The 57,671-nt window shown below is 60.1% G+C and carries 40 protein-coding genes (2 of these 40 only partly in view); 6 read left to right on the forward strand and 34 right to left on the reverse strand.

Annotation, left to right across the window (positions count from 1 at the left end):
• Positions 1-195, reverse strand: the 5' portion of a protein-coding gene (gene bshB2 / locus KB449_RS22205; RefSeq protein WP_282910431.1) for a bacillithiol biosynthesis deacetylase BshB2. The gene continues 462 nt to the left of window position 1, outside the view; only the first 195 of its 657 coding nucleotides appear in the window; its start codon is at positions 193-195; its stop codon lies beyond the left edge, outside the window.
• A 27-nt stretch (positions 196-222) separates the two neighbouring features.
• Positions 223-567 (reverse strand): YojF family protein, encoded by a 345-nt coding sequence (locus KB449_RS22210; protein WP_282910432.1) that lies wholly within the window; start codon positions 565-567, stop codon positions 223-225.
• Positions 568-807: 240 nt separating this feature from the next.
• On the opposite strand from KB449_RS22210, the gene KB449_RS22215 reads away from it, so the two are divergent.
• The 3 genes from KB449_RS22215 (at position 808) to KB449_RS22225 (ending at position 2,421) form a co-directional block, all read left to right on the forward strand.
• Positions 808-996 (forward strand): spore coat protein, encoded by a 189-nt coding sequence (locus tag KB449_RS22215; protein ID WP_282910433.1) that lies wholly within the window; start codon positions 808-810, stop codon positions 994-996.
• 12 nt (positions 997-1,008) lie between these two features.
• Entirely contained in the window at positions 1,009-1,320 is a 312-nt protein-coding gene (locus tag KB449_RS22220) for a spore coat protein (RefSeq protein ID WP_282910434.1), read from the forward strand.
• Positions 1,321-1,425: 105 nt separating this feature from the next.
• Positions 1,426-2,421, forward strand: a complete 996-nt coding sequence (locus KB449_RS22225; RefSeq protein WP_282910435.1) for an LLM class flavin-dependent oxidoreductase — start codon at positions 1,426-1,428, stop codon at positions 2,419-2,421.
• A 727-nt stretch (positions 2,422-3,148) separates the two neighbouring features.
• Here the strand turns inward: KB449_RS22225 and KB449_RS22230 are convergent.
• The 4 genes from KB449_RS22230 to KB449_RS22245 all read right to left on the reverse strand — a co-directional run bounded on the left by KB449_RS22230 (position 3,149) and on the right by KB449_RS22245 (position 8,604).
• Positions 3,149-4,324: a sugar ABC transporter permease gene (locus tag KB449_RS22230; protein ID WP_282910436.1), complete on the reverse strand. Its 1,176-nt coding sequence runs from the start codon at positions 4,322-4,324 to the stop codon at positions 3,149-3,151.
• 12 nt (positions 4,325-4,336) lie between these two features.
• Positions 4,337-5,857, reverse strand: a complete 1,521-nt coding sequence (locus KB449_RS22235) for an ATP-binding cassette domain-containing protein (RefSeq protein WP_282910437.1) — start codon at positions 5,855-5,857, stop codon at positions 4,337-4,339.
• A gap of 98 nt (positions 5,858-5,955) precedes the next feature.
• On the reverse strand, positions 5,956-7,062 hold the full coding sequence (locus tag KB449_RS22240) for a sugar ABC transporter substrate-binding protein (protein WP_282910438.1): 1,107 nt from the start codon (positions 7,060-7,062) through the stop codon (positions 5,956-5,958).
• 189 nt (positions 7,063-7,251) lie between these two features.
• Positions 7,252-8,604 (reverse strand): MATE family efflux transporter, encoded by a 1,353-nt coding sequence (locus KB449_RS22245; protein ID WP_282910439.1) that lies wholly within the window; start codon positions 8,602-8,604, stop codon positions 7,252-7,254.
• A gap of 136 nt (positions 8,605-8,740) precedes the next feature.
• Here KB449_RS22245 and KB449_RS22250 point away from each other — a divergent pair, with 136 nt between their 5' ends.
• A complete protein-coding gene (locus KB449_RS22250; RefSeq protein WP_282910440.1) occupies positions 8,741-9,421 on the forward strand; it encodes a TetR/AcrR family transcriptional regulator in 681 nt (226 codons plus the stop codon).
• Between the two features lie 386 nt (positions 9,422-9,807).
• Here the strand turns inward: KB449_RS22250 and xylF are convergent, their stop codons facing one another.
• The 12 genes from xylF to KB449_RS22310 all read right to left on the reverse strand — a co-directional run bounded on the left by xylF (position 9,808) and on the right by KB449_RS22310 (position 23,703).
• Positions 9,808-10,953 (reverse strand): D-xylose ABC transporter substrate-binding protein, encoded by a 1,146-nt coding sequence (gene xylF / locus KB449_RS22255; protein ID WP_282910441.1) that lies wholly within the window; start codon positions 10,951-10,953, stop codon positions 9,808-9,810.
• Positions 10,954-10,955: 2 nt separating this feature from the next.
• A complete protein-coding gene (locus KB449_RS22260; RefSeq protein ID WP_282910442.1) occupies positions 10,956-12,539 on the reverse strand; it encodes a response regulator in 1,584 nt (527 codons plus the stop codon).
• Positions 12,532-13,977, reverse strand: a complete 1,446-nt coding sequence (locus KB449_RS22265; protein WP_282910443.1) for a sensor histidine kinase — start codon at positions 13,975-13,977, stop codon at positions 12,532-12,534. The genes KB449_RS22260 and KB449_RS22265 overlap by 8 nt, the downstream gene beginning before the upstream one ends.
• Complete coding sequence (locus KB449_RS22270) at positions 13,974-14,951, reverse strand: sugar ABC transporter substrate-binding protein (RefSeq protein ID WP_282910444.1); 978 nt, start codon at positions 14,949-14,951, stop codon at positions 13,974-13,976. The genes KB449_RS22265 and KB449_RS22270 overlap by 4 nt, the downstream gene beginning before the upstream one ends.
• A gap of 161 nt (positions 14,952-15,112) precedes the next feature.
• Positions 15,113-16,252: a toxic anion resistance protein gene (locus KB449_RS22275; protein WP_282910445.1), complete on the reverse strand. Its 1,140-nt coding sequence runs from the start codon at positions 16,250-16,252 to the stop codon at positions 15,113-15,115.
• A 29-nt stretch (positions 16,253-16,281) separates the two neighbouring features.
• On the reverse strand, positions 16,282-17,970 hold the full coding sequence (locus tag KB449_RS22280; RefSeq protein WP_282910446.1) for a vWA domain-containing protein: 1,689 nt from the start codon (positions 17,968-17,970) through the stop codon (positions 16,282-16,284).
• Between the two features lie 14 nt (positions 17,971-17,984).
• Positions 17,985-18,725 carry a hypothetical protein gene (locus tag KB449_RS22285; RefSeq protein WP_282910447.1) on the reverse strand — a complete coding sequence of 247 codons (741 nt, stop codon included), beginning with the start codon at positions 18,723-18,725 and terminating at the stop codon, positions 17,985-17,987.
• Positions 18,726-19,021: 296 nt separating this feature from the next.
• Positions 19,022-20,833: a cyclic nucleotide-binding domain-containing protein gene (locus tag KB449_RS22290; protein ID WP_282910448.1), complete on the reverse strand. Its 1,812-nt coding sequence runs from the start codon at positions 20,831-20,833 to the stop codon at positions 19,022-19,024.
• Between the two features lie 35 nt (positions 20,834-20,868).
• Positions 20,869-21,513, reverse strand: coding sequence for a hypothetical protein (locus KB449_RS22295; RefSeq protein ID WP_282910449.1), 645 nt, complete (start codon positions 21,511-21,513; stop codon positions 20,869-20,871).
• A 104-nt stretch (positions 21,514-21,617) separates the two neighbouring features.
• The gene (locus KB449_RS22300) at positions 21,618-22,139 is read right to left on the reverse strand and encodes a DinB family protein (RefSeq protein WP_282910450.1); all 522 of its coding nucleotides are present in this window, start codon (positions 22,137-22,139) and stop codon (positions 21,618-21,620) included.
• 370 nt (positions 22,140-22,509) lie between these two features.
• The gene (locus KB449_RS22305; protein WP_282910451.1) at positions 22,510-22,899 is read right to left on the reverse strand and encodes an iron chaperone; all 390 of its coding nucleotides are present in this window, start codon (positions 22,897-22,899) and stop codon (positions 22,510-22,512) included.
• 135 nt (positions 22,900-23,034) lie between these two features.
• Positions 23,035-23,703 (reverse strand): O-methyltransferase, encoded by a 669-nt coding sequence (locus KB449_RS22310; protein WP_282910452.1) that lies wholly within the window; start codon positions 23,701-23,703, stop codon positions 23,035-23,037.
• A gap of 134 nt (positions 23,704-23,837) precedes the next feature.
• Between KB449_RS22310 and KB449_RS22315 the strand changes: the two genes are divergently transcribed.
• Positions 23,838-24,752, forward strand: coding sequence for a LysR family transcriptional regulator (locus tag KB449_RS22315; protein ID WP_282910453.1), 915 nt, complete (start codon positions 23,838-23,840; stop codon positions 24,750-24,752).
• A 135-nt stretch (positions 24,753-24,887) separates the two neighbouring features.
• On the opposite strand, the gene KB449_RS22320 is transcribed toward KB449_RS22315, so the two are convergent.
• The 14 genes from KB449_RS22320 to KB449_RS36570 all read right to left on the reverse strand — a co-directional run bounded on the left by KB449_RS22320 (position 24,888) and on the right by KB449_RS36570 (position 47,212).
• On the reverse strand, positions 24,888-25,784 hold the full coding sequence (locus tag KB449_RS22320) for an SDR family oxidoreductase (protein WP_282910454.1): 897 nt from the start codon (positions 25,782-25,784) through the stop codon (positions 24,888-24,890).
• Between the two features lie 83 nt (positions 25,785-25,867).
• The gene (locus KB449_RS22325) at positions 25,868-27,190 is read right to left on the reverse strand and encodes a Gfo/Idh/MocA family protein (protein WP_282910455.1); all 1,323 of its coding nucleotides are present in this window, start codon (positions 27,188-27,190) and stop codon (positions 25,868-25,870) included.
• A 58-nt stretch (positions 27,191-27,248) separates the two neighbouring features.
• On the reverse strand, positions 27,249-28,910 hold the full coding sequence (locus KB449_RS22330; RefSeq protein ID WP_282910456.1) for a DUF4091 domain-containing protein: 1,662 nt from the start codon (positions 28,908-28,910) through the stop codon (positions 27,249-27,251).
• Positions 28,911-28,975: 65 nt separating this feature from the next.
• A complete protein-coding gene (locus KB449_RS22335) occupies positions 28,976-33,067 on the reverse strand; it encodes an S-layer homology domain-containing protein (protein WP_282910457.1) in 4,092 nt (1,363 codons plus the stop codon).
• Between the two features lie 197 nt (positions 33,068-33,264).
• Entirely contained in the window at positions 33,265-35,613 is a 2,349-nt protein-coding gene (locus tag KB449_RS22340; RefSeq protein WP_282910458.1) for an AraC family transcriptional regulator, read from the reverse strand.
• Positions 35,614-35,738: 125 nt separating this feature from the next.
• Positions 35,739-37,031 (reverse strand): enolase-like domain-containing protein, encoded by a 1,293-nt coding sequence (locus KB449_RS22345; RefSeq protein WP_282910459.1) that lies wholly within the window; start codon positions 37,029-37,031, stop codon positions 35,739-35,741.
• On the reverse strand, positions 37,028-37,960 hold the full coding sequence (locus KB449_RS22350; protein ID WP_282910460.1) for a Gfo/Idh/MocA family oxidoreductase: 933 nt from the start codon (positions 37,958-37,960) through the stop codon (positions 37,028-37,030). The genes KB449_RS22345 and KB449_RS22350 overlap by 4 nt, the downstream gene beginning before the upstream one ends.
• A 46-nt stretch (positions 37,961-38,006) precedes the next feature.
• Complete coding sequence (locus KB449_RS22355) at positions 38,007-38,957, reverse strand: carbon-nitrogen hydrolase family protein (RefSeq protein ID WP_282910461.1); 951 nt, start codon at positions 38,955-38,957, stop codon at positions 38,007-38,009.
• A gap of 22 nt (positions 38,958-38,979) precedes the next feature.
• Positions 38,980-39,966: a hydroxyacid dehydrogenase gene (locus tag KB449_RS22360; protein ID WP_282910462.1), complete on the reverse strand. Its 987-nt coding sequence runs from the start codon at positions 39,964-39,966 to the stop codon at positions 38,980-38,982.
• Positions 39,967-40,060: 94 nt separating this feature from the next.
• Positions 40,061-41,614 carry an ABC transporter substrate-binding protein gene (locus tag KB449_RS22365; protein ID WP_282910463.1) on the reverse strand — a complete coding sequence of 518 codons (1,554 nt, stop codon included), beginning with the start codon at positions 41,612-41,614 and terminating at the stop codon, positions 40,061-40,063.
• Between the two features lie 198 nt (positions 41,615-41,812).
• Positions 41,813-43,375, reverse strand: coding sequence for an ABC transporter substrate-binding protein (locus KB449_RS22370; RefSeq protein ID WP_282910464.1), 1,563 nt, complete (start codon positions 43,373-43,375; stop codon positions 41,813-41,815).
• A 126-nt stretch (positions 43,376-43,501) separates the two neighbouring features.
• Positions 43,502-44,458 (reverse strand): carbohydrate ABC transporter permease, encoded by a 957-nt coding sequence (locus tag KB449_RS22375; protein ID WP_350356239.1) that lies wholly within the window; start codon positions 44,456-44,458, stop codon positions 43,502-43,504.
• 13 nt (positions 44,459-44,471) lie between these two features.
• Positions 44,472-45,389: an ABC transporter permease gene (locus tag KB449_RS22380; RefSeq protein WP_282910465.1), complete on the reverse strand. Its 918-nt coding sequence runs from the start codon at positions 45,387-45,389 to the stop codon at positions 44,472-44,474.
• Between the two features lie 329 nt (positions 45,390-45,718).
• Positions 45,719-47,212 carry an ABC transporter substrate-binding protein gene (locus KB449_RS36570; RefSeq protein ID WP_282910466.1) on the reverse strand — a complete coding sequence of 498 codons (1,494 nt, stop codon included), beginning with the start codon at positions 47,210-47,212 and terminating at the stop codon, positions 45,719-45,721.
• Between the two features lie 204 nt (positions 47,213-47,416).
• Here KB449_RS36570 and KB449_RS22390 point away from each other — a divergent pair, with 204 nt between their 5' ends.
• Complete coding sequence (locus KB449_RS22390; protein ID WP_282910467.1) at positions 47,417-49,303, forward strand: alpha-galactosidase; 1,887 nt, start codon at positions 47,417-47,419, stop codon at positions 49,301-49,303.
• A gap of 33 nt (positions 49,304-49,336) precedes the next feature.
• On the opposite strand, the gene KB449_RS22395 is transcribed toward KB449_RS22390, so the two are convergent.
• Together KB449_RS22395 and KB449_RS22400 are read right to left on the reverse strand one after the other, a co-directional pair.
• Entirely contained in the window at positions 49,337-51,094 is a 1,758-nt protein-coding gene (locus tag KB449_RS22395) for a DUF4091 domain-containing protein (protein ID WP_282910468.1), read from the reverse strand.
• A 96-nt stretch (positions 51,095-51,190) separates the two neighbouring features.
• A protein-coding gene (locus KB449_RS22400) for a fibronectin type III domain-containing protein (protein WP_282910469.1) crosses the window boundary here: on the reverse strand, positions 51,191-57,671 show its 3' portion. 149 nt of this gene lie beyond the right edge of the window; only the last 6,481 of its 6,630 coding nucleotides appear in the window; its start codon lies off the right edge, out of view; the stop codon is at positions 51,191-51,193.

The following is a 57,671-nucleotide window of genomic DNA, read 5'->3' on the forward strand; positions in this document are numbered from 1 at the left end:
CTCGCCCTTGCGGATCTGCGGGAGCGTGATGCGGTTGGCAAAAGGGGGATTGCCCATATTGCGCGCGCGCTCGCCCAAGGTCAGGCAGGCATAGGTGACCTGAGCGCCCGCCGCGATGTGCTTGGCCAGCGTGCCCGAAATGCCGAAGCATTCGTCGTCCGGATGCGGCAGCACGACTAAAATACGTTGTTCCATCGATATCTTCCTTTCCCGGTCGTAAGGTTAAAAGGGTTCGCGGCTGAGCTGCAGGGCGACGACCAGCTTGCCCGAGCTGTCATGGCCGGCCATGATCAGACGCTCCGCGTCCGTCTCGTCATAGTGCGTCAATCCCTCTGCGTAAATCCAGCCCTTCTCCATTTTCAAACCGACCCTGTACGGTCCGTTGCCCGAGATCGAGCCGATGCCGTATCGGATCAGCGCGTTCGTAATGAAGTTTGCCGCCGGATGCTTGGTGCTATCGTTGTGGGCCGCGTAAGCGCCCGTCGTCAATTCCAAATGTATGTACAGGTCCTGATCCTTGAGCGAATCGATCCTGTTCTGTATTTCCACGTTTTGAATCGGTAACATGCCGGCGCCTCCTCCGCTATTTATGATTCAATATACCACAGTCAGCGAAACGGCGCATGCGCAAGGCTTCGTCTCCCCCCCTCGTTCCCGCTCGTATCATGCCGATCGGTCCCGTCGAATACGGGATGACCTGGGAATGAAACCGCGAATCGCGCTCTTAAATTCCCATTTGGCTTGTTTATTCGCATGCGGGGTTGGGGTATGTTCTTGGTGGCACCCACTATGGAAGGAGCGATCGAGATGGCAAAGGAACTGGCGCTGCACGAGAAGCTTGAGGTCCATGAAATCCTGACGCTAAAAACGTCGTGCGCAACCAAAGCGAGGGCAATGCTGGGACTGGCGACGGACGAGAAGCTAAAAGCGCTGATCGAACAAGACCTGGTGAATTCGTCCAAGGCGATCGAAGAATTGAAATCCATCCTACAATAAGAGGTGACCGATATGGCAACGACAACGATGAAAAAAGAAGAGCTGCTCAAAGCGACGGCGCCGCTGGACGATCTGGCGATCGCGACCGACATGCTGCTGTCCGCAAAAGCCGCGGTACGCAGCTACGCCATCGCGCTGACGGAGACGGCAACGCCCAAAGTCCATAAAATCCTGAAGGCGCAGCTGGATACGGCGATCGAGACGCATCGCAAGATTGCGGTCTACATGATCGAGAACGAAATGTACCACCCGTACAACGTTGAAAAACAGGTCGAGCACGACGTGCTCAAGGCGGATAACGCTTTGTCTCTCATTAAGGAATAGGCAGCAGCCGGGCGCCTTCGGGCGCTTTTTTTTATGGACGATAATATGCTACCGTATAGATATAGTCGATTAAGAAGACGGAATGCGGAAGGAAGTCGTACCTGCATGAAGATTGGAATACTGGATCAAGCGCCGATCGTAAAGGGCAGCAACGCGCCGAATGCGCTCAGAAACGCAGAAGAGATCGCCGTCCTCGCGGACGAGCTCGGCTACCACCGCATGTGGATGGCGGAGCACCATAATACCCGCAACTTCGCCAGCACGGCGCCCGAGATCGTGGCGGCACGGCTCGCCGCGCTGACGAAGCGCATCCGCATCGGCACCGGCGGCGTCATGATGATGCACTATTCGCCGCTCAAGCTGGCCGAAGTGTTCAAGACGCTCAGCGCCTTTTCCCCGGGGCGCATCGACTTCGGCGCCGGCCGCGCGCCGGGCGGCGACCACTACTCGACGCGCGCGCTTGCCGAGGGTCGCGCGCATCTGCCCGGCGACTTGTACGACAAGCTGCACACGACGATGCAGCTGATCGCCGACCGCGCGCCGAAGGATCCTTTGTACGAGGGGCTGCTGGCCTCGCCTTACGATGTGCCGCTGCCGGAAGCATGGCTGCTCGGCTCCACCGGCAACAGCGCCGTCCGCGCGGGTCGTCTCGGCGTCGGCTACTCGTTTGCGCAGTTTTTCAACGGACAGATGACGCGGGAGATCTTCGACGCCTACCGGGATAACTTCGAGCCGTCGTATTTCATGCCCAAGCCGATCATCCTCGTCACTTACTCGGCTACGGTCGCCGAAACCCGGGAGGAAGCCGAGTACATCGCGAAGCCGGCCGACCTGATGCGCCTGTCGCTCATGCGGGGCTCCCTGCAGCAGGTGATGACGCCGGAGGAAGCGCGAGATTTTCCGCTCACCGAGGCGGACCTAGCCGTCATCCGCGAGAACCGCAAGCTTCATCTCGTCGGCACGCCCGCCGAGGTCGCCGACCAGCTCCGCCGGGACCGGGAGTTGTACGGGTTCGACGAAGTGATGATCAACAGCACGCCGCATGGCATGACCTCGCGGCTTAACGTGTTTCGTTTGCTGGCACGGGAATTGCTGCGGTAAGGTTCAGGTTGCGGGCGGGGGAGCCGATCGCCTTCTATTCAGAAAGCGATGCGGCTTCTCACACCTCCGCCAGCCCAATCGCCTTCTATTCAGAAGGCAATGAGACTTCTCGCGCCTCCGCCAGCTCAATCGCCTTCTATTCAGAAGGCGATGCGCCTCCTCGCCCCTCCGCCAGCTCAATCGCCTTCTATTCAGAAGGCGATACGCCTCTTCGCGCCCCCGCCTGCCCAATCGCCTGCTCTTCAGAAGGCGATGCGGCTTCTCACGCCTCCGCTAGCCCAATCGCCTTCTATTCAGAAGGCGATACGCCTCCTCGCCCCTCCGCCAGCCCAATCGCCTTCTATTCAGAAGGCGATACGCCTCCTCGCGCCCCCGCCTGCCCAATCGCCTGCTCTTCAGAAGGCGATACGCCTCCTCGCGCCCCCGCCTGCCCAATCGCCTGCTCTTCAGAAGGCGATACGCCTCCTCGCGCCCCCGCCTGCCCAATCGCCTGCTCTTCAGAAGGCGATGCGGCTTCTCACGCCTCCGCTAGCCCAATCGCCTTCTATTCAGAAGGCGATGCGCCTCCTCGCCCCTCCGCCAGCCCAATCGCCTTCTATTCAGAAGGCGATGCGCCTCCTCACGGCCTTCTCGTGCCTCGCGATCCCGGCCTACGACGCCGACAAACGGCAAAAAAGCCGCCCCATCCCCCGCGAATCTCGCGGCGGATCGGAACGGCTCTCACAAATCAAGCTCTCTTCTTGCGCGTCATGACGTCGAAGATGACGGCCGCGGCCAGGACGCCGCCGCGGATCATATACTGGTACGAGATGCCGACGCCGAGCAGGTTCATGCCGCTCGTGAGCGAGGCCATGACGATGGCGCCGATGATGGAGCCGGTGACCTTGCCTACGCCGCCGGCTGCGGACACGCCGCCGACGTAGGCGGCCGCGATCGCGTCGAGCTCGAACAGCGTGCCCGCCGTCGTCGTCGCCGATTGGAGACGGGCGGTGTACAGGATGCCCGACAGCGCGGACAGCATGCCCATCGAGCCGAAGACGATGTACGTGATCTTCTTGACGCTGATGCCGCTCAGATGCGCGGCTTCCGGGTTGCTGCCGACCGCGTAGATGTGGCGGCCGAGCACCGTCTTGGTCGTCAGGATGTGGTAGATCACGACGACGGCCAGCATGATGACGACGGTCCAGGAGAAGCCGTTGTAGCCGGCGATGATCCAGGTGATGTACGCGATGATGGCCGATACGAATACGAGTTTGACCGCGAAGATGCCGCCCGAGACGACCTCGAACTCGTATTTCAGCTTGTTGCGGCGATTCGCGAATTCAAAGTAAATATACAGCGCGATGACGACGAGTCCCAGGATCAGCGACAGCACGCTGAGTCCGCCGACTTCGCCCAGCGATGGGATAAATCCGTTGCCCAGCGCGTTGAAATGCTCGTTTTTCACGATAATCGTGCCGCTCTTCTCGGTGACCATGAGCAGCGCGCCGCGGAAGATGAGCATCGCCGCGAGCGAAGATACGAACGCCGGTATGCCGACCGACGCGACCAGCACGCCGTTGAACATGCCGATCACGACGCCGAGCACGAGGATGACGGGAATCGTAATATAGACGGGCACGCCCCAGTCCGACAGCATGATCGCGGCGATCGCGCCCATGAAGCCTGCGGCGAAGCCGACCGACAGGTCGATGTGCCGGATGACGATGACCAGCGTCATGCCGACCGCCAGCACGGCGGTGTAACCGGTCATGTCGAGCAGATTGCTGATGTTGCGCGAGGACATGAACAAGCCGTCCGTCATGATGGAGAACGTAAGCATGATCACGAACAGCGCGATGTACATGCCGTATTCGCGAATGTTGACTTTGATGAGCGACTTGGCTTCGTTAAAGAAATTCATCGATGATACCTCCTATTGCGTGGCAAGCTCCATGATTTTTTCCTGGCTGGCCTGTTCGATCGGCAGTTCGCCCTTGATCTTGCCTTCGGCCATGACATAGACGCGGTCGCTCATGCCGAGCACCTCGCCGAGCTCCGAGGAGATCATGATGATGCTCATGCCCTCGGCGATCAGCTTGTTCATGATCGTGTAAATCTCGAACTTCGCGCCGACGTCGATGCCGCGCGTCGGTTCGTCAAGGATGAGCAGTTTTGGACCGACGAACAGCCACTTGCCGAGCGACACCTTCTGCTGGTTGCCGCCGCTTAAGTTGCCGACGATCTGCTCGACGGACGGCGCCTTCACGTTCATCGACTTTTTATAAACGTTGGCGACCTTGACCTCTTCGTTCTGGTTGATGACGCCGCCTCTGGAGATGCCGTGCAGATTGGCGGCCGTAACGTTGCTCTTGATATCCTGGAGCAGGAAGAGGCCGTCTCCTTTGCGGTCTTCGGTGACATAGGCGATACCCGCTTCGATGGCGTCGCTCGTATGCTTGAACGAACGGCGCTTGCCCTCCACGAGCAGCTCGCCTTGCATTTTATAGGACTTCGGGTTGCCGAAGATGCTGAGTGCCAGCTCCGTACGTCCCGAGCCCATCAAGCCGGCGATCCCGACGATTTCTCCTTTTTTAACGTGCAGGTTGGCGTTCTTTACGACGTTTCTGCCCGTCGGCGCGTCGTAAGCGGTCCAGTCGCGGACCTCGAGGATCGTGTCGCCGAACTTTTTGTTCGCGCGCTTCGGATAGATGTCCTCGATTTCTCGTCCGACCATGTTTTTGATGATGACGCCTTCCGTAATCTCGCCCTTGGCCGCGTCGAGCGTGCAGATCGTGCGTCCGTCCCGGATGACGGTGGCCTTGTCGGCGATGGAGATGACTTCTTTGAGCTTGTGGGAAATCATGATGCAGGTGATGCCCTGGTCCTTCAATTCGCGAAGCAGTTCAAGCAGATTCTCGCTGTCGTTCTCGTTGAGCGCGGCGGTCGGTTCGTCCAGGATGAGCAGCTTCACTTCCTTGCTGAGCGCCTTGGCGATCTCGACGAGCTGCTGCTTGCCAACGCCCAGATCCTTGATCAGCGTCTCCGGATTGACGTTCAACTTCACCTTTTTGAGCATGCGCTTGGCTTCTACGATCGTACGGTTCCAGTCGACGACCGCGCCTCGCTTCACTTCGTTGCCCGCAAAAATGTTCTCGTAGACGGTGAGATCCGGGAATAGCGCGAGCTCCTGATAAATGATGGCGATGCCGGTCTTGACGCTGTCGCTGATCTTGGCGAAGGTCTGCACCTGGCCGTCGAATACGATGTCGCCCGAATACGTGCCATGCGGATAAACGCCGCTCAGCACCTTCATCAGCGTGGACTTGCCCGCGCCGTTTTCCCCGATGAGGCAGTGGATCTCGCCCCGCTCGACCTTAAAGCTGACGTCCGTGAGCGCCTTGACGCCCGGGAATTCCTTGGTAATGCTTTTCATCTCTAAAATATAGTCGCTCATTCTCTTCACTCCTTAGGCGCAGCGACGTTCGATAATGGCGGAATCGCGATAGACGCATCTATCACGATCCCGCGCTCTAAGCTATTTGCCGGCCGGGATTACAGTCCCGTGAAGTCGCCCGCTTTGTAGTAGTCCGAATCGATGAGTTTTGCCTTGACGTTGTCCTTGTCGACGACGATGACGTCCGTTTGCTTCGCCTTCACGTCCACCTTGCCGTTGTTGTAAGAGCCGGTCGTCTCAGGCGACTTGCCGTCGAGGATGTCGACCGCCATGCCCATCGCGTCCTTGACCAGCGTGCGGACGTCCTTGAACACGGTCATGGATTGCTTGCCGTCGATGACGTATTGGATGGAAGCCTTCTCTGCGTCTTGACCGGTAACGACGAAGCTCGTGATCGCCTTGTCGGAACCGAATACGTCGGCGATCGAGCGGGCCGTGCCGTCGTTCGGCGCCAGGATGGCGACGTCGCCCTTCATGTCGGCGGCTGCGGAGGTCAGATGCGTTTGCGCTTTGTTCTTGGCTTCGTTGGCGTCCCAGTTGGTGGTGACTTGGCCGATGATCTTGCTCATTTGCTCGCGGGTCAGGTCCTTCGTATCCTTCAGCGCGATCGCTTCACTCGAGTTCGCAATCTTGAACGTGCCGTCCGCGATCTTCGGCTGCAGCGTCTGCCATGCGCCTTGGAAGAAGAGGAACGCGTTGTTGTCGGAAGCGGCGCCGGCGTACAGGTACAGCGGCTCGCCTTGGCCCTTGGCGTGGTCGACCAGGTACTGCGCTTGCGCCGCGCCGACTGCGACGCTGTCGAAGGTGACGTAGTAGTCGACCGCGTCAGTGTTCGTGATCAGACGGTCGTAGGAGATGACCTTGATGCCTTCCTTCTTGGCTTCTTCTACGGCTGCTGCCGCTGCGTCGCCGTCTTGCGGACAAATGATGAGGACTTGAATGCCTTTGTTGATCAGCGTTTCGACGTTTTCCTTTTCCTTGGCCGAGGAGCCTTGGCTGAACAAAATATCCGTCGTATATTTCGTGCCGGACAGCGCATCCTTAAAGCGTTGCTCGTCCTGCACCCATCTCGGTTCGTCCTTCGTCGGGAGCACGATGCCCACGCTCACCTTGCTGCTTGCTCCGTCCTTGCCGCAAGCCGCTGCGACCGCCGCGAACATCATGACGACCAGCAATAGCGCGATGGTTTTGAATCCTTTTTTCATTTGTTGTAACCCCTTTCGATCTCGTCGGTTTTTCTGACAAGACCAACTATAGCACCGGACAAGCGCCATGAAAGCGCTTATCGATAGCACTCTTTTGCGACTGCCTGCAAAATTTTATCCTTGCCGGGAAACGAAAAAACCGCATCCCGAAGGTGCGGTTTACGATTGGGCGACGGACTTTTTTTGTTTTTACTGCGCCAATTGCTCCAGATCCGGCTGCAATTTGTTCCGCAGCGCATACAGCATGATCGCGCCTACCAGGAAGGTGACGGCATCCGCGATCACGATCGACCAGACGACGCCGTGGAAGCCGCTCATGCGATTGGCGATATAAAGCACGGGAATCAGCGTGATGCCTTGGATGACGGACATAATGAGGGCGGCGGTGCCTTGCGCGGTCGCTTGGAAGATCCCTGTGAACAACGAGGTCATGCCCGTAATGAACAAGGATAAGAACGTGACGTGCAAAATGTAGCTGCCCATCTCGATCAACTGCGGATCGTTCGTAAACCAACCGATGAGGTGGTCGGAAATCAAGTAGACGACGATGCCGAATACGACAGCTAACGCCACGATCGTCTTGATCGTGAAGGAGATGGTATGCTTCATGCGCAATTTATTCGCCGTAAATGAGAAGGCGATCAGCGGCACGACGCCCTCGCACAAGCCCATCAGGATAAATTCGGGAAATTGCAGCAAGCGAGATGAAATGCCGTAGCCCGCGATGGCCTGCTCCCCGTACTCGACAAGATAGTGGTTGAAGATCAGCGACATGGCGCCCAGGAATACGCTCATCACGAAGACTGGAACGCCTATTTTAAATACATTGCTTAAAATGTCCTTGGTCACCTTGAACCATTTAGCCGAGATGGTTAAAAAGGAACTCTTATAGCCGATGTGGTAGGCGAAAAATACGCTCGCGACAATGTTCGAAACGACCGTGGCGGACGCGACGCCGATCACGCTCCAATGAAAAACGAAGATAGCGAGCGCATCGAGCGCGATGTTGACGACAACGCTGAGGATCATGCCGACCATCGACGTGATGGCCGAGCCTTCGGACCGCACGATATTTTCTAGCGTAAAGAACAGCACGACGAACGGCGAACCGATCAGCATAATCGTGACATAGTCCTTCGTAAATCCGAACGAATCGGCCGTTGCGCCCAGTCCATGAACGATCGAATCGATTAACGGGAGACCGACGGCCATCACGATCAGACCGAGCGCGATGCTGCTGTAAAAGGCGAATGACGATAAGTGCTTAACGTCCTCGTATTTTTTCTCTCCCAGCAAACGGGAGATGAATGCGCCGCTGCCGATCCCGATCAGGTTGCCCAGCGCCATGATGATTGCGAATAACGGCAAAGTGAGCGCGAGCGCGGACAACATGGCCGTATTGTTAAGCGTGCCAAGGAAAAAGGCGTTCAGAATCGAGTAAATCACGCTCATCGAAGTGCCTAGCATCATCGGTACGGCGAAGTGGGCTACGGCTTTGGCGATCGGCGCTTTTTCAAAGTAATGGAGGTTTGCAGATTCCATGCGGGTCACCGCTTTCTATCGTTATTTTTGTCTTATCTAACGGTGTTAGATTGAACCTTACAGTGTTAGATGATATCATGAACCTATGGACCTGTAAAGCATAATCTTACACTGTTAGATAAAAGGGCGGATACCGATGAAAAAGCAGCAGCCTCAAATTTCGGAGGACAAAATTCTGGAGGCCTCGTGGGCGCTTCTGGGAGAGGAGGACATCGAAAAATTCAGCATGAGACGGTTGGCCGAACGGTTGGGGATTCAAGCGCCCTCTTTGTATTGGTACTTCAAGAGCAAGCAAAGTCTCTACCAGCGCCTGGCCAACCAGGTGTCGAAAATCATTCTGGAGGAGTTCCGCTCCGAAGGAGACTGGAAGGCGCAGCTGGCGGGGCTGGCGGCAACGATACGCAGCGTGCTCGGCCGGTACCCCTGCTCCACGCAGCTGATGATGATGACGCTGCCGCACGAGCCGGACATGATCCGCTTCACCAACCGCATGCTGCTCTGCGTGGATTCAACGCCGCTTGACCAGGAACAGAAATTGCAAGCGGTGCTTACGCTTACGAACTATGTCTTCTACTTCGTGCTGGACGCTTATCAGCATCAGCGCAACGTCTCCGCGATTTTGGAGGACAAGGGGGCGCTTCCGGATGGGGAGATGCTGAGCCTGCTGGACGCCATGAGCGAGCCGGACGCAGGCGTGTTCCGACGGATGTTCAAGAGCGGGCTGTTCGAGGTCATGGGGACCGATGGATCGTTCGCGTTCGGCTTGAACCTGATTCTGCTCGGGATTGAGCAGGTCATCAAGGCGCAGGGAGAGTAGCTGGAGAATTGCGGGAGATTTGCGGGAGAGTTGCGGGAGATTTGCGGGAGAGTTGCGAGAGAGTTGCGAGGGATGTTGGGAAAGAGAGCCCGGAGAGGCAGCTGGAAGCGTTTCATGGAGAAATGGCGCAATGATGGCCGCACGTCGTGGGGCCTGCCCTTGAAGATGCACCATTCTTGTGCATCTAGGCGTTGCACAGGCCGCACGATGTAGCGCCTGCCTAAAAGATGCACTGTTCTTGTGCATCTTGACGCAACACTGGCCGCATGGTGTAGCGCTTTCTTGCTGTTTGGGAGTCGGCAACACCAGACAGTGCACCCCGGATACAGGAAGAGGCCATCCTCCGGCCTTTTCAGGCCTTTGGACCAGTCTCTTGCGGTTCGGACTCAATGCTCGCCCCGCTTCACGTTCTTGTACACTTCCTCACGCGAGTGGAAGCCCTCCGCGATGATCGTCTCGTCGATGTTGGACTTGTCGACGGCGATCGGCGAGAGCAGCACGGACGGCACCTCGATCTTGCCGTTGTTGACCTTGCGGTCGGCGCCCGGGTCTTCTCCCCGCGCCAGCTTGAAGGCGAGCTCCGCCGCCTTCTCGGCGAGCAGCTTGATCGGCTTGTAGACGGTCATCGTCTGCGTCCCTTCGACGATCCGCTGCGCGGCCGCGAGATCCGCGTCCTGACCCGCGATCGGGATGCGGCCGGCCATGCCCCGTTCGGCCAGCGCCTGCACGACGCCACCCGCCGTCGCGTCGTTGGCCGCGATGACTGCGTCGATCCGATCGCCGTTCGCGTCGAGCGCCGCCCGCATGTTGGCCAGCGCGTTCGCCGGCAGCCAGTCCTTGCTCCATTGGTCGTACACGACGCGAATATCGCCGCTGTCGATTTTCGGCTGGATAACGTTGAACACGCCTTGCTTGAACATATGCGCGTTGTTATCCGTATCCGCCCCGCCGATATAGACGAACTTGCCGCGCGGCACCTGTCTCAGAATCGCCTCGGCCTGGAGCTCGCCGACCTTCTCGTTATCGAAGGAAACGTACAGGTCGATATCGGCGTTGTTGACGAGCCGATCGTAGGCGAGCACCTTGATGCCCGACGAATGGGCGCGCTTGACGATCGCCGCCGTCGCCGCCGCGTTGTGGGGCACGATGACGAGAATATCGACGCCTTCTCCGATCATCGTCTCGGCCTGCGAGATCTGCTTGGCGTCGTCCCCGTTCGCCGCCTCGATGACGACCTCGGCGCCGAGTGCCTCCGCCGCGGCCTTGAACAGATCGCGGTCGCGCAGCCAACGTTCCTCGAGCAGCGTGTCCATGGCGAAGCCGATCTTGATCGGCCCGCTATGATCCGAAGGCGTGAGGCCCCCGCCGCCTCCCGCTCCCTGCGAAGCGGACGCTGCCGGCCCGCCGCCCGCCCGCCCGCCGCCGTCGCAGCCCGTCGCCAAGCAAACCAGCATCACCGCCAATGCCGGCAGAAGCATCAGCAGAAGCAGCTGCCTCATCCCTCGTTTGGCGCGTTTCCACGACTGCCCCATTTTCACGATCCCCTTTTCCCAAGCAGCGTTTTGCGGTATTCGGTCGGCGAGACGTCGCACATTTTTTTGAACACCTTGCTGAAGTAGTTCGGATCGTGATAACCGACCTCGAACGTGATCTCCTTCAGGCTCCGCTCGGGATCGCCCATCAGCTTCTTGGCCTTGTCGATGCGGCATTCGGTGAGGAAGTCGATGTAGTTGACGCCAAGCTGCTCCTTGAACAGTTTGCTGATGTAAAAAGGACTTAGCCCGACCCGCTTGCCGATCGCTTCGAGCGAGATATCCTCGTGGGAATGCTCGTAGACGTACTGTCTGATCTGCTGGATCGCATCCGGTTTGATCCGCTCCTGATGGGTCTCGAACGCATGCCGCATCCGCGCGAGCAGGAGATCGGTCTCGGCGCGCAGCTGCCGGTAATCGCGGGCTTGCACCGAGAAAAGCGGCGATTCGGTCTCAACGCCCATCTCGAGCAGCACGCGCGAAGCGAGCCAGAGCAGCTCGAGCGCCCGTTGCTGTCCGAGCAGCAGGTCCGCGCCCTCGCTCTCGCAGCGCCGTAGCACTTCCTGTACGTCCGCTTCGATCCGCTCCCATTCCCCGAGCCGGATACGGTCGAAAAACTGGCGCTCCCACTGCTTCGCCGACAGTCCCTCCCGGACCATACCAAGCGCGGGCGTGTCCGCGTAGAACCGGTATTTGACCGGCACCGTCGGATCCGAGGAGGCAATGAGCGCCTCCTGATAGGATTGCCGGATTTGATCCAGCGAATGGCATACGCCGCCGATGCCCACGAACGAACCGCCCGCAGCACCTGACAAGCCGGGTCCCGGCGAAGTCCCGCCTATCCCTCCCGCGTCCGCGACCGACAGCAGCTCCCGCGCCAGGGCAAGCGCCTGCGAACGATACGAGCGTGCCGGATCCCTGAACGCGATAACCGGGATGTGCCGCCCGTACATGGCGCCGACCCAGCCGCCGCCCGCCTGTCTCGCCTTTTCCCGGATCGCGGCGTACAGTCCCTCAGCGCCCTGCGGCAGCAGCACGCACATCGCGAACGGCTCGCCGCCCGCGCTCTCGCCCAGCAGCCCGACCAGCTCGTCGAGGTGAACCTCGTGCACGTGGTCGAACAGCAGCTGCGTGACGATGTCGGCCTCGATGACGGGCAGCACCTTGCGCAGCGCATCCTCCTGCCGCTTGCTCGTCTCGGCCGACATGCGCTCCTCTTCGATCTGGCCCAGCACCTTGCCGACCGTTGCCACGATCTCGCTCGCCTTACTCGGCTTCAGCAGGTAATCCTTCACCCCGAGCTTGATGGCCGAGCGCGCATAATCGAACGTGTCGTATGCCGTGACCATGACGAACTTGATTCCCGGCTGGTCCTTGGATATATGCTCGATCGCTTCCAGGCCGTTCATGCCGGGCATTTTAATGTCCATCAGGATGAGGTCGGGCTGCAGCTCCGCGGCCATTTCCACGGCGATCTTTCCGTTTTTCGCCTGCGCGATGTCCAGCTCCGGGAAGCCTTTTCGCAGAATCGCCTGCAATCCGTCCCGCTCGATCTGCTCGTCGTCCACGATCAAGAGCCTAGTCATCGCTATCGAATCTCCTTGTTTTCGGTATTTGCAGGACAACCGTCGTGCCCGCCGGACTGCTCCTAATGTCAATAACATCTTCGATGCCGTAAAAAAGGCGGAGCCGTCTGACGACATTGCTGAAGCCGATGCCGGTCGAATGCCCCTCCGTCTCCACGGGACGCTCCTCGAGAATCTGCCTGACCTTGTCCTCGGGCATACCGGATCCGTCGTCGGCGATCTCGATGCTCACCCGCTCGTCGCCGTCCGCAACCCGAAAGCGGATCGTGCCGCCTTCCTCGCTCGGCTCGACCGCATGAATGACGGCGTTCTCCACGATAGGCTGCAGCGTGAGTCCCGGAATCTGGACGTGCAGGCAGGACTCGTCGATATCCGCTTCGAAACGGAGCCGGTCGGTGAAACGAGCCTTCTGGATCTCCATGTACTGGCGAAGCACCTTGACCTCTTCGTACAGCGTGACGGATCGGTCAAGCCGCTTCAGATTGTATCTGAGCAGGCCCGCTACGCTCGCGAGCAGGTCGCTCGTCTCCTCCGAGCCTTCGAGGTAGGCCTTTTTGGACAGCGTATCGAGCGTATTGAACAGGAAATGCGGATTGATCTGACTCTGCAGACTACGCAGCTGGCTCTCCTGCAGGAGCAGCTTGTTCTGCTGCAGCTCGTGCTCGAGCTGCGCCTTCTGCTGAATTTCCGAGATGAGGTTGTTGATATTGATGCGCATGCGCTCGAACATCTTGGCCAGGAAGGAGATCTCGTCGTTGGACTTGACCTCTACCTTGAGGTCGAACCGCCCGCGCGACAGCTCCTTGGCCGCCTGCGTGAGCTTCTGGATCGGCCGCGTGATGCTGAGTGAAAATCCGTACGTGAACAGCAGCATAAGCAGCGTGATCGTCAGCAGCAGCCAGACGCCCAGCTTCTTGAGCTCGGCCGATTGCTCGATAATGCCGCGGTAAAATTGGTCGTATGTCTTAAGCTCCGTATCGATCAGCGTGAGCGTCATCTCGGAGATGTACTTGGAGATGCGCGTCGCCTCGAGAAAGGCGTTCGCCGAATCCTCGGACTCCTTTTCGGATTGGAAGAGCAGCGAGCGGTCCATCGTCTCGAGCAAGCTGTCGATCAGGTTCATGTAGTTGGTAATCGCGAAGTCGTTGTCCGCATTCCGGAGATTGATGACGCCAAGCCTGGCTCTGCGCAGCTCTTCCTTGCTCCGGTCGAGCAGGCCGAGATTGGCCGTCGTCGGATTGAGCCGGTAATTGTTGAGCGCGGTAATCGTCTGCTGGCTCGCGGTCGTCACCTCGTTCATCCGCAAGTAACGCTGCAAAATGTCGTTGTACTGCTCCTGCGTCTTCTGGTTGTAATAGGTCAGCGTCATCCAGATCGCGACCATGATAAACAAGACGATGGCGGCAAGCGTCCAGATCTTGCGCTGAATGCTGGTCATGACGCCTCCTTCAGCTTAAGCATCCGGATATCGGTCAGGTAGCCGTCGGTTTGGAGCGGCATGACTTCTCCGCTCAGCCATTTGACCATCAAGCTTACGCTCAGCCTTCCCATCTTGTCAGGCGATTGCTCGAGCACCCCGTCCAGCTTGCCTGCCTTGAGCAAATCCAGGCTGTCCGAGCTGTCGTCGAACGTATAAATGTCGTAAGGTCCCACCTGCGAGCGCCTGCCGATCTCCTGAATCATCGCGTCCGCGATGTTGGCGTTGACGGCGACGAAGGCGTCGACGTCGGGCAGCCGGTTCATCATGTCCTGCGTCGTGGCGATGACCCGCTCGCGCGTCTCCTCGGTCTCCGCATAGGCGGTCTTCACTTCCGGATAGCTCTTGAGCACGTCGTCGATGCCCTGAATGCGCTGCCGCTGATAGTATTCCTGCCGGTTGTCGCCCATCAGGATGACAGTACCCGACTTGCCCATGTCCGCGATCAGCTGCCTGGCAATCATCTGACCGGCCGCGAATTGATTCGATCCGACATACGTTCGCCGCAGGCTCTCGCCCATCGGCACGTCGCTGCCGACCGTGATGACAGGGATGCCGTAAAAGGCAGCTTTGACCTTCGTCAGATTTTTAAACGCTTCCGTATCCAGTCCCTGAAGGATGATGCCGTCCACTTTGGAATCGATGGCGATCTCGAGCTTCTTCAGGAAGTCGTCCTGATCCTTGTTGTAGCTGCCCCATACCTCGATGCTGGCCCCGCTCGCCTTCGCCTCTGCGTTCGCGCCTGCTGCGACCTGGTTCCAGAACGGGGTGTCCAGCTCTTGCGTGATGAGGACGAGCCGGTAGCGGGCTTCCTGCCCGGCATGCGACTGAGGGAGCTGCCGGTCGGAACGAAATACCCGGTCCGCCGATTGGACCGTAAAGTACAGGAGAACGGCGCACAGAGCGCCGATCAGGATAAGCAACGATTTGCGCAAGCGAATGACTCCGTTTCCAATTGGACTAGCTACATCATAGCAGAGGCCGACGGAAGTTCAAGCGTCTGGACGCCGGCAAGCGCAAAGAGGCCCGGCCGTCTGCGGGGAGACAGGCCGGGCCAGGTTATGATGGGTGCGCTTGAATGAGGCCATGGCGATGATTACAAGCCCAGCTTGTTGCCCCGCTCAAGGCGCTGGATCTGCTTTTCGCCAGTGTCAGCCAGCTCGCGGAACTGATTGATCGTCTCGCGCATCTTCGGCAGCGCCTCCTGCTTGTAGGCGCTGATCGAGTCGAGCGCGGACAGCACGTCGGTGAACGCTTGCTTCATCGTATCGACGGAGATGTTGGCTTCGAGCGACTGCTTGTGGATCGAGGCGCCCTGTTCCTTGAGCATTCGGGAGGTGCCTGCGATCAGCTCGTTCGTCGTCTGGTTGAGCAGCTCGATCTTTTTCAGCACGATCTTCTGGTTGTACAAGGCGCTAGCCACGATAACCGCAATTCTCAGCGCCGATACCGTCACGTTCTTCGCGCGGTCGACGCCGCGGATGAGCTCCTTGTTGTTTCGCACGACGACCTCGATCGCCATGATGCCCTGCTGGTTAACCACCTGCATCTGCTGCAGGTCCATGAGACGCTGGCGCAGCGGGAACATGACTTCTTCGGTGATAAAACGGATCTTGTCGGGATCCTCGCCGCGCACCTTCGCGGCCTCGACCTGCTGCTCGATCGACGAATCCATGAGCGTACCGAGCTCGATTTCCTTTTGCAGCTTCTTGGTCAGGTCGCGCAGCGTCTGTTGTTCGATCTCGAGCGTCGTATTGTCGTTTTTCAGCGTTGTCTTGCCCTTGTCGAGAGAGGCGATGATGTCCGCGATGACGACGTCCGCCTTCTCGTACCGCGCGAAGTAGGCGCGCAGCGGGTTGAACAGCTTGCCGAGCAGTCCGTGCTTGGCGAAGTCGACCGCGCTCGGGTCGAGATCCTTGAGCTGAATGTTCAGCTCCGAGAGCCCCTTGGCGACCTGGCCGCCCTCGTCGCCCGTCTTGGACAGGTTGCCGACGGAGATTTGCAGCAGCTGGTTTTTTTCAGCGGAATTCCGCATCGTATTCATCCCGAACGTATCGATCGACTGCAGAATCCCCTTGCGATTGTCGAGCGATTCGAGGTCGAGCGTCATGATTGCGTTCACGTTGTTATCCGCCAGCTCCTTGAGCTTGGCGACTTCCTCGGGGACGGGCTTGACCTCTTCTTCGATCGCAACCTTAATTTCTTCCTGACTCGGGACTTCCATCGAAAATGACATCTCGCGTCCACCTCTCCTATACCTTGAGTTTACATTTGAACGTTAAACAGGTTGCCGAGCTTGTAGACGACATCGTCCGTGTCCGCGTTGATGCTGGCGGCTTCGTTGATGCTCGAAATATTTTGCAGCGCCTTGATGTCCGCGTTATAGCCGACCGTGTAGATCGGAATCTTGTAGCTCGCGATGAGGCTCTGGACTTCCTTGAGCTTGAGGCCGACATTGGTCTCGCCGTCGCTCAACACGAAGATCAGCGGCTTGACGTTCGGATTGGCCGCCATATAATCCTGCAGCATCTTGAGCGCCACGACGACGCCGTCGAAAGTCGCGGTGCTGCCGCCAGCCTGCAGGCCGTCCACGGCGCCGACGAACATCGACTGCTGGTTCGTATCGTACTTGCCGATCGGCAGGTTGATCGTGACCGCGCTGGAGTACGAGACGAGTCCAATGCTGTTGTCGCGTCCGAGGTACTTCTGTCCCTTGAGCAGGGACTCCTTCAAGCGGTTCAGCGGCTCGCCGTCCATGCTGCCGGAAACGTCGGCGACGAATACCGCGGCGATCGGCTTGGCGCCGTTTTTCTTTTCCTTCCACACCTTTTGCGCAGCGATGAGCGTGCTTCCGTCGACCGCGCCGACCGTCGGCTTGTAATCCTCCAGTTCGTTGAAGCCCTTGCTCTTGGCGGCATCCTGGTACTTGGCCTGCGCCGCGAATTCGGCGAATTTCTTGACGATCTCAAGCTTGGCAGCGGAAATGTTGCCGAGCGCATACAGCGGGCTGTCATGCCGGGCGCCGAAAGGCGTGAACACATAGCCGCCCTTCAGATCCGCCGCATTGACGTACGTCTGGTACTCCAGCACGAAGCCGTCGAGCGCGCCCGACTTGGCGGCGTCGCGCATCTGCAGCGTCGTCGAGGCGATGAACGGCACGTTCGCCTGGAAGTTCTCGAAGCCCTGGACCGCCTTATCGCTGAGCAGGTTGGAGCTGTCGAACGTCTTCAGCGCGGCGACGAGGAAGTTCAGTCCCGTCGAGCTGGCAAAGGGATCGGTGTAGCCCATGGAGAATTCGCCGGCCGCGATCGCATCGGTGACGGTTTTGACGCTCACCGAGCCGTATTTCTGGACGAGCGCGTCGTTTTTCGCCTTGGAAATGACGATCCCCGGCACGTTGCCGACAAGACGCTTGGCGACGAGCTGCGTTTTCACGCCTGAAGCCTTGACCATCTCGCCCCACAGTTCGTTGGACGGCGTGAAGGCGTCCGGCACGTACTTGCCGGAACGGATATAATCCGCAGCCGTGCCCGAAGCGATGTTGCGCAGCTTGACCGAGACCGTCTTGCCGCCCACGCTGATATTCGCCTTGTTAAAGTCGTTCGCCACGTCCGTCAGCCAGCCGTCGTTGCCCGTGCCGGACTTCTCCGTCGAGGAGAAAATCTCCGCAAAGTCCGAAGTCGTGCTGTCTACTGCGATCGGGAACTTGGCGATATCCGGCAGCGAGGCGGCGACATCGACCGGGTCGAGGTCGATCTGACCCTTGACCGGCGTCTCCGTCGTGACGTCGATATTGTTATAGAGCTTGTTCAGCCGTTTGCCCGCGTCCTCCGTCGCCACCTGCTTGTCGGACTTGCCCCAGTTCGTGGACACATTGACGCCGATATAGACGATGGCGAATACGACGATCAGAATGATGCCGGTTACCCATAAAAACTTCTTGCCGCTCCTCAATGCGCGTGCACCCCTTACTGTTTATAGTACTTGGTTTGCTTGATCAGAGAGTCGATCTCCACCATGGCCGGCATCTGCTCGATGTCTCCCGGCTCGATGCTGTCCAGACGGGAGATCTCCAGCAGCAGCTTGTCGAGCTGCAGCAGCATCTCCTCGTTGGTGCCGATCGCGTGCTTGATGTAGGACATATAATCGTTGTAAAAATCGGTTTTCTCCTGGAGAAGCTTCGGCGAATAGCGTGCCGACTTGCGCGTCATCACCCGCTCGTATTCGGCTTCGTCGAACACGCCGAGCCGGTTGAGGACGCTCTTTATGTTCAAATAGAATAGATTCTCCACTTCGTCCGCCACCCCGGAAAACTTGGAGAAGCTCATCTCGGCGGGATCGAACCGCTGGTGAAGCACCTTGAGCAGCGTCGCTTTTTTCTTATCCATGCGATTCATCTGCTCCAGCGCCAGCGCGATATCCTCTGCGAGCACGCGAACTTTGCCGTACGGCGCGAGTGCGTTCGCGTAATCCTCCCGGGTCTTGATCGGCTTGGCAGACGCCAGCACGATGGAGGACTTGTATAGCCAATTATAGCTGCCGTAAATGATTGCGATGGCACTCGCGGCCAGCAGCGTGACGCCCAGCGCCGTCTCGAACGCGCTGCCGCCGATCGACACGCCGGCAAAGGCGGGCGATAGCGCGAGAATATTCACGAGGGCCGCGCCGACCACGACCCCCAGCATTTTCAAATAGTTCTTGGCGACCAACGCTAGTTGCCCCTTCCCTCGGTGTATGAATGTCCGGTCCGCTCGCTATGCTGCTATGCTATGAATATGCGATCGATCGGGCGCTCAGTTCATATAATTAAATAGTACCATATAATGCTAGGATTCGAGGGTTACAAACAAAATATCCATATAACCGGCTGCTATCGACAGCGCGGCGGCGACGCGTCATTCTCCTATCGGGAATACGCAAGAACGGCGTAAGAAGTTACTCTATTTTTTAAAACTTGGCGCGCGTGCGCGAATCGGAGGGCAACCTGCTGCAAGCGCAGTACCCGTCAGAACCTGACTCTCAGCGCGCGGCCGCAGCGGGCGCAGTAGCGCGTCTCCCGCGGGGAGACGGTGCCGCAGCCGTCGCAGCGGAGCTCGCCCGGCGCGTCTGCGTTCGCGTCCACGTGCCGCACCGCTTCCTGGACGTAAGGGTTCAGTGCGGCAAAGGCCCGGTATTCTTCCCTGCGGCCCGTGCGGACCAGCAAATACAGAAGGCCGATGCCGGCGCCCCCGACCGCAGCCATCATCCCGACCTTCGCAAGACCGGTCTCGAACTGCAGATCCCACGCCGCGTGCAGGGCGACGACGGCCGCCAGCAGGAAGGCCGCGCTCCAGGGCTTGATGCGCCGCCTTGAACCCGTTGCAGCACCGGACGCCCGCGCTCCGGCTGCGATCCAGATGCCGGCCGCGGCGATCGCCGTCCAGGTGCCATGCCCGAAGGGCGACAGCAGCGCCCGGATCCAGAGCACCGACAGCATGCCTATCGACGAAGCTTCCCCAAGATGAGACCAGCCGTAAATCACGCTTTCGATGGCCGCAAACCCCATTCCCGCCGACGCTCCGAATACGACCGCATCCATGAGGAAGCGCATCTGCTTCGTGCGGAGCAGCGCCAGGCAGACGAGCAGCTTGGCTCCCTCTTCGATGACGGACACCGTCAAGGGCACCCTGAAGCGAGTGAAGTCTCCCTGACCGGCGCCGAAGAGCGACACATGCTCCAGATACCACGCCAGCGGCACGGCGACGACCGCGGAGGACAGGAAGATCATGCCGAGACGAAGACTGCCGAACCCCAGCAGCTGGTGCCCCCGGATGTAGGCGACGAACGTCACGGGACCTACGAAGCCGCCGACGATCAGCGTGACGAAGCTCAGCCAGTCGCTCCGCACGATCAAGGCGAGCACGGTCAACAGGACAAAGCCCCCGCCGAGCCACAGCAGTGCGTCGACCCAGCGTTCCTTGGCCTTGGGCAGCGCGGGCTCGATCGCGACGACCGGTGCTTCCACGCCCTCCGTACGCGGCATCAGATGCGGCGCCCGGATGCGAAGCATCTCCATAAACTGCCGGCGCACCGGCGCGTAATAGTCCAATATGTATTGAAATTCGCTTTTGCCCATCACAAGCAGCTCGCCGTCTTCGGCGGCCGTCGCAGTCGCCTCGGCTGACGTACCGGACAGCAGACCGATCTCTCCGAAGAAGTCGCCTTCCCTCAGCTGCGCTTTTCGCCGTCCCGACGCCCGGACTTCGACACGCCCCGTGCTGATCATATAAAAGCGGTCGGCCGCCTCGCCTTCCCGAACGAGGATGTCGCCTTTCTTCATGGGAAGCACCGTCGTGATCTCCGCCAGGCCGCGGAGCTCGGCGTCGGGGATATCCGACCAGATCGAGGCTTTGCGCAGCAATCGGTGAATCATGCGGATTCGGACCGTGAGCAGCAGGCTCTCGTGAAAAAGCGGACTGCGCTCGGCGAGCAGCTCGAACGAACGCCGGTCCAGCCGCAGCGCCTCGACGACGCCGATCGCCGTCACCGTCGCGGTCCGGCGTTCGCGGCGCAGCAGCCCGATCTCGCCGACGAGCGCTCCGGGGCCCAGCTCGGCGAGCAGCAGCGTCTTGCCTACCAGATTGCGAGAGGAGACCTGTACAGAACCGCGACAGATAAAATAACAGTCCGTTCCCGTATCCCCCTCCACAAGCAGCGAACGGCCGTCCTCGAACGAGACGGGCTCGATCGAAGCGGCCGCGATGCGGAGCTCTGGGTCGGGTATGCCGCGCAGCAGGGCATGGTCGCCCAAGAACGCGATGATGTCTTCTCTAGTCATAGCAGCTCTTCCGTTTCCGCGCGGGACCTGCCCGCTTATCTCATATTGCCGATGATCGCGCTGCGGGAATCCTGCATCTTTTGAATGAAGTTCGACATCGTGTCAAACGCCTCGTTGCGCTTGTTGGACAAGCTCTGGAGGCGCAGCATATCCATCTGCTGCGAGTTCGCAAGCGAGTCGATCTGGCTCTTGATCGATTGGATGAGTCCGTCAAGCTGCCCCTTCGTCGTCGGTAGAGGATCGGTCAGAGACGCGTTTTTGAGCGCGGTTTGGAGCTCCGCGGCAATCGCGCCCGAAGTGGCGTTCGACGGCACGGGCGTATCCGCTTTGGCGTCGCCGCCGAACGATCCGAGCAGCCGGTTCGCCGTAATCAGCGCCTGATTCAACTTGGCGATCTGATCATTCCTCGCCTGCACGGCATCGATCTGATCCTTCATCTGCTGCTCCAGCAAGCTGGCGCGATTCGCCTGAACCGCCTTCAACGCCGTCTCCAGATCCATGCCGCTCACGTCAATCGGCGTCACGCCGCCAACGCTTCCGATCGCGTTCTGCGTCGCGCCCTTGCCCAGCGCGTCGTTCACCGCGTCGTATACGGAATCGCTGTACATGAGCGCCGCTCCGCCGATGACGCCCGCCACGAATACGCCGGCCATCGTCAGCGCTCTCTTTTTCGAACTCAACGCAAAGCCCCCTTACAAAATAAATCCGTTATTTCCAGTTTATTATGCGGGTTGGGGAGCGTCAATGAAAAATGAGGCGGTTCGGCGCGTGCCGGCGCACTCGCTCAACGGTTGAGAATGCCCAAATATTGGACCCAAGGGCCGACGTCCGTCTTGTAGCGCTTCGCCATCGTCCTGACAATCTGCGCGATGTGCGTCAGATCGTGCACGACCCATGCGGAGACGAGCTCTCTCGCTTTGACCGTGCCGAATGCCGGATGCGTGCCGGTCCGCTCCAGCAGATCGTCGGTCTCGATAATGGCCCGCAGTCGCTCGATGCTGCGGGTTCTGAGCTCGGCGAATTCCTCGAGCTTTTGCTCCGTCGTCCGGCGCTCGGCGCTCAAATGCGCGAACCGGTCAAACACGGGAAACGGCTTGCTCTCGCCTTCTTCCAACAGAAACGTCAGACGCGGAATCCAATTCGTCTGCTCCCCGTCGATCAGGTGGCCGACGACTTCGTCCGCGCTCCAGGTGCCTTCTCCTTCGTTGCAGTCCAGCCAGCCTTCGGGCAGTCCCGACAGAAGCGATGTGAGCGTCTGCGGCGTGCGGCTCAGGATAGCGACGGCTTCTTCTATGTTGAAATTCACGCGTAGTCCCTCCTTGGGATCGACAGTATTGGTTTGGCGACGATTGTTGGCGGCGGTGGGCGGGAAGGCAGCTCGGATCGGCCGATCCCCTGCTCTACGAGAGGCGATGGGCTAGACAGCAGCTCGGATCCGCCAATCCCCTGCTCTACGGAAGGCGATGGGCCAGACGGCAGCTCGGATCGGCCAATCCCCTGCTCTACGGAAGGCGATGGGCCAGACGGCAGCTCGGATCGGCCAATCCCCTGCTCTACGGAAGGCGATGGGCTAGACGGCCGCCTGGATTCGCCCATCCCCTTCTCTACGAGAGGCGAAGGGCTACGACCGCTCGGATTCGCCCATCCCCCTTCTCTACGTGAGGCGATGGGATACTTCAAGCCTTTTTGCCCCGCTTCGCGTCGGCGCGCGCCTTGTTCCGGCTCACTCTGTAAGCCGTGATTCGACCGATCAGCTCGCGGGGCAGCGGCTTGTCCAGCGGAAACTGCACCGAGCCCTTCGCCCCTTTGTACGCCGACAGCTCGTCCTTGAACGCCGCAATGCCGTCCGCGCCCGGGTAAAAACCGATATGGTTTTTGAACGCGGCAAAGTGGACCAGGTTGCCGTGCAGCTCGAACGTCGGCATCTGGTAGCTGATCTTCTCCTTCGCTTCCGGCGCGACCGATCGGATTGTCTCCCGGACGTCCTGCAGCAGCCGCTGAATCTCCGGCGGGAAGGTCGCGATATAGGCTTCCGTCGATGCGAACGAGTTACCCTTTTCAACCATGGCAAGGCGCCTCTTTTCAATTCGGATTGGAGATGTCTCTATTAGTATATTTGAAAGGGAAGCTTTATGGAAAAGAAAAGAACGCATCCCCATGAGCGGAGACGCGGTCTACGAGATTCGTATCCCTGTGAAACCTTACGAAACAATGCCGATCGCGAACCCGTCGTAGCCTTTTACGCCGACCGTCTGAATCGCCGTGGCGTCGACGCCCGGCTCGGCCGCGAGCATATCGAAGAAGCCCCGGATGCCCTGCACGCGGTCGTCCGCGCTGTCCTCGCGAAGGATCTCGCCGTCGCGGACCACGTTATCCCCGATGATCACGGTACCGGGACGCGACAGCTTCAGCGCCAGCCCCAAGTAAGCCGGATTGTTCGGCTTATCCGCATCGATAAAAATCAGGTCGAACGGCGCCTCTCCTTCCTCCGCCATAAGGGACAATTGCGCAAGCGCCGGCCCCACCTTGACCTCGATTAAGCCGTCCACGCCGGCATGAGCGAAATTGCGCCTCGCCACTCCTGCGTAATGCGGCTCCAATTCAAGCGTCACCAGCTTGCCGTCCGCTGGCAGCGCTCTCGCCAGCCAGATCGTGCTGTATCCGCCGAGCGTGCCAATTTCCAAAATACGCTTCGCTCCCTGCATCCGGGCCAGCAGGTGAAGCAGCTTGCCCTGGTTGGCCGCAACGTCGATCGAGGGCAGCCCCGCGTCGCGATTGGCCGATAGCGCCTTTTCCAATGCTTCGTCCTTCGGGATCAGACGTTCCTCAATATACCGGTCGACCGCCGTCCACTTTTGCGATTCGCTCATTTCGATCACTGCTCCTTCAACTTGGCGAGTGGCTTTCTAATTCGTATTATAGAAGGACAGGATTCATAAATATAATATATCTTTCTGCAAAATACATAATCTACGTATATGAATAGAAGGAGAGCGCATCCGATATGAACCTGCAAGCCTTGCGTCTGTTTCACGTAATTGCCTCGACCGGAAGCGTGACACGCGCTTCGGAATTGCTCAATATCAGCCAGCCTGCCATTACCGCGCAAATTAAAAAGTTCGAAAAGGAGTTGTCTCTTCCACTCCTTCGACCCCATGGACGAGGCGTCGCGCTGACCGACCCTGGAGAAAAAATCGCGCAGCTCGCCAAGCGATTGTTCGCAGTAGAGCAGCAGATCGAACAGTTTGCGGGAGAATTCGTATCGGGCACGACAGGCCATATCCGTATTGCGGCGACTTATTTGCCCGCTCATTTTCTGATACCGGCGTGGCTCGCCAAGTTCAAGCTCCAATACGAGCAAGTCGAGATGCGGATTCACACGACCAATTCTAGCGGGGCATTGAAGCGGCTCATGAACCTCGAGGTGGATGCGGCCATTTACGGCGGATTGCCGGAGGAATATCCGGATACGATCGTAGCCGAGGAACTGTTCCAGGACGAACTGTGGTTCGTCGCGGCGCCGAACCATCGCTACGCGGGGCGTCAGGTTACGCTTAATGAGATGATGAGGGAGCCCTTCGTCATGCGCGAGAAAGGCAGTTCTACGCGCGAGCGGCTGTTCGCGCTGTGCAGAACCTTTAGCGCGCCTTCCCCTCGGATTACGCTTCAGTTCAACGGATTGCCGGAAGCCGTATCGGCGGTCGTCGCCGGTTACGGCGCGAGCTTCGTCTCTTCGCTGGTCGTACGCGAGCAAGTCGAACGGGGCGAGCTCTGCAGAGTCTATGTCGAGGATCTGCAGCTCCGCAATACGATCGCGGTATGCACGCGCAAAGGCGAAGCAATGCCCGCCGCCACCGCCAACTTCCTGCGCATGATACGGGAAAACCCGTACCGCGGCATCGGAAAGGCGTTGGACTAGAACCTGGAGCGACCCGAACGCTCCCCTTCACTTCGGGCAGCGCTGGCCGGCGGCGTCTCACATCCACAGCAAAAACGGGACGAAGCAAATATCGCTTCGTCCCGTTTGCAATAGACGATCCTCTCGCGGCTGCGCTTATGGCGTCGGCGTGCCGCCGTTCGCGTTCAGCGTCTCGCCGCTCACGTAGCTGGATTCCTGGCTCGCGAGGAACACGTACGCCGGCGCCATCTCCGCCGGTTGGCCCGGACGGCCGAGCGGCGTCGTCTCGCCGAACTTCGCCAGCTTCTCCGTCGGCTGGCCGCCCGCGACCTGGAGCGGCGTCCACACCGGGCCGGGCGCCACGACGTTGACGCGGATGCCCTTGCTCGCGACCTGCTGGGCCAGCGCCTTGCTGAACACGTTGATCGCGCCTTTGGTCGTCGCGTAGTCGAGCAGGATCGGCGCAGGCTTGTAGGCCTGGATGGATGACGTGTTGATGATCGTGCTGCCCGGCTGCATGTGCTTGATAGCCGCTTTGCAGATCCAGAACAAGCCGTACACGTTCGTCTTGAACGTCGCGTCGAACTGCTCCGTCGTCAGCTCGGCGATGTCCGTCACGAACTGCTGCATGCCCGCCACGTTCGCGAGGATGTCGAGGCCCCCGAGCTCGCTAACCGCGGTCTCGACCAACCGCTCGCAGTAGGCCTCGTCCTTCTGGTCGCCCGGCAAGGCGACGGCCCTGCTGCCGGCCTCCTCGACCAGCTTGACGACCTGCTGCGCGTCCGCTTCTTCCTCGGGCAAATACGACAGCACGACGTCGGCACCCTCTCTCGCGAAGGCGATCGCCACGGCGCGGCCAATGCCGCTGTCCGCGCCGGTCACGATCGCCTTGCGCCCGGCGAGCCGCCCCGTGCCGCGGTACGTCCGTTCGCCGCAGTCGGGAATCGGCGTCATCTCGACTTGGAGACCGGGCGGCTCCTGCTCCTGCATATATTCGGGTCCCGCTTTCGGATACTGCTTCGTCGGATCCTGCATCGCATATTGGTCGGCCATTGTGCAATCCCTCCATTAAGCGTTTCGCGAATTTTTAACTGATAGGCTCAAACTCCTTTCTATATAACCTTCCTGGCCTGCCTTTAAACGAGAATGCCGTTCCAATCGATCTCGATCGTCCGTCCGGCAGCCATGGAGACGTCCGCTCGGAAGCCCGCCACGTGACCGACGATCGAATGCGCCAAGGAGGTCGAGTAGCCGGCGTCCGGATCGCCCCGGACGACCCGCAGGAAATCCTCGACGAGCCGATGATCGCCGCCTCCGTGCATTTCCCCCGACACCTCGATGTTGACCTTGCGCTCCGAATAAACGCCGTCTTCCGTCCACGGATCGGGATGCCGGACGACGAACACGCCTTCTTCCAGCTCGCCGTAGATCTCTCCCGTGGTCCCCGTGATATGCACGGTCCGGCAAGCCTTGGCGGCGCCGCCCACGAGGCTGTGCACAGCCGTGCTCCCGTCCTCGAATTCGAACTGGACGACCTGGTGGTCCACGATGTCGTTGTCGCAGCGCCATACGCAGCGGCCGAACCGATTGTCGCCCGCCAGGCTCGCCAGCTTCTCCTCTTCGCGCAGCCGGACGCCGTCCAGATAACCCGGCCAAACGTAAACCGGCCACAGGCCCCGATCCACGTAGAGCGTTTTGGCGGAGTAGGGGCAACGCTCCTCGATCGGGCAATCCACAACGCATCGCGTACCGGCGCCTTCCGGCGCGCGGTCCTCGCGGAACTGCGATAGCCTGCCGAAGCTGCTGACGCGGACGGGCTTAACGCCGGTCTTGAACCAGGAGATCAAGTCGAGATCGTGGCAGCATTTGGCCATGAGAAAAGAAGATCCATCCCGCTCCAGGCTTGCGAACTTGCCGCGCACGAAGGCGGTCGCCATATGGTGATAATCGACGTTCTCCTCGGTCTGGACGTGGACGACGTCGCCGATCTCGCCAGCCTGGATGACCTGGTTCAGCGCCTGGTAAAAAGGCGCATAACGCAGCACGTGGCAGATCATGACCTTGCGGCCGTATGTCTCCGCGGTGCGGTAGAGCGCCAGCACCTCCGCTTCCGAGATGCCGACCGGCTTTTCGAGCAATACGTCGTAGCCCTTGCGGAGCAGCGGCAGCGTCGTCCGCACGTGGAGCGCGTCAAGCGTCCCGTTGATGACAGCATCGGCCAGTTGCGGGCCGGATACGAGCGCGTCTACGCTGTCAAAGCACCGGTCGGCAGGCAAATCGTACAGGCTGGCCGTATGCGCCCGCCGGACGGGATTGGGCTCTACGACGCCGACGATCCGCATCGCTTCGAGATGCTTCAACGAATAAGAGGCATAGTTCAACGCGCGGCTGCCCGCGCCGACGATGACGACGGTGACCGGCTCGCGCTGCGCGCCCATCGTTTCGGAAGTTCCGTTCACTTGGATTCACTCCTTGGCAAAATGACGGCGCAGGACGTTTGTCCTGCGCCGCGTTCAGTTAACCGATATGCGCCTTGATCGCCGAGTTGACCGATTCCCTCAATTCCAGCAGCCATGCGGCTTCGCGGGGATACGCGCTGAACGTCAGCGGCTCCTCGAGCCCCTCCTCGATCATCGTGAGTACGCGCTCGCGCCCGATCAGACTTTCGAGCAGCTGGAGCGCCCGCAGATCCTGGAGCCCTTCCTGGAACACCTCCATGCGGATCGATTCGACCGGCGTGCCGTCCGCCCCCGGATAGACGAGGAACGCGTCGCCGGAAGGAAACGTGCAGCCGGCATCAGTCACGCGGTACGGATCGATCGCCTCGACCGAATATTGCGCATTCCAGAAGTTGTAGCCCCAGTGCAGGAATCCGGCGATCCGGAACTTGTACAGCTGGATGCCGATCACGCGGTTGCGGGCTGACGGCATGTTGAAGAACCGGTTGGACACCTGCTTGTATTGCGCGCAGCAGTAGTAGGTCCACAGCTCCGGAACCCCCCGCTCCAGGAAGGGTCCGATATGATCGTTGGACGGGATCGGCCGCCGCACGAGACCCTGCTCGTAATAAGCGTAGTCGGTGAGCGCGTCGATGATCGGCAGCTCCCCTAGGTGCGTCTGCATCAGCTCGCTCGCGCTTCGGTACCAGGGCATATGGCCTTCCAGCGGTTCGTCGGAAATGTGAAAGTAGCTGCGGTCCATCAGTTCGCGCCGGCGAAGGAAGGTGACCAGACATGGCAGGAACGCGCCGAGAAACGCTCGGTATTCCTCGCCTGCCGAATCGGTGTCCCAACCGAAAATTCGCCTGTGCGTCCCATTGTCGTCGGCCATGATCTTGGGCGCGTGCTTCGCGCCCCATTGCGTGAACAGATGCGAAAACTCAAAGTAACGGATGCCGACGCGGTCGCACATGGCGATCCATCGCTCGAGACGTTCAAACCCGAATACGTAGCACTCTCCGTCCTTCGTTACGTCCACAAGCTGGACCGTCGGCCGCTCACCGCCGACCGCGGTATCGAGCGGCGGTGTGAACAGCGGCGTCAGCACCATGTTCATGCCATGACGCACGGCCGTATCCAGATAGCGCTCGATCAGCGACCAGTGCGCTTCGCCGAACACTTCCACGCCGTAATAATTCGCCAGACAATCGCCATGGAACCATTCGGTATGGATGAGCGTTTGCGGCGGCAGCTCCGCGTCCACGATCTCCAGCTCGAAGCGCTCCTCCCCGAGCGGTTCGCCGTCCTCGCCCGCGAACCGGACGACGACGGGATGATTGCCCGCAGGGGTGTCGGCATCGGTCGTTACCGTGACCCACACCGACCGCCACTGATGGCGAAAACCGGTTATGCCTTTTTCCTCCCGGATCGGGTACAGCGGATCGGGATACAAACCCGGCGTCGCCCGAAGGATGTGGTCGTCATGGTCATACTGGCTGGGCAGCTCCGCCGGCGACAATCCCACGGATCTCAGGGAGACCCGGTCTCCGAGCGTGGAATGCGCAGAGGCGACGATCTGCTTGGTCAGTCTCGGCGCCCGGTAGGCGACCTGAAAGGCGTAGGTCTCTCCCTTGAGCGCCGAGCCGCGCGCGTAAGGAACGGCGCGAAGCGGTTCGTCCGCGAATACCTTCTCCAGGGAATGCAGGCACCGGGTTTCGAATGGCGCGTCGGGGTGGGTCATGGCAATTCTCCTTCTGTTAGCTCTTTAGCTTATTTCGAGTCAGCCTTGCAGCCGTCGAACGGCCGTTACAGCTGTTTAAAGATGCGGTACAGCATCGCCGCGGTTTCCGCCCGCGTCGCGGATGCACCCGGACTCAGCTGTCCGCCGCTGCCTTGGACAATACCCGCGCCGACCAGTTCGGCCACGGCTTCCTTCGCATAGCCTGGGACGTCGGAGCCGTCTTTGAACAAACTCAGATTCGCCGGCTCGCCTGACAAAGTCAGCTTTCCCGTCAACTCAAGCGCCCGGGCGATCAGCACCATCATATCCTGCCGCGAGATCTCCGCTCTCGGATCGAAGTTGGTGCCGTCTATGCCGTTGGTGATACCGAGCTTCTTCACGACCGCGAGCGTCTCGAAGAAATAATCGTTCGGCGATACGTCGGCGAAATTGTCGGCGCCCTCTACGTCAGTCTCGAGGCTCAGCATGCGCACGAGCAGCGTCATAAAGTCGGCGCGCGTGATCGGCTTGGCCGGATCGAAAGTCGATTCGTTCGTGCCCTGGATGATGCCCGCCGCAGCGAGCGTGCCGATCGCTTCGTCCGCCCAGCCGTACTTCGCGTCTACATCCTTGAAGATCGCAGCGCCCGATGTCGGTGCCGGCGTAGGTGTCGGCGACGCGGTCGGCGTTGGCGTCGGAGACGGCGACGATACCGGAGATGGCGTCGGCGTCGACGTAGTTGTCGGCGTTGGCGTTGGCGTTGGCGTCGGAGTCGGCGTCGGCGTTGGCGTCGGAGATGTCGACGGCTCCGGATCCGGCGTGTCGCCCTCGACCGCGACTTCGAGCTTCGAGATGACGGCCTTCACCGGAATCTTGTTCGCGCCGGAGAACATGCCGATGCCGGCCAGGAAGTCGCCGTCTTCGAATTCGACGGTCGTGCTGCCGATCGATACCCATGCGTTTTCTTTATAATAAAACCCTTCGACGGTATCGCCCTGCTTGACCAGCTTCATCTGGAACGGCGCATCGATGCTCTTGCCTTGATAGTCCAGCAGCAGACCGGTCTGCGAACCCCAATACTTCTGCTGGGCAACGGGCTTCTGCGCGTCCAGAATGCTCTCCTCGTTGCGGAACACATAACGAAGCACCTTGCCGGTGCCGTCCGTGCGGAAATGCACGTGCTTGGAATCCGCCGTATCCTCCGCCCGCAGCATCAGGCCGACCGAAGCCGGATCGCCGGCGCCGAGCGAGTCGATGGTCGCGGTCAGCGTAACCTTCGCATTCGTGTCGTTCACGTGCACGGGCTTGCTAAAATACACGAAGTCGTCGGACACGTTCCAAACGTTGTCGCCTTGGCCGATCAACGTATAAGTCGAGTTTGCCGCCGTGGCGAAGCCGCGGCTGTTCGTTCCGTAAGTCCGCACGGACCAGTCTCCGATCGGGGACTGCTGCCCGTTCGGGAATACCGTGACGACCTTGGTAGCCGCCTTCGTAATGCCGTCCTTGACGGCGATCGCCTCGACAGTCACCTGTCCCGGCGCCAGCGCCGTGTAAGACGCATCGCCGCCGGTCACGCCGTCGATGCGCAGAACGCTGCTGTCGCTCGACGTGAACGTGACGTCGGCATCGGACAGATCCGCAGCCTGGTCGTCCTGCTGCTTGCCGACCAGCGGGATCGTGCCTGTGCCGCCTACCGTAAGGTTCGTATTCGCCATGTTGATGCTTACTTCCTTGAGCAGCGAATCGCTTACGCCGGAGTCGAAAGGCGTAACCTCGAACAGTCCGAGATCGTCCGCATAAGAAATGCCGGTCGTCGCATTGCTCTTATAAATGCGCACCCGCGCGCCCGTAATATCCGCTCCAGTACGGAAAGGCACTTCTATGCGCGTATACTTCTCTTCTTTGGTCGAGATATCTTTGTCTGGGCCGCCGTATTGGGTCACGCCGACGATAATCGTTTCGCCCGGTTCGTTGTAGACCCAAGCGACGAACTTATAATCCGTGTTCGGCTTAAGCCCGTTGACTTTCTGTTCGACGCCGCCGCCCTTGCCGAGCTTCAGCCTGGACTGGTAGCCTCTGTTCTTCCATACGTCATTCCCGGTCGCGTTCGGCACCTGCTCGAGCGTGGTCGTCGCCTGCGTCCATACGAGCCAGCTGTCCAGCGTACCGAAGCCGTTGTTCTTGACCAGATTCATATAAGGCGTAGCGATCTGCGTATACGACGGGTTCGGCGGGTTGTTGAAGTTCGGTCCGGCCGTCCAGTCCGCGCCGCCGTACTCGTATGCGCCCGCATCCGGCGCGGCGCCTGCAAAGCCGTCCGTAATCCCTTCGATGACGGCGCCCGTATTGATGGCCGTAGAACCGGCGCTTAGACGGAAGTTGCGGTTCGCCGCATCGACGAAGTTCACGCCGCTGGCCGATGTGACATTAAATCCGCTGGCCGTATCCGGCGTCAGATCCGCCTTGTTGGTGAAGATGTTGTTGTAGACGCGCGAGCCGTAAAGCTCTTGGGCGTACGGAGCCGAGCCCCAGTACCCGATGCTGCTCACGTCGTTGTTGGCGACGGTGTTATTGTAGATGAGCCGGTAGTTGCCCGGCGTGTTCAGCTGAATGCCGACGTTATTGTTGAAAATCACGTTGTGGTGCACGACCGCATTGTTGGCAAAATTGTCGAAATAAAGGCCGACGCTCATGTCCGTGCCCTGGCTGTCGTGAATCAGGTTGTGGTGAATCTCGCTGTTGCCCATATCTGCGCCCCAGCTGTAGATCAGCGCCCCGTCGCGGGACAGCCACATGCCGTCGTGGAAGTCGTTGTATTGAATTTCCGCGCTGCCCCGGTTCCAGTAAAGGAGGTAGCGCCCTGAATTATACAAGTCGTTGTGGCTGATCAGGTTCTGTGAGCCGCTTGTCAGCTTGACCACCGGATCGTAGGCCGCAAAGTAGCTGCCGTCGTGAATGGAATTGTTCACGAGCCGGTTGTTGCTGCCGTCGATGTTGACCAGCGTACCGGTAGAATAGGAAATTTCACTGTTCTTAATCTCGTTGTTGCTGCCGCTGATGTTGATGCCGCCGCTTAGCTGGTGGGCGACGGACGTGCCGTGCGATTCGGTCGAGAAGTACAAGTACTCGGCCGTGATGCCGTCGAGCACGTTGTAGCTTGCGCCGCCGTCCATCGGGATGCTGCCGGCGAACGTCTGCAGCCCTTCGACATGGATGTACGAGCGTCCGCTCAGGTCGAACGTCTTCATGCGCTGCTTGATCTCGACGTTCTCGGGCACGCCGCCGTCCGGCGCCCACAAATATACCTTGCGCGCTGCCGAGTCGACGTACCATTCGTGCGGCGCATCCAGCTCGCTGCGCAGGCCGGACAGGTAGAAGGTAGATCCGAGCTCCGGCCACATGTAGTCGAAGTTCTGAATGATGAGCGGGTAGCTTAGCGTATGCGTTGCTGCGTCAAAACCGGTGATCTTGGTCGACACCGGATCGTAAGCGTCGCCGCCCCGCATCCACATCGTCGCGCCGACCCAGTAATCGTCGGCCTGCGTCAGCTGATCGCTGGACAGCGTCGTTTCCGAGCCTCCGCTCGCAATCCCGACATGCTGCTTCAGCTGGGGAAACGTATAGTCGTCAATATTGGGCCATCTTGCCTCCCATAGCTTCGTGACGTTCCCGCCGTCCCGAATGAAAAGCTGGTTCTGGTCGCCCAAGCTGTCCATGCCTGCCGGAAGATCCGCAACATAAATATGTCCGGCATCCTGCGTCCAGCCGCCGATTTCTTCGGTGCCGCTGATGACGACCGTCGCGCCAGGCGCGGCCGCATAGGTAATCGGCTTGTCGCTCGTTCCGCTGACGGCCGGTTTGACCGTCTCGCGATAAGTACCCGATCCGATCAGGCACAGATCGCCCGGCTGCAGCACCTCGGCGCACTGGCTGATGGTCTGGAACGGCTCTTGTTCGGAACCGGCCGCATTGTCGTCGCCGTTCGTCGATACGTAATACGTAGCTCCCGTCACGCTATACGTAACCGATGCTACGCTCTGGTTGTTGCCTGCGTCCGTAACGATCGTCTCAGGCTCGGCCGCCTGAGCGCCCGCAACCGGAATCAATCCGAAAATCAATAACGCAATCATTAGTGCCGCCATGCTGGAAACAAGCTTTGATCTCTGTTTCTTGTACAAGAACCATACCTCCTCTTGTCTGATGGCGAATCGACGAACATCCGCACTCATAGACTAGCAGGACGTTAAAGAAAAAAAAGTGCAAAATCTGCACTTTCCCCCCTTGTTGCGCTCCTCGATATGGATTTTAGTGAATCGCGCGCCGCCTTCCTCTCACATTTCTATCACATTTCCCTTACATTCCCATCGCAACTCCCTTACATTCCCATCGACTTTTTGATCCGGTAATCCTTCGGCGTCGTCCCGAAGCGCTTCTTGAACAGCTTGAAAAAGTAGCTCTGCGAACTGAAGCCGACCTTCTCGGAAATTTCGTTGACCTGCCAATTGTTCGTTTCGAGCAGCAAAACGGCATTTTGCAGCCGAACCTCATTTATATAATCGGCCACCGATACGGTTTCGTACTTTTTGAAGATCCGGCCTACGTAAGCCGGCGACATCTTGAGCAGATCCGAGATCTCCTGGAGGCTGAGATTCGCGTTGGCGTAATTCGCTTGAATGACGTCTTTGATCGTATCGACGATGACCTGGACCTTGTTCTCGACGACGGCCTTGTGATCGACGAAGATCGCGGCCAGAATCTGCACGAACGCTTCGAAAATCTCGTCGAGCGTCTCCTTCTCGAACACGAGGCCGTCGATGGAGCGCAGATCGAGCGTCAGCGGCGATACCTTGTTCTGGTTGATCTCGCGGATCGTCTGCTTGATGATAATGCCCACGTGAACGACCGACTGGATGACCGCGTCCGAGCTCATGCCGGAGATGACGCCCCGAATCCGGTCCAGCTCCTGATGGACCTGCTCCTGCCGGCCAGATTTGATCCCTTCGATCAGCTTGCGTTCGAGCTCGGGCGGGATCTGGGCATCGTGGTTGTCCTGCTTTTCCCGAACGATCTCGGGCGTGATCACCGCGTTCGCGCCGACGTTCATCCGGTATTGCAAATAATCGAGCGTCCGTTCGTAAGAATAGGTCAGCTCGCCGTGCGACGCGACGAGGTCGCTAAGCGCCACCGTGAACGTAATGTGATAGAGATCGTTTACGATCGTTTGCGCTTTGCGCATCGACGCCGAGATCCGCTCGTACGTATCCTCGTCCGGCTTCCCGATGTCGAACAGCAGCACGAAATGCTCCTCCCGAAGATCCACCGCGTCCACGGGGAGAACCTCGGAGACGACCTCCTGCACGATGTTGGATACGGCGAACTGCAGCAGCTTCAGATCCAAACCCCGGGTGTCTTTGAGCTTCTTGTAGTCGTCTACCTTGATGACGCCGAGCACGAACGGCCACTCCAGGTCCGTCTTGAGGTACCCCCGTTCGCGGAAAGACCGCAGCTCTTCCGCCGTAATCGCGGTGCTGTCCGTTACGAGCTTGCGCAGATGATAAGAGCAGATAATATTTTCGTTGCCGGCCTGCCTGGATTGCTCCGAAGCGAGCTTGTCGACCAGACGGTCGTAGATATCCGTCACGTAGCTGAATTCGTCCTTGCCCTGCGGCCGATCCGTTGCCACGCCCGGCACGCGCTCGGTCTGCTTCAGCAGCACGTTGACCGGATTGTACAGCTTGTTGGACACGAACAGGGAAGCGAGCAGCGCCAGAAAAAAGGAGATCGCGGCCACGGTGATGAACACTTTTTTCAGCTGCTCGATCTGCGCCAGCACGCCCGTATAGGGCTCGATGTCCACGATGACCCAGTCCGTCGACGCGTTCGCCATATAGTTCACGATCAGCTTCTCGCCGTCCAGCTTGTAGGTGAATTGAGATACCGCCTGGTTCGAGGCGTCGATTCTTTTATAGATCTCGTCCTTGAGCTCGGACAGCCCTTCGTCCGCCGGCGCCACGGGACTGTAAATCTCCTTGTTCTGGTCGAGGATAAATATGCGGTTGGACGGATCGTCGGACCTCGCGTTCATCAGCTCGAGCTTCTGGAACAGCCACTCCGGTTTGATATTGATGATGAGAGCGCTGTCGGTTTTATCGTAAGCATCGATCGAATCGTACATAAATAACGAAAAGATTTCCTGGGAATTTTCCGGGCGCTCCGTGTTCGGCGCGTAGGCGATCGGCATCAGCTGCATTTTATAAATGGACTTGGTGCCGGCCAGATAGCTTTTCGTAATGTCCATGAGATTGCTCTTCGGATTCGAGATGGAATCGTCGCCGCTTGTGAAGTAAGTATCCCGCTTGCTGTTGTAAAAGACGATAGAGTGAACGAACGAGTTGTAGGCGATCGTCTTGTTGAGCTTGTTGATCCGGAGCGTATCCTCGAAGCGGTCCAGCTCCCGGCTGAATAATAGATGGGCCATATCGTTATCGTAATAAAGGGAGATGGCGAAGTTTTTGACCGTCTCGTTCATGTACGAAATGTTGTAGTTGATCTGGGAGAGCACCTTCTCGTTGGCTTCCCGCTGGGAATCGAGGCTGATCTTCCTCGAATACATATAGGCGGACAGCAAAGAAGCGAGCATCGATGCCACGATCAACAGATTGATCGAGAGCATGATGCGCATCAGGTATTTGCGTTCTCTGTATTTTCGCAGGTAGTGTGTCATGGCTGATCCCCTCCATCTCTACCTTAACAGGAATACAAACGAAGAGAAAAGTGCAAAATCCGCACTTTTCTCCATTCCGGACAGTCCAAAAAGCTTCATTATTACAGCGATTGAAAAGATTGCTATTACAGACTGCACTGCCTATCGTAATAGGCGCTCCGATCGAGCGCGCCGCCGCTGTGCGCGTAAAATTCCGCGTCGAGCCGGAACATGCCGTCCTTCGCTTCGATCCATGCGCCCCCCGGCCTCGGATGGCGGCGCTTCATCGCGTCCCAGTGCCGGTAGTTCTGTCCGCCGTTGGATTCGATCAGCCCCATGGTCAGACCGGGCAGCGGCGCGAGGCGCGCGGCCAGATTTTTGTTCCAATCGACCATGATCGGGCTGGCCGTCAGGTCCGCGCAAAAGCAAGGGATGCCGTAAACGGCCGCCGTCCGGGCAATCCGCAGGCTCATGCTCATCGTTTTGGCGACGGGCTTGAGCGCGAACGCCCCGTAGCCCATTTGAATGCGCGCTATCGCATCCCCTTCGTCGTGCACGCTCTCGTCGCCGGCCACCCGGACCGGCACGTCCGCGACGCTCGCATCGACATGCTCGAGGAAGGGCTCCTCTACTACCAAAATGCGGTCCAGCGCGCCGATCCGGTCCGCTGCCTCGATCAGCCGCCGCAGCGGCTCCAGGCCGCCGTAACGTCCGTTGATGTCCAGGTAATAAGCGATCCGCCCGTTCTCGGTATGCGGACATTCACGGCGGTCCGCGATCCGGTGGATCTCCTCGAGCCGTCGGATATCCCATGCGAGCATCTTGTCGGGATCGCCGTCGCCGTCCGGATCGGAACCGAGCTTGATCTTCAGGACGAAGTAGCCCTCGTTCAGCAGCGCGTCCACGTCCGCCGGCGTCATCCCATAGGAGACGACCGGCGTACAGGCCAGGCGGTCGTGACGGGCCGTCAGTGCGGACCGGCAGGCCTCGGGGATCAGCTCGAAAAAGGAGACGTCCGGATGCCGCCGGGCGAGCAGCGCCCAGGCCGCGTGATCCACGGGCACGAGCGCGTTCAGCGCGAAGGTCGCGCGCAGCGAGCTGCCGGTCCAGGCACGATCGGCGTATTCGCGCGCCCGGCCGATCAGGCCGTCCAGCAGGTCGAGCGGCGTTCCGAAGGTTGCGCCTTCGGCCCCCGTAAGCGCATGCGCAGCGATCGCCTGCATGAACGCGTTGCCCCGTTCATGGCCCCATCGCGCGTGCACGTCGGGGTCGGACCACAGCACGCTCTGGACGCCTAGCCCGGTTGCCGTGTTGCCGATGTCGTCCTGCAGGCAGACGACGGACTGCCACAGCTCGTCGACGTACCCGCCCTTGAAGCCGAACGGCGCCGCGAGGGACTCGCGTATCGCGCTCAGACTCGTCTTCTTGATCGTGATCATCGCGTCAGCCCTCTTGCTTTCATTCGATATTGCGCGGCGAACGCCGCTCCGTCGTACCCCGGCTCGGACGAGACCGCCGCTTCTTCGAGGGCGACCGCCCGCCCGCCCTCCAGCAAGGAGCGTCTTGCGGCAAGCGCCGCGAGCTCCGCCTCGAGCAGTTCGCCCAAAGGCGGGAAGGGGGAAAGGGTCGTGCTTTCGCCCGCCAGATCGGGCAGCGCGGCCGCGAGGAAGGAACGGTATAGCCGGTCCGCATCGACCTGGATATGCCGGACTTCGCGCTCAGAGACAATGGTCGCGTAGAAGGGCAAATAGCCCGCGGTCTCGCCGATGCTGAGGAATGCCCTGCGGCCGTCCCGCCAGACCAGCTCCACCTGATGCTGGATGTGCGCGCCGGCCGACCTGACGCTCTCGATTCCCGGCCCCATTATCGCGAGCAGCAGACCGTACGCATGGATGCCGTAGTTGAAGTCGTCGACTGAGCAGCCGGCTAACGCGGTGACGACCTGGTCCCCGGTATCGCGGGAACGGCGCCAAGCCTCGGCCTCCTCGCAGAAGCGCAGCGCCGAGCCGCCGGCGATCCGGACGCCGCCGCGCGCCCAGGCGAGCAGCTGCCGGATGTCGCGTGCGTTGCCCGCCATCGGCTTGTCGATCAAGATCGCCTTGCCCGCTTCGGCAAAGGGGCGCGCCCGCTCCGCATGCAGATCCCAATTCACGCTGTGGACGATGGCCACATCGACGAGCTCGGGCATATCCGCCAGTCTGTCGCAGACGACCGGAATGCCGTGCTTCTCGGCGAATGCGCCGGCCGCGCCCGCATCATGCACCGTGCCGCCGTCGAATACGGCGGTCACTTCGTGTCCCATCTCCCGCAGGATCGGCACCCAGGCGTTCGGGTGAGACGTATCCAGATCGACGATTCCGATTTTCAAAACGAATGCCTCCTCTGCCTGCCGCTGTCCCACGCCTTCCTCATCGTCACGGCTCCATGCGTCCAGGCTCATGCCTGGACCGGTCCGCGCGGGCGAAGTAGTCGTCCAGCAGCTCCAGCCCGAACTCTTCCACGATATCGTCCGCCGTAACGTCCTTCGATTCGCTCGTCAGCAGCACGCATCCGAGATAGCCGGGATCGTGGATGACGACCGACGGGCCGTACTTGCGCTTGATGTCCGGAAACTTGGCGCCGTTCTCGTCGATATGAAGGACGACGTAATCGAGATTGACGCGGGTCGTAATAAAAGAATAGTAGTTCGTGCTGCTGGCAGCCGTTTCCCCGAGCGGCGTCACGATCGTGCAGGGCGCCCCCGCGACCGCCCCCGCGAAGTAGGACCGGCAGGCATATGCCCAATAGCCCTGCATAAGTCCGCCGTGATACATCGAAGGGAACAAGATCAGGTCGGGCTTTTGTGCAGCATAGCGCCGCAGCAGCTGCTCGAAGTTGAGGTCGAAACAGATCGCGGCCGCCACCCGACCGAAGTCGCATTCGAAAATCGGCGCTTCGCGGCCGTACAGGATGTTGGTTTTCTCGTATTCGTCGGGCGTCAGATGGTTTTTGCGGTAGGCGCCTAAGACCTCGCCCGCGCGGTCGATCAGTTGCATCGCGTTCAGCCACATGCCGTCCTCCGCCTCGGTATGCGCCGGATAGGCAATATAGCAGCTGTGCCGCTTCGCGACATCCGCGAAGAAATCGCGGATCCGGTCCTTGCGCGCGCGGTAATACGACAGGCGCCGATCAAGCGGGAAGGTCAAAGGATCCGGGCGGTCGCAGGCTTCCGGCAGGACGATCAGGTCCGGCCGGTCCGGGAGCACCCGGTCGAGCTGCGCCTGCCAATGGGCGATCATGCGCGCGATCGCCTCTTCGTCCGAGACGTCTGACGGCACGGCGAGCGGCCGGGGACCGAGACAGCTGACAGTAACGTAATTCGCCACTTGGCGTTCCGCCCCTTTCTCGTTAAGCCAGCAGGTGCAGCTGATCGGCCCGCACTTCGCCTTCGAGCGGCTCGCCGTCCATGAACGCCTCCGCATCCAGGACGACAGCCTGCGCAAGCCGCTGCAGCCCGTTGTTGACGGCGCCCGCGATATGCGGCGTGAGCACGACGTTCGGCAGACCGCGGAACGGATGATCCGGGCGCGGCGGTTCGGGATCGGTCACGTCCAGGCAGGCGAAAAAACGGCCCTTGCGAAGCTCCTCGGCCAGCGCCTCTTCGTCGATGACCGAGCCGCGGGCCGTATTGATGATCACACAGTCGTCCTTCATCTGCGCCAGCCGTTCTCGGTTGAACATATGATGCGTCTCGGGCAGGGAGGGCAGATGGATCGAAATGACGTCGCTCTGCGCGAGCAGCTCGCCGAGCTCCGCCTTGCGCGCGCCCATCTCCTTCGCCCTCGCCTCGCTGACGAACGGATCGTACAGCGCGATGTCCACGTCGAACTGGCGCAGCAGCTTGATATAGTGGGAACCTGCTTTGCCCGCGCCTACGACGCCGACCGTCACATTGTACACCTCGCGAACGTTCGCCCCGTCGCCCCAGCCGCCTTCCCGGGTCTCGCGGACGAGCCGCCACATATCTTTCAGCGACACGATCGTGAAGCCCAGCGCCGTCTCCGCCACGCCCTTGCCCAGCGCCGCCGTCGCATTGGACACGCGGATGCCTCTGTCCCACAGGTCCTGCGTGACGATCGGCTTCACCGTGCCCGCGGCGTGCAGCACCAGCCGCAAATTCGGCGCCGCGTCCAGCACCCGCACGGTCAGCGGACCGCAGCCCCAGGACGTGATCGCGATGTCGGCGTCCCGGATGAGCGTCTCGAGCTGCGCTTCCGACGGATCGCCCGCCGTGTCGTTCACGACCACGTCGCCCAGCTTCCGCAGCCGGTCGAGATGCTGCTGTTTAAATACCTTTTCCCGCTGTTCCTTGCCCTGCAGCAGCGCGATTTTCATCCTAGTCGCCTCCCGTACCGCGCAGAAAATAGACGGGGACGAGCCCCTGTCTATTTTCGCGTCGGCCTGCTATTCGAATGCTTCGTTTAACCGATCAAGACTTGCCGTTCGCCGCCAGCCATTCGTTCAGCTGCTTTTGCTTCTCGGCGCGGATCTTTTCGGCTCCCGCTTTCTTCAGTTTTTCCTCGTAGATCGGCAGGTACTTCGCCGGATCGAGCGTACCGCTGCCCAGCGAGGCGGCATATTCGCCGTTCACCGCGTTGACGTTGGCAATCTCCGTCTTGACCGCCTCGCCATTGAAGACGAAGCCGTTATACTTGGATACGCGCGCCTCGTTGTTCATCTTGATCGTCTGCTCGATCTTGTCGGCCGGAGAGCCTTCGGGCAGATATTCGTTGGTGATGTTGCCGAAGATCCAGTCCGTGTTCGTGAAATAGCCCGCGTTTTGATCGATCTTGATGAAGTTGCCCGTCGTCTTCGTGTAGTGCTTGCCTTCGATGCCGTAGACGAGCGTGTTATAAAGTTCCTTGTCGGTGTTGACGAGCTCGAGGAACATCATCGCGCGCTCCGGATTTTCGGACGTGCGGCTGATCGCGTTCAACGTGCTGGCCGCACCCGTGAATACCGGCTCGCCGAGCGGCACGAGCACGACGTCGTTGCCGCCGTCGGCTGCCTTATACTCGACCTCGGAGCCCGGCTTGCCCGTCCAGTCGAACCAGACGGCCGTCGTTCCTTTGTTGTAAACATCGGCGGCGGACTTGAGCGTCGCGGCATCCTGGTTGATATAGCCTTTCGTATACCAGGCGTGCGCGAGGGCGTAATTGGCCTTCATCTCATCCGTCACGTCGGGAAGGACGGTATTCGTCGAATCGGTATAGTAGACCGGCACTTTAGTGTCGATGCCGTACAGCAGCGCCGTGTAGAAGCCCTTCCACGTGCCGAACGGCGTAATGCCCGGCTCGCCTTCCTTGATCTGCTTCAGGAACGGCTCGAGGTCCTCCATTTTCTTGATCTTGCTGGTATCGAGGTTGTACTTGTCGATGAACCGCTTCTGAATGACGACGCTCGCGCGCTGCGCGGAGAATTGGAAGTTCGGGACCGCATAGATCTTGCCTTGGAGCGTGGCGTCGTCCCAGAACTTCTTATCCAGCGAATCGTACAGCTTCTGTCCGCTCGTCTTCAGCAGATCGTCGAGCGGCAGGAATGCGCCCTTCAGCTGATTCTGATCGAACTTGAACCACCAGCTGGACGTCCAGACGATGTCCATCTTCTCGCCTGCGGCGGTCATCGTGTTCATCTTCTGCTCGTAGGTGCCGAAGTCGATCGGATTCAGCTTGACCGTTGCGTTGATCTTTTCCTTGGTGATCTTGTTGACCGCGTCGTTCACGAGCTGAAGGTCGGCGTTCGCCGCGTTTTGCGGATAATACCAGGTCAGTTCGACGGGCGGGAGTTCGCTGCCGGCCGAAGGAGAAGCGTTGGAAGCCGATGGAGACGCGCTGGCGGAAGCTGACGGGGAAGCGCTCGCAGAAGCGTTGTTATTGTTGTTGTTGGAGTTTCCGCAGCCGGCGGCCGTGAGCGCCATGCCTAGCGAGATGGAAGCGAGGAGCGTGGTTCGGAAACCGAATTTGCCGATGTTCGTTTTAAGCAAACTAAACCCTCCCAAGGATTAAATAATGGTCCCATCGAATGCTTTGCAGTATGCCTTGCCGTTCGCCCCGGCTTGCCTATGCCTGTCGCGGGCTTTCGGCGAGCCGCTCCCATCGTTCGTCTCTCTATGCGCCGAGAAAATAGACGGGGACGAGCCCCGTTCTATTTTCCGCGCGTTCTTCAATCCGCTAGGCTGCACTTACTTCTTGCCGTTTGCTGCGAGCCACTCGTTCAGCTGCTTTTGCTTCTCTGCGCGGATCGTTTCGACGCCGGCCTTCTTCAGCTTTTCCTCGTAGATCGGCAGGTACTTCGCCGGATCGAGCGTGCCGGTGCCGAGCGACGCGCCGTATTCTTCCTTGACCGCGTTAACGTTGGCGATCTCCGTTTTGACCGGCTCGGAGTTGAAGACGAAGCCCGTGTACGGCGATACGTAAGCTTCATCGTTGACCTTGATCGTCTGTTCGATCTTGTCGGCAGGAGCGCCTTCAGGCAGGTATTCGTTGGTGATGTTGCCGAAGATCCAGTCCGTATTCGTGAAATAGCCGGCATCCTGGTTGATCTTGATAAAGTCGCCGGTCGTCTTCTCATAGTGCTTGCCTTCGATGCCGTAGACGAGCGTGTTGTAAAGCTCCTTGTCGGTGTTGACGAGCTCGAGGAACATCATCGCGCGCTCCGGATTTTTGGACGTGCGGCTGATGGCGTTCATCGTGCTGGCTGCGCCCGTGAACGTGGATTGGGCCAGCGGCGCGAGCACGACGTCGTAGCCGCCGTCCGCGACCTTGAATTCGACCTCGGAGCCCGGCTTGCCGGTCACGTCGAACCAGACGGCCGTCGTTCCTTTGTTGTAGGCGTCGGCTGCGGACTTCAGCGTCGCGGCATCCTCCATGATGTAGCCCTTTGTGTACCAGGAATGCGCAAGCTCGTAGCTATGCTTGAGTTCGTCCGTTACATCAGGCAAGACGGTGTGCGTCGTATCGTCTCTGTACACCTCGACCCTGTTGTCGATGTTGTACATCAAGCCCGAGTAGAAGCCTTTCGTCGTGCCGAACGGCGTGATGCCCGGCTCGCCGTCCTTGATTTGCTTCAGGAAAGGCTCGATGTCGTCGATCTTCTTGATCGTGCTGAGATCGAGGTTGTATTTGTCCACGAACCGCTTCTGGAGCACGAGCGAAGGGCGGCTGGCCGAGACCTGGAAGTTCGGCACGGCGTAGATCTTGCCGTCCAGCGTGGCGTCGTCCCAGAACTTCTTTTGCATCGAATCGTACAGCTTCTGTCCGCTGGACTTCAGCAGGTCGTCGAGCGGGAGAAATACGCCCTTCTTCTGGTTCGTATCGAACTTGAACAGCCAGTTGGAGGTCCAGATGATGTCGATCTTCTCGCTGGCCGCCGTCGTCGTATTCATCTTCTGCTCGTAGGTGCCGAAGTCGATCGGCATGAGCTTGATCGTCGCGTTGATTTTTTCTTTCGTAATTTTGTTGACCGCATCGTTCACGAGCTTCAGGTCGGCGTTCGCCGCGTTTTGCGGGTAGTACCAGGTAAGCTCTACAGGCTCAAGCTCGCTGCCGGCCGAAGGAGAGGCGCTGCCGGAAGCCGGCGCCGAAGCCGTGGAGCCGGCGCTGCCGGACGGAGCTGCGCTTGGCGAAGCGTCCGTATTATTGTTGTTGGAATTGCCGCAGCCTGCAGCCGTAAGCGCAGCCGCAAGCGAGATCGACGTGAGGAGCGTCGTCCGGAATTTAAATTTGACGTTGTTTGTTTTTTTCAACATGAACCCTCCCGAGAAAAGTTGGATGATGATGCCTATCTATAGATTAAAGGCCGCCGCGCAACCGTACCGCCTTCACCGCCTTTCCCAGCGCCTTTAATGGGATATCCCGATATTCGGTCGTTCTTAACCCTTGATCGCGCCTACGGTCAGGCCTTTGACGAAGAAGCGCTGGAAGAACGGGAAGACGAGCAGCATCGGACCCGCGGACATGATGGCGATCGCGAACTTGGCCGCGGTCTTCGGGAAGTTCGCTAGATTGAAGTTGGACATGACGAGCGCGAATTCCGGCCGCGAGGTGATGAAGTCGAGCGAGTTCATCGTCCGCACCAGCAGCAGCTGCAGCGGCACCAGCCGCTCATTGTCGATGAACAGCAGCGCGTTGAACCATTCGTTCCAGTAGTTGAACATGATGAACAAGCCGAGGGTCGCGAGCGACGGTTTGGACAACGGCAGGATCAGCTGCGCGAAGATTCGCCATTCCCGCGCGCCTTCCACCTTGGCGGATTCGATGATCTCGAACGGAATCTTGGACATGAAGCCCTTCATGATCAGCACGTAGAACGGACTGAGCATCCCCGGCACGATCAGCGCCCAGATCGTATCCTTCAAGTGCAGATATTGCGTGACCAGAATGTAGAACGGGACGAGCCCGCCGCCGAACAGCATCGTGAAGAAAACATAGAAGGAGGTCGGACGCACAAGGCCGTAATCTCTTCTCGACAGCGTATAGCCCATGCTGGCCGTCAGGATCAGGCTCAGCACCGTGCCGACGACGGCGACGAAGATCGTCACGCCGTAAGCGCGCAGGATCGCATCCGGCGACTTGAAGAAGTATTCGTAAGCCGCAAAGGAGAATTTGTCCGGAATCATCCGGTACCCGTGGTGCAGGATCGAGTTTTCATCCGTCAGCGATACGATGATCACGAGTGCGAGCGGCACGAGCATGCTGAGCGTGATCAGGATAAAGATGAGATGAATGATCAGCGTCGACCACTTGAAGGAAGACTTTTTGGCGGTCGTGGACTTGGCGGTCGTTGTCTTTGCGGGCATAGACTTGGCTGGCATAGAATTGGCAGGCATGGAGCTGTCCTCCTTAGAACAAGGAATTTTCTTCGTTGATTTTGCGGACCGTGTAATTCGCGGCTACGACGAGCACGAGACCGACCACCGATTGATAGAGACCGACGGCGGAGGCCATGCTGACGTCCCCAAGCTCGCTGAGCGCCCGATAGATATAGGTGTCGATAATATCCGTCGTGGCATACGTCATGCCGTTGTTGTTCGGGATGAAGTAGTGAAGGCCGAAGTCGCCGCGGAACATATTGCCGATGCTCATGATCAGGAGAATGATAATGAGCGGAGTCAATTGGGGAAGCGTAACGTTGGTAATCATTTGCCATCGTTTGGCGCCGTCGATCTTGGCCGCTTCGTACAGTTCCGCGTCAATGCCGAGAATGCCGGCGAAGTACACGAGCGCCGAGAACCCGATCGCCTTCCACAGGTGGACCGCATTAAGAATGTAGGGCCAGACGTTGGCCTTGAAGTACCATTGGACCCGATCAAGCCCGATCCCCTCGAGCCAGCCGTTCAAGAAGCCGTTCTGATGATCGAGAAACGCCATCGTGATGTAGCTGACGACGACCCACGACAGGAAGAAAGGCAGGATCATCGCCGTCTGGTAAATCTTCAGCCACTTCTTGGCGACTTCGTGGAGCAATATGGCCACCGCCAGCGAGAATACGGTCGTCATGAACATGTAGCCCAAGTTGTACAGCACCGTGTTCCGCGTGATCCGATAGGCGTTTTCGCTCTCGAACAGAAACTTGAAGTTTTTAAAACCGACCCATTCGCTACCCAGAATGCCCTTGTCGTACACGTAATTTTTAAATGCGATAATTACGCCGAACATCGGGACATACGACATGATGAAAATGTAGATGATCGCGGGAAGCGAGAAAATAAACAATTCGCCGTTCCTGCTCACAAACTTTAAAAACTTGCCGCGTTTCATCGGCCGGCGTCCTCCTTGCTGCTTGGATTTGCGTCTTGCGTCGAGCTCTGACCTGACGATATCGCTGTTTTGGGGCGTAGAAAAGTGAAGAAATCGTACTTTCCTCTCCGGTCGAGTGCGCGATTTGTTTTTTACTGCCCGATTGCGCACGCAGCCCGGAAAAACGAAAAAAGCCGCGAAGCGGACGGGAGAAATCCCGTCGTTCGCGGCTGCGGCGTCGTGCATGCGGGGCAATAGTAACGATGTGGCATAGGCTTATTTCAGTGGAAACCGGTGGTTGGACTGGGCATAGCGGAAGTTTGTTCAAGTTTGTTCCGCTATCGGCCCAGCTACTTCTTACCCCGCGCCTTCAACCATGCGTCCAGCTGCTTCTGCTTCTCCTGCACGATCACGCCGGCTCCCGCCTTCGAGAGCTTGTCTTCATACTCCGCAAGGAAGCGGGCCGGGTCGATTGTGCCCGTGGCGAGGGCTGCATAATACTCGTCGTTGACGGCACGGACGTTCGCGATCTCCGTCTTGACCGGATCCGAATTGAATTCGAATCCTTCGAAGGCGGAGACGGACGCTTCTTCATTCGCCTTGATCGTTTGCTCGATCTTGTCGGGCGGGGAGCCCTCCGGCAAATATTCGCCCCGGATGTCGCCGAACACCCAATCCGTATTCGTAAAATAGCCGCCGTCCGGATTCACTTTAATGAAATTGCCGGTCGTTTTCGTATAATGCCTGCCTTCGATGCCATAAACGAGCAGGTTGTACAGCGCCTTGTCCGCGTTCACGAGATTCAGAAGCATGACTGCCCGATCCGGATGCGCCGACGTTCGGCCGATCGCGTTCATCGAATTGCCCGCCCCGACGAAGGCCGACCGGACGAGCGGCACCAACTGCACGTCGTAGCCTCCGTCCGCCGCTTTGTACTCGACTTCGGAGCCCGGCTTGCCCGTGATATCGAACCATACCGCCGTGTTTCCTTTATTGTAGGCTTCCACCGCATCCTTCAGCGTCGCGGCGTCTTCATTGATATAGCCTTTCATATACCAGTCATGCATCATCGCAAAATTGGTCCGCATCTCCGGCGTCACGTCCGGGAGCACGGTCGGCGTCGGATCGTTCCGGTAGACGGGCACGATCCAATCGATGCCGTAGAGCAGGTTCGTATAAAAGCCTTTGGTCGTGCCGAAGGGGACGATATCCGGCTCTCCTTCCTTGATCTGCTTCAGGAAAGGCTCGATATCTTCGATCCGCTTGATCTTGGAGACGTCCAGCCTGTATTTGTCGATGAATCGCTTCTGAATGACGAGACTAGGACGCATGGCGGAGATCTGATAGTTCGGGATCGCGTATTGCTTTCCGCCCAGCTTGCCGCCGTTCCAGTATTTCTCGTCCATGGACGCGAGCAATTGCCCGCCGTATCGGCTAAGCTGCTCGTCGATCGGCTGGAATACGCCCTTTTTTGCATTGATCGTCCATTGAAACAGCCAGTTCGAGGTCCAGATGATGTCCATCTGTTCGCCGGAAGCGACGATCGTGTTCAGCTTTTGCTCGTAATTCGAGAAGTCGATCGGGCGCAGGTCCACGGAGGCGTTCAGCTTCGCCTGCGTGATTTCATTTACCGCATCGTTCACGAGCCTTTGATCGGGATTGGACTGGTACTGCGGATAATACCAGATCAGGTTGACCGGATCGAGCCCGGTCGCCGATCCGCTCGCAGCTTCTTCTTTCTCGCCGCCCCCCGCACATCCGCCAAGGCATGCCGCGCACATCGCGCAAACGGCCAACGCCCGCGCCAGCCGGAGCCAAATCCCCCGTTCAATCGCATGGTCCACGTTCAACCGCCCCCTCGCTGCCGATCATCGGATTCTGTATGTCGCGATCGTTCACTTATGTACCAATATAGCAATTCGATCGGCCCCTTGAACATACAAAAGTGCAATATCGCGTGCTTCGAAGATTCGAGTCCTCTGCTAAGCTAGCCTCATACGACCCGGCCCAGCTTCCGGGATCGACGCGTCTTAACGAGGAGGATTCACATGACATTCGAATGGCCTTCCCTGCGTAAGGCAACCGTCGCCGCCGTATGCGCCGATCGCAGCCGGCAAGGCGAGTTCACGGCATCGGAAGCGGACGACGATCCGACGTTCCGAATGGATCGGCTCGTCGTATCGCTGTCGTCCGGCGACGGCACCGACGCGCAGACGATATCCGTCCGCAACGAAGGACCGGAACCGCTATCGCTGCGGGAAATCCGGCTGGAGTGGTCCGCCGCACGGCTCGGCGACCGGCTGGATGCGCGGGACTACGTCCAGCTCCACCATACTCGCGATTTCTCCGGTCTATCCGGCGTACGCCCGATCCATCGGCCTGCGGCATGGTCGCCCGCCGCCGAACCCTCGGGGATGGTGAGCGTGTTCTGCCGCCGGCGGACGGGCGACTGCGTCCTGCTCGGCGCGCTGCCGCCCTACGGCGACTGCTTCGTCGATATCGCCGTCCTGCACGCGCAGGCCCATCGCGACGGGCTCTTCGGGCTCGGCTTCCATCTTCGCGCGCCGCGAAGCATCGGCCCCGGCGAGCGCGTCGCCCTGGCGAATCTCATCGTGCTGCAGGGGGACGACGGCAACGCGCTGCTCTCCGAATACGCGAACTTGATCCGGCAGCGGCTCGCCGCGATGAAGTTCGAGCCGCCCGCTGCGCGGATCACCGGCTGGAACAGTTGGGACTACTACGCGGGAGCTGTGCGGGCCGAGGACGTGCTGGCCAATGCGTCCGCGGCAAGCGCGCTGTTCGGCGAGCGACTGCGATATATCGCAATCGACGAAGGCTACGAATGCCAGTGGGGCGTCTGGGATGCCGGCTGGAAATTCCCGCAGGGGCTCGAGGATCTCTGCGCGCAGATCCGCGCCGAAGGCTTCGAACCCGGCATCTGGACGGCACCGCTCATGGTGAGCGTCTATACGCCGCTGTACCGCGATCATCCCGATTGGTTCGTCGGTGACGAGATAGGCAATCCCTATGCGCAAAACGCCGGTTACGGCAGCATGGTCCAGCTGGATATTACGCATCCGGAAGCCGAGGCGCACATTCGAGAGACGTTCAAGCGTCTGCGCGCCGCGGGATTCGCTTATTTCAAATGCGACTTCGCCCAGCTGCTGCTCGGCGCCTCGACCTTCCATGCTCCGCGCATGTCGCATGCCGGCATGATACGGCGGCTGTTCGAGGTCATCCGGGAGGCGATCGGACCCGACGCCTATCTGCTTGCCTGCGGCGCGCCCTACGAGTCCGTCATCGGCATCGCGGACGCGCACCGGACGACAGGCGACATCCACAATTATTGGAGCCATATCCGTCACAACATCCGCTCGATGCTGGCAAGATGGTGGATGCAGGGAGCGATCGGCAATACGGATCCCGATACCGCAATCGTTCGCTGTCCCGATACGACGGACGACCGTCAGCTCAACCGGCGCTGGGGGCTGAACCCTTGGGGGCTCGGCGCCGGATGGGCCGCGGGCAGAGAGATGAATCTCGAGGAAGCCAAGACGCTGCTCCTCGCCTGCTATGTAACGGGAGGCGACCTCCTGCTCGGAGACGCGCTCCCGAAGCTGAACGCCGCCGGCATCGAGCTGCTCGCCCGCCTTCTGGAGCATCCCGTGCGGCGCGGCATCCCGCTCAACCTGTTCGAGCCGGACGGCGACGAGCTGCCGATCGTGGCGGCCGAGACGGTCGATCCGAACAAGAGACTGCTCGTACTGTTCAACCTCGGCGACGATTGCCGGACGCAGAAGGTCCCTGCGGACTTTCTCGCGCCATACTGCGCATGGACGGCATTCTGGAGCGGCGAGACCGTGCCGTTACCGCACGCCGGAGAAGTCGCGCTCGAACCGAGAAGCGCGACCGCCTGGTGGGTCGAACGTCGTTAGGTGCCGGCCGCGCAGCCCGCCGCCACGGCTGGATCAATGCGCTTGAGGGCCGCCCGCCAGCTCGCCCAGCAGCTCCGCGATCAGGCCGTCGTAGTCGGCTTCGTCGAGCGAGATCAGCTCCTCGATCCGCCGCCTTGCGTCCCGGTTCAGATCGGCCGGGCTCTTCCAACGGATCACGCTTCGCATGCGCGAATCGAGCCGCTCGCGGTCGCCGCCCTCGCGAACGTAACGCGCGATGATCTCGTAGTCCCGGATCCCCTTCTGCAGCAGCTTATAGCGCAGACTCAGCAGCGGACGGCCGTCCCGGCCCGGGTAGACGAAGTTGGTATCGCCCGCCGGGAAAAACGGATGGTGATACGAGATTTTGCAAAGCGGGTCGGTCGGCCATACCGTATAGTTCCAGCGTAGGAAGCCGTCCAGCTTCAACTGCCAGACGATCCAGGGAATGGCTCGCGCCTCCAGCAGATGAGAGTTGATGAACGTGTTCGGATGCTTGACGTCGCAGGCGACGTAATAGAGCGTTCGCCCGGTCTTGCCTTCCCGCATGGTCAGAATCTGCTCATGCTCCTGCCCTGCGCAGTCGAGGATCGGCACGTGATCCACGATCCCCTCCTCTTCCATGAACGACGCGTGGGCGATAGCGGCTTTATATTGGAAAGAAGGCGCCATCTTGCGCATCGCGCCAAGCCGCTTGCGGAACAGCGGCAGGTCGGAAGGCTCGTCGGCCAGCAACCGCACGCGGTCGATCCACCCCCGATCGGTAAAGTGCTTCTCCAGCGCGACGACGTACGCTTCGAACTCGCTCCGCTCCCGGATGAAGCGGTACGTGCCGCTGGCTTCGTCGCGGTACCGGATGCGTACGGCATCCGGATGATCCGCAATGATGCCGCCGTAGCCCGCATCCTCGTACACCCAGATGTTCAGCAGTCCGAACACCTCGATCTCGTCTTTGATCCCATGCCGTTCGCACAGTTCCACGTACCGGTCGAGCGCGCGGTAGTCGTAGGCCCACGTGCCGTCCGTCCGCTTCGCCACGCCGACGATGCTGTACTCGAACAGATTGGCGGGATCGATCCGGTCGTAGCAGGAAGCCTGCCCGGACCAGGGGATCTCGGAGACGACGAGCGAGACCGCCTTCTGTCCGAGCGCAGCCAGAGAAGCGACGTAATGCTCGAGCACCTCGAAGTGGCCGTCGCTCCACAGCTCGGCGTCGTACTTGCGCGCGATGTTGGCGTTGTGCTGCCACAGGTCGAGATAAAACGTTTGGTCCGAGGGCGCAACCAACGTCACTTCGTGTACGACGATCTCAAACGTCAGCGTCGCCTCCACCCGCTCGTCCTCGAACATCCGTCGGCGGTAGACGGTGATCTCCGCCCGATAAACGCCAGGAGCCGCGCCCTCGCCGATCTCCGCTTCGATCCAGACCGGCTGCACTCGCCGTCTGTCCACGCGGAGCGACGTCTGCCGCAGGAGGATGTCCGATTTAAGCTGCCGGTCGTCATCTTCGACGAGGCCGACCAGGCTCGCGCGTACGCTTCCGTCGGCGAGGCCCGGCACCTTCGCGCTTACGCGCAGGACGTCGATCGGTCCGCGCTCGTCGAACGCGGCATCCTCGCCGACGCAGACCAGCAGCTCCTCGTCCGCATAGATCAATAGCTGCGCGGCCGCCCGGTCGCGGCGCCCGCAAGTCAGCGAGACATCGCGGTCCGGATCGAACGGCACGCCGTACTTGTGATAGACGCCGAATACGTATTTGTAGCTGTCCGGGGCGAGCCCCATAGTGATGTTCATTCCCTATTCCTCCTGCGTGAAAATGCGCGAAGGCGCATACGCCGCCCGCTAATTCCGGACAGCGTATGCGTCATCGTCGTCATTGCCGTATTTTCGTTATTTGTTATGCGGTACCGTGACGGTCTTCGTCACGGCTGTCTGGTTGCCGGCTTTGTCGGCAACCGTATAGGTGAAGCTGTATACGCGGCCGTCGCCGCTGCCGGCTCTGGAAGCGCGGAGCCGGAAGGCCGTGTCGCCCGTACCGGTACGGGCTTCGATATCGCCCTGTCCGAGCTGTTCGTCGCTCGTAACCGAGGTCAGGACGACCGATGCGACGCCCGAACCGCTATCGGACGGCGTCAGCTTCGCGCGGACGTCGACCATCTTGTTGTTCGGCGGCCATACGGTCGCCGGGTCCAGCTCGACGCCAAGCTCGGGAGCCTTCAGGTCGATATGCAGCAGGACGGTCTTGAAATCCTCGCTATTGCCGGCCGCGTCCACGCTCCGATAGTCGACCTTGTAGACGCCGTCGCCGAAGGCCGGGATGGAGCCGCCATAGACGGTCCAGTCCCCGTCGTTGATCCGGTACTCCGTCCGCTCGACGCCGGACTCGTCGTCCGTGGCGTCGAGGTTCAGCGTGACCGGTTCGTTGAACCACTCCGTTTCTTCGCCGTACGTCGCCGCTGTCGCCGACAGCTTCGCTTGGCTGACCGGCGCCGTCGCGTCGGTCGCCACATAGGAGAGCGCGTCGTTCGTATTGTACAGGACGAACTTGTCGAACGTGTACTTGCCCGTGAACCGCTGCGCGGTGAACCGGAACAGATCGAAGCCTTTGGCGACGTTGTTCGGATCCATGAACGGAATGTTCGTCACCCGGTAGACGCCGGTCGAAGCGTCCAGCGTGCCGCCCGCGGCGATCGATCCGCCGTAGGTTTTCAGCGAATTCGCCTGTACGGTCAGCGCGTAATTCTTGGCCGTGAAGTTAAAGTCGAAGCGGAGCGTCACCCACTCGTCAGCCGGCTGCTTGTAGACGTTGTAGTCCGTCAGGCGGACGAACGTCGGCGTTCCGTTCACCAGCTTTTGATAGCCAAGGCCGCCATCCGAGAAACCGACGAACTCGCCGAAAATCTTGCCGTTGCCGGCCAGGTCGATCAGGTAGTGGCCGACGTCGCTGTCGATCTTGGAAAACTTCGTGCGCGTCTCCAGCGTGACCAGGCCGCCGATGCTGTTCGTCGTGCGCTGCATGATCGGCGAAGAAGCGTAGGCGTCCGTGGACGGGTTGTAATTGTCGACCGCCTGCAGGCCCTTGCCGCCGAGATCGCTCAGCGCCACGGCTTGCACCGAGGTGCCGCCCGTCTTGGTGTAGGTCCAGCCGGCGCCGTCCGACACTTCGCCCGTCGGCCATGCGTCGAACGAGTCGTAGACCATCTTGCCTGTTGCCGGCAGCGTCACGGTCAGCGTCGGTCCGTCGCCGGACTCGCCGCCGGCCGCGTTTTTCGCCTGAACGCGGAACGTATAAGTCGCGCCCGGCGTCAGGTCGGCCACGTCCAGCGTCGTGCCCGTCGCGGTGCCCGCCGGCACGGCTGCCGACGAGCCTTCCGACTTGTAAATCGTATAGGATGCGACCTGCTGACCGGAGCCTGCCGACGCGGGATCCCACGCCAGCCGCACCGCGTTCGTGAACGTCAGGTCCGCGCGAAGCGCCGCGGTCGCTTCCCAGGTCGGCGCGCCCGCAAGCGTCATGGACAGGCTGCGCGATTCAGGCGACGTCTTGTCGCTCTGATCGACGGCCCGGATCGCGAACGTATATGCGGTGCCGAGCGTCAGTCCCGTGAGCGTAGCCGTATTGGCGCTTGCCGGCACCGTCGTCTTGAGCGTGCCGTTCTGGTAGATCGCGTAGCTCTTCACCGCCGGGTCGCTCGAAGCTTCCCAGGCAAGCGTCGCCGACGTGTTCGTCTGGGACGACAGCCGCAGCTTCGGTGCCGGAAGGCTCTGCGCGACCGCCGCCGTCGGATAGACGGCCAGGTAATCGAACGTATACTTGCCCGTATAGCGCTGCGCCGAGAAGCGGAACATCTCGAAGCCCTTCAGCGTCGCGCTCGTGTCGAGGAACGGGATGCCGATGACGCGGTACGTTCCTGTCGCGCGGTCGAGCTGGCCGCCCGCGACGAGCGTGCCTCCGTAATTTTTCAATCCGTCCTCCTGAACGGTCAGATCGTACGTCTTGGCGTCGAAGTCGATGTCGTAGCGGATCGTCACCCATTGGTCCTTCGGCTGCTGGTAGCCTTCAGCCAGACGGATGTTCGTGTTGACGCCGTTCACGATTTTCTGGAAGCCGATGCCGCCGTCCGAGAACCCGACGAAGCCGGCGAAAACTTTGCCGTTGCCGCTCAGGTCGATCAGGTAGTTGCCGACATCATGGTCCACCTTGGAAAACATCGTCCGCGTCTCGACGGTCAGCTTGCCGCCGGTATTGGCGATGACCTTCCGAATGACCGGCGACGAAGCGTATTGGTCCGAAGACGGGAAGTAGTTGTCGAGCGCGACCAGGCCGTTGCCGCCGTCCGGCAGACTGGCGACCGACACGGACGTACCTCCGGTCTTCGTATAGGTCCAGCCGCTGGCGTCCACGACTTCGCCCGTCGTCCAATTGTCGAACGTATCGTACACCGGAAGCGTGACGGACGACGGCAGCGTCGCGGTCACGTCGGGACCGTCGGTCGTCGCGTTGTTCTGATTGTCCTTCGCCTCGACCTTGAACGTGTACGTGCCGCCCGCCTGCAGTCGCAACACGTCGAAGGTCGTGCTCTTCGTCGTGCCGACCGGCAGCAGCGTCTCGCCGTTCACGCGATAGATCTGGTACTCGCTGACCTTGCCTGCGTTGTCTACGGCCGGCTCCCAGGACAGCCTGACCATTTGGCTGGACAGGAACCGGGTATGCACCGCCGCATCCTCGCCCCACACCGGCGGCGTCGTATCCACCGTCTGGATGACGAGCGGCGTCGATCCCGGCGCTCTGAACGAGCGGTTGCCGCTCGTATCGACGGCCGTCACGCGGAAGGCATACGACACGCCCGAGGACAGGCCCGTGATCGTGGCCGTGTTCGTGCCGAAAGGCACCGTCAGCTTTTTGACGCCGTCCACTTCGATCTCGTATTCCTTGACGGCTGCGTTATCCGTGGACGCGTCCCAGCCGATCGTGATCTGGCCGTCCGCTTGCCCGACCTCTCGCACGTTGGCCGGCGCGCTTGGACGGATCTCGTCGCTGCCCACTTTGATGAGACCGATCCAGTCCAGGTTCATCCCGCCGAGCGAATGATACATCGTCAGATCGACGACGCCCGCGGACAGATGCACGCCCGTCTTGACCCGAAGCCCGCGCCACTGCTCCGGCATCGAGCCGAAGCTCTCGGTCTTCGGAATTTTGAAATACTTGATGTCATCGCCGAGCTTCACGTACCGGATCGAATCCGTATCCGCGGTCGTGACATCCCAGCCCGCAACGTACTTCACGACCAGGTCGTAGCTGCCTTCCTCCGGCACGTTCAGCTTCCACTTGAGCGACACGCCGAACTGGTCCCAGTTGCTCACGCCCTTGCCGTTCGAGAGGAACGGGCGCGTGTCGTAAATGGTCGGCTGCTTGGTGCCGTTCCATTGCGTGAATGACTCGGCTTCCTGCCATTCAATGCCTAGCGTCTGCCGCGTCTGATCCGGATTCTGGTACTGCTCCGTCTGAAGCGGGGCGCCCGATCCGAGGTTTTTCAGCTTCAGCACGCCCGTGGCGCCCTTCAGCAGGACGGAAGCGTTCGCGTCGATGAGGCCGCTCGCGATCTTGCCGTACTTCTGGAACGAAAAGCCTGCCGGCGCTTCCAGCACTTCATAGAAGCCCTGCGCGTTGGACAGCTGTCCCCACGCGACGCTGTCGCCGTTCACGTCGCGGTACGCCTGCAGCGTGACCGAACCCGCGACGCCGTCGATCTCGGTCTGCAGCGTGACCGGCGCGAGCGCGCCAGGCATCGGAGCGGCGTTCAGCTTGAACGCCCGCTGTCCCTTTTCGACGTGCATCGTCAGCTTGTCGCCCGCGAACGTCCATTGAACGCCGCGATTGTTCAGGCCGTCGGCGACCGTGCCGCCCGACGGAATCGCATTGCCGGTGTCCGCGTCGCGTACCGCGGTCAGACCGGCGGCGGCCAGCGTCACTTGAACGTCGGCCTGCGCGGATACGGACAATCGTTCGCCGCCGTAAGAGATCGTCGCCGGCGAATCGCTCTCGATGAGCGCGACGCCGTTTTTGACGAGTTTGGTTCCGACGACGAGCAGCGCCGAATTTCCTTTGACCGCCGCTGCCGCGCCGTCGAACTGCACGCCGTCCGCGCCGGTGTCGATCAGGCCGCTGTCGGTCTTGCGGACGTAGACCGTCGTGCCGTCTTCGAACGCGAGCTTCACATAGTTCGCGTATTCGGTCGGCGTGACGTTCGCGGGCGCTTCGCCGCGCTTGTACGGCGCCAGCGTCGCGATCATCTTGGCCTGATTCTCGCGAGGCGTGATGAAGGCCGCGTGAATCTGAGACTTGCCCGCGAAGTTTCCCGTCGGCGGATAGGCTACGCCGTCCGGACCGAGGTACTGCGTCTCGTAAGTCGTACGGTAGCTCTGAGCCTCCGCGCCGTAGAACTGGACCTTCAGATTCGCGTCGCCCTTGGCGATCGTCGCGCCCTTGCCGGTCTGGTCGAGGACCAGATTGTCGTCGGCATGCAGGTTCCATTCAAATTCGGAGCCGCCGTCCTTGGTCGTCGCCAGATCGTCGATCACGACGTAGACGGACGGACGCACATAGATGATATGGCGTACCGCCTTCGACAATCCGCCCTGGTAAGCCTGGGTCGCGTCGCCGCTCGTCGCGTCGAAGTCCGGGCTCGTCACGAAGCCCAGCACTTTGCCGTCCGCATTGATGTTGTCGTTGGCCTGGCCTTTGCGTCCGTCGAACGTAATCGCGTTGGCGGAGTACGTCTGCCGCGTGAAATTGGAATGATGCTTGCTGCCGTAGAAATCGTAGTAGCCGGCCTTGACAGCCAGAGACTCGCCGAAGGCGTTCACCACGAAGCTGTTCTGGTCCGACATCGTATGGTTGTACGTACCGTACGGGCTCGACCGGAAATACAGCGACGTGCGGTCGGTCTCGTACAGCTCCGAATGCATGGCGACGGCGCCGGTATCCGGGAACCAGATGCCCTTCGGCAGGTCGACCGGCGGCTGGCTGCCGACGTCGTCGGCCCGGTAGAAGTAGTCCGTCAGGCCGGTCGACTTGGCGCCGATCGCCTCGGCTTCCCACTTCAGGCGGGAATCGCCGTAGATATCGGCCATCCGCGTCAGTAAGCTGACGCTAGGCGCGCCCGGCGTATATTGAGAGTCGTCCCCGAACACCCCGATCGGGCTGCCGTGCGGGAACATGTATAGCGGATACAGGCCCTCGTTACGCGAGAAGGCTTTGTCGTACAGATTGATCGCGCCCGAGCTCAGCAGGACGTCCATCAGCTCTTTGTTGGAGCCGGACGACCACTGCCAGTACCCGGTCCCTTGCGACCAGGAGCCGTCTTCGCCTCCCCACGGCGGCAGCACGTTGATGAACAGCGGCACGGACAGCTTGTACCAATTCGCGGCTTCCGGCATGTCGTTCAGCATCGCGGTCGCGATGATGCCGATATAGCCGACAATCGTCCAGCCGTGGGAATCGTAAGGGAACTTGTAAAAGCCGTTGTTGCTCAGATAGGTTTGGACGAGCGTGTCCGTCCGCGTCTTGATCATCGTTCGGAGCGCCGTCTTGTCGCTCTCAGTCAGCAGATCGTAGAGCCAGTCGTAAGCGATCGCCGAGCGGTAGGCGATGGCGCGGTGAACCTGGTCATGAATCCGGTAGCTCGTCGCGCCGTTCGGATTCCAGGTCGCAAGGTTGAGCAGCAGCGTCTTGGCGCGGTTGCCGTACGTGGCGTTGCCCGTGACGAGATAGAGGAACGAAGCGTTCATCATATCGGTCATCGCGGTTTCGGCGTAATTTTTGAGCACCCCTTGCGCGGCGACGTAAGCGTCGCTGTTCGTGGGCACCTCGTTGTTCATGTACGGGAAAGTCGGATCGGCCGGCAGCGGCTTGCTCGCGCTGGCGTTATACGCGGTCACGGTCTGATCGAACACCGTCTTGGAGTTGCCCGTCAGACGCAGGTTGCGGAAGGCGGCGAGCTCGGCCGGCGTGGTCCAAACGCGCGGATGCGCGGCGGATACCTTGCTCATGAGCGTCTCGACCGCAGGCACCGCGAACGGCACGTTGTCCGCGTCGATGCGGAACTTGCGCGTCGTGCTCCAATCGGACCAAGCGCCGCTCGCCTGGTGATAGCGGACGCGCCAGTACCAGGTGCCGGCATCGAAGGTCACGGGAAAGTTGTAGTAGTTGAACTGGATCGCGTCGTTCTCGTGCGCGACCGTCGCGAAGGACGAATCGCGGCTGACCTGGACGTCGTACTTGTCCGCTTCGGTCACGAACGGCCAGCTGAAATCGGGCGGGTTCTGCGTCGTGACGAGGGAGTCCGTCGGCCGGAACGGCATATTCGTG

It is taken from the genome of Cohnella hashimotonis (genome assembly GCF_030014955.1).
GTDB classification, from domain to species: Bacteria; Bacillota; Bacilli; order Paenibacillales; family Paenibacillaceae; genus Cohnella; species Cohnella hashimotonis.

What these genes read in the sequence shown, in the direction of transcription:
- KB449_RS22230 (WP_282910436.1), bottom strand. Translation starts at nt 4,324, where the DNA reads ATGAATTTCTTTAACGAAGCCAAGTCGCTCATCAAAGTCAACATTCGC.
- KB449_RS22225 (WP_282910435.1), top strand. Translation starts at nt 1,426, where the DNA reads ATGAAGATTGGAATACTGGATCAAGCGCCGATCGTAAAGGGCAGCAAC.
- xylF (WP_282910441.1), bottom strand. Translation starts at nt 10,953, where the DNA reads ATGGGGCAGTCGTGGAAACGCGCCAAACGAGGGATGAGGCAGCTGCTT.
- KB449_RS22320 (WP_282910454.1), bottom strand. Translation starts at nt 25,784, where the DNA reads ATGGCCGACCAATATGCGATGCAGGATCCGACGAAGCAGTATCCGAAA.
- KB449_RS22360 (WP_282910462.1), bottom strand. Translation starts at nt 39,966, where the DNA reads ATGAAAATCGCGCTGCTGCAGGGCAAGGAACAGCGGGAAAAGGTATTT.
- KB449_RS22310 (WP_282910452.1), bottom strand. Translation starts at nt 23,703, where the DNA reads ATGAGCGAATCGCAAAAGTGGACGGCGGTCGACCGGTATATTGAGGAA.
- KB449_RS22305 (WP_282910451.1), bottom strand. Translation starts at nt 22,899, where the DNA reads ATGGTTGAAAAGGGTAACTCGTTCGCATCGACGGAAGCCTATATCGCG.
- KB449_RS22245 (WP_282910439.1), bottom strand. Translation starts at nt 8,604, where the DNA reads ATGGAATCTGCAAACCTCCATTACTTTGAAAAAGCGCCGATCGCCAAA.
- KB449_RS22215 (WP_282910433.1), top strand. Translation starts at nt 808, where the DNA reads ATGGCAAAGGAACTGGCGCTGCACGAGAAGCTTGAGGTCCATGAAATC.
- KB449_RS22395 (WP_282910468.1), bottom strand. Translation starts at nt 51,094, where the DNA reads ATGAACATCACTATGGGGCTCGCCCCGGACAGCTACAAATACGTATTC.
- KB449_RS22240 (WP_282910438.1), bottom strand. Translation starts at nt 7,062, where the DNA reads ATGAAAAAAGGATTCAAAACCATCGCGCTATTGCTGGTCGTCATGATG.
- KB449_RS22330 (WP_282910456.1), bottom strand. Translation starts at nt 28,910, where the DNA reads ATGACCCACCCCGACGCGCCATTCGAAACCCGGTGCCTGCATTCCCTG.
- KB449_RS22390 (WP_282910467.1), top strand. Translation starts at nt 47,417, where the DNA reads ATGACATTCGAATGGCCTTCCCTGCGTAAGGCAACCGTCGCCGCCGTA.
- KB449_RS22380 (WP_282910465.1), bottom strand. Translation starts at nt 45,389, where the DNA reads ATGAAACGCGGCAAGTTTTTAAAGTTTGTGAGCAGGAACGGCGAATTG.
- KB449_RS22235 (WP_282910437.1), bottom strand. Translation starts at nt 5,857, where the DNA reads ATGAGCGACTATATTTTAGAGATGAAAAGCATTACCAAGGAATTCCCG.
- KB449_RS22345 (WP_282910459.1), bottom strand. Translation starts at nt 37,031, where the DNA reads ATGATCACGATCAAGAAGACGAGTCTGAGCGCGATACGCGAGTCCCTC.
- KB449_RS22210 (WP_282910432.1), bottom strand. Translation starts at nt 567, where the DNA reads ATGTTACCGATTCAAAACGTGGAAATACAGAACAGGATCGATTCGCTC.
- KB449_RS22290 (WP_282910448.1), bottom strand. Translation starts at nt 20,833, where the DNA reads ATGACTAGAGAAGACATCATCGCGTTCTTGGGCGACCATGCCCTGCTG.
- KB449_RS22275 (WP_282910445.1), bottom strand. Translation starts at nt 16,252, where the DNA reads ATGTCATTTTCGATGGAAGTCCCGAGTCAGGAAGAAATTAAGGTTGCG.
- KB449_RS22265 (WP_282910443.1), bottom strand. Translation starts at nt 13,977, where the DNA reads ATGACCAGCATTCAGCGCAAGATCTGGACGCTTGCCGCCATCGTCTTG.
- KB449_RS22220 (WP_282910434.1), top strand. Translation starts at nt 1,009, where the DNA reads ATGGCAACGACAACGATGAAAAAAGAAGAGCTGCTCAAAGCGACGGCG.
- KB449_RS22260 (WP_282910442.1), bottom strand. Translation starts at nt 12,539, where the DNA reads ATGACTAGGCTCTTGATCGTGGACGACGAGCAGATCGAGCGGGACGGA.
- KB449_RS22375 (WP_350356239.1), bottom strand. Translation starts at nt 44,458, where the DNA reads ATGCCTGCCAATTCTATGCCAGCCAAGTCTATGCCCGCAAAGACAACG.
- KB449_RS22315 (WP_282910453.1), top strand. Translation starts at nt 23,838, where the DNA reads ATGAACCTGCAAGCCTTGCGTCTGTTTCACGTAATTGCCTCGACCGGA.
- KB449_RS22340 (WP_282910458.1), bottom strand. Translation starts at nt 35,613, where the DNA reads ATGACACACTACCTGCGAAAATACAGAGAACGCAAATACCTGATGCGC.
- KB449_RS22250 (WP_282910440.1), top strand. Translation starts at nt 8,741, where the DNA reads ATGAAAAAGCAGCAGCCTCAAATTTCGGAGGACAAAATTCTGGAGGCC.